The following is a 55,583-nucleotide window of genomic DNA, read 5'->3' on the forward strand; positions in this document are numbered from 1 at the left end:
AAGCGCAGCCGTAGGCGTTCCTACGGTAAGGCCCGCAGCAGGGACCACTCCGCGCTCTGGGCTCGTTCAATCACCACTTCAACGCCCCCGCCACCGTGGTGCACCCTGCGGCAGGCAGTCCCGCTATGCGAGGAAGCCCAGCCCCGTACGAAAACCCCCGGGCACACTACGATAAGACATGCCGCCTGCAGGGCAGTAAACGCGCTTTTTGGTTACTTTTTGGCGCTCGGCCAAAAAGTGACCCGCCCAGCAGGGCGGAACCACGCGGTTCAACAGCCGACAGCATGTCACCAACAGCGACCAGCCCAAAAGGCCCCCAACAACTACGTCAAGCCCTCTTAGAACTAGCCCCCCCATACTGATTCATATACCGATACTTCCCAAAGTGATAATGCGCCCGATACCACCGCCCCTCCACCTTCAGGCCATTGAAAATCACCCCCTTGATATCACTCCCCGCCTGCACGATCGCGCGCCGCGTGGCCTTGAGTTCTGATGCCGTGCTGGCATCGGCCCGCGCCACCAGGAACACGGCCCCGGCCTTGGTTGCCAGCACGCCGGCGTCGGATGTGGCCAGCACCGGCGGGGTATCGAGCAGCACCACGTCGTAGCGGTTCCGCAGCGTGGCCAGCAGCGTATCCATGCCGCGCGTCTGCAGCAGGTCGGCCGCCAGCGGCGGTTCCGAGCCGGTGGCGATGAAGTCGAGTCCCGGCACCACGTCGCGCTGCAGGACCTGCTCCAGCGGCGTGCCGGTCAGCAATTCGGTCAGTCCCGGCACGCGCGGCTTGCCGAAATGGTGGTTGAGCCCGCCGCGGCGCAGGTCGGCGTCGACCAGCACCACGCGACGGCCGGCGGTGGCCAGCACCGTGGCGAAATTGGCCGAGATGAACGATTTGCCCACTTCTGGCGCCGGCCCGGTGATCACCACCACGTTGTTGCTGTCGCTGTTGAGCAGCGCAAACTGAAGCGAGGTGCGGAAGCTGCGCAGGCTTTCCACCGCCGGGTCGTCCGGCATGCGCCTGGCGAGCAACTTGTCGATATCGGGCCCGCCGCGCAGGCGCGACTGCGCCGCGCTGTAGGGCACCGTCGCGTACACCGTCATGCCGGTCTCGCGCTCGATCTCGTCCGCGTCGGCGACGCCGCCATCGAACAGCCGGCGCAGCACCACTACCGCGATGCCGGCCAGCAGGCCCAGCAATACCGAGGCCGCGGCGATCAGCTTGCGGTTGGGCTTGACCGGGCGGATCGGCACCTCGGCCGGGTCCACCAGCCGCGCCGTGCCGATCTTGCTGGCCTTGACCAGCCTGAGTTGCTGCACGTCGTTCAGCAGCGACTGGTACATCTCGGTGCTGACCCGGACATCGCGCATCAGCCGCAGCACGTTCTGCTCGATATCCGGCAGGCGCTGGATCTTGCCGCCGACGGCGCCGATCTCGGCGTTCACATCGGCGATCTGCTTGTCCATGATCTCGATCGCCGGATGGTTGGGCGTGAAGCGCGCAATCAGTTCCTGGCGCCGCTGGCGCAGGTCCGCCAGCTTGGTCTGGGCGGCCACGGACTGCGACAGCACCAGCCGCGATTCTTCGTTCAGGTCGATGGTGCCGCGCTGGTTGCGCATGGCGTTGTAGCGCGACTCGGCGCTTTCCAGCTGCTGCTTGAGCTGCGGCAGCTGCGCTTCCAGGAAGGCCAGCGACTTCTCGGCCTCGGCGGCCTTGCGGCGCAGGTTCTGCTCGACATACTCGTTGCCGATCTCGTTCAGGATGGCGGCGGTCTTCTCTGCCGAAGTGCCCTCCAGCGCCACGCCGATCACGCCGCTCTGCTTGCCGCGCTCGGTGATCATCAGCTTGCTCTGCAGGTCGGCAATGGCCACTGCGCGTGGCACGCGCGAGACATGGAACACCGCGCCGGGGCGGCCTTCGAGCTGGCTCACCTCGAGCGTGACCTTGCCGCTGCGGGTCGCCACCGTCAGCGGCACGCCGACGCTGCCTTCGGCCACGGCATCATCGCTGGCAAAGGCCAGGCGGTACTTGTCGTTGCCCAGCGCGGTCACGGTGATCAGCCGGCGCTCCATCGCGGGCGGCACCTCCAGGCGCGATACCGCGATCGCTTCGCTGCCCCAGGCATAGCCGCCCTTGCCGAACAGCCCCGGCTGCGACAGCTCGCGGTTGAAGCCGGCCACGGCCGCGCCGACTACCGGGAAATAGAATGGCGACGCGGAGATGTCGAGCTGCAGCGCGTCGACCGCCTTGCCAACCACCATGCGCGAGCGCAGCAGCTCGATCTCGGTCGAAGGGGCCGGCCTGGCGTCGTAGACCGGCGACACCGTGGCGGTGGGCTTGTTGGTATTGTTGACGCTGCCGCTGTTCTGGTCCTCCACCTGCACCAGGATGTCGGCGCGATAGACCGGCTTGGACAGCAACGCGAACAGCAGCCCGACTGCCATCACCGCCGCGGCGACCGCGAGGAAGGTCCAGCGGTAACGGATCAGCACGTCGACATACGAAGTCAGGTCCGATGACGGCTCATCGCCTTCGGGGGCCTGGGCCTCGTAGTCACGCAGGTTCTTGATGTTGCTCATGTTGCCTCCCCGTAGCGGGTTGCGTGTGCTTCGGATTGAATCTGTGCCGTCCATGCCTGCACGCCCTCGCGGATCAACCCCAGCACGATCAGGAACATCGCCTGCGAGCCGCCGTAGGGATCGGGAATATCCGCCTGCGCCGCCTCGCACAGGCGGAAGGTCTTGCCGCGCGCGCGCGGGAAGCGCTGCTCCAGCCATTCGCGCTGCTCGCTGTCCATCACCAGCACCAGGTCGGCGTCGTCGACCATGTCGTCGTCGAGTTCGCGCGCCCGGTGCGCGCCCAGGTCCAGCCCGTCCTTGGCCAGCAGCCGGATCACGCGCGGATCGGCGCCGGCACCCACCGGCGGCGCCAGACCGGCGGAACTGATGCGGCAGTCGGGCAAGGCCTGGCGCAGCAGGTCTGCTGCCATCGGGCTGCGACAGCGGTTGCCCAGGCACACCACCAGGATCGAGCGGATCATCGCGGCTTCATCGGAAATCAGGGGCGGCGCCTGCAGCATGGCTCAAGGTCGGGTAGCCAGACTGTTGACGCCCACCAGCGGGCTCACCACCAGCGTCATGACGCGGCTCCACCGCACCACTTCGCGCGCGTCCACGTAGACCACGTCCTTGGGCTCCAGCTCGAAGCCTTCGGCAATCGCCAGCGCCACCGGCGAGGTGCCGTCGAGATGGAACACCTTGGCCGAATCGGTGGCGGTCTTGCGGATCACGTAGATTTGCTCGGCGTTGGCGGAGTTGGGGTTCACGCCGCCGGCGTCGCCGAGCGCCTCGTTCAGCGTCATGCGCCCGTTGCGCATCAGCAGCGAGGTCGGCCTGACCACTTCGCCGGTGACGAAGACCTTGCTGTCCTCGCGCTGCTCGACGCGCACGATGTCACCCGAGCGCAGCAGGATGCGTGACGGGTCGACGCCCTTGGCCAGCATCGCGGGGATGTTCACGTACCAGCTGCGCTCGCCACGGGTCACGCGCACGCGGCTGTTGTCGCCGGTGTTGTTGAGCACGCCGCCGGCGCGGTTCAGTGCCTCGACCAGCGTCATCGGCGCGTCGTCGATGGCGAGCATGCCGGGGGTGCGCACTTCGCCGTCGACATAGACGCGCTGACTGCGGAAGCCCAGCACGCGCACCGTCATCTGCGGATTGCGCACCACGCGCGAGAGCACGCGCGCCATCTCGTCGCGCACCTGGTTGGCGGTCTTGCCGGAGACCTTCATCACGCCGGCATACGGGAACTGGATGTCGCCATTGGGGCTGACCACATAGCCCGGCATGTTGGAGCCGCCGGTGGAGGCCGGCACCTCGAAGCCGGCGCCGATGCTGTAGGTCTGGGTCGGAAACACCAGTTCCGGGTGGTCCCACACCACCACCGAGATGATGTCGCCGGGGCCGATCACATAAGGCTTGGGCGTGGCGAACAGTTCTTCGACGCGGTCATTGGTGGGCTTGCTCTTTGCACGCAGTTCGCGCACCAGGTCCATGGTGATGGGGGTGATGTCCGGCTTGGCGTCCGGCCCGACGGCGTCGACGTTCGCGGTCGGGCTGAAGTGCATCCCCGGCGACGCGGCGCAGCCGCCCAGCAGCAGCACGGTGCCGAGCGCGCACAGGCCGGGCAGCAAGCGCCGGAGCGGCTCGCGGGTGGGTTGGGTGAGGCAAGCGGTGCGGCATTGACTGGTTTCCACGACATTGCTCCTGCGTATTAGGCTGGGCCTGCGCCAGCACGGCAGGCCCCCGATGCTCCCAGCCTAGGGCGGCGGTTAGCGTGAATCGGTGCGCTCTCGCACACTGCCGCGGGCGCCCTGGGTGGCCTGCCGCGCACTGGTCGAATGCGCCGCGGGGCATGCATCCCGACGCGGCTCATGGCTGCGGACGGCGCTGGCCGATGGGCCGCGCGGGCGTTCCGCCATACACCGTCCACGCATCGCGCAGCGGTTTGGTGACCACCGTGCGCGGCGCGATCACCGCGCCTTCGGGCAAGGTCACGCCTGGCGAGATGAACGCTTCGGCGCACACCCACACATGGCGTTCCAGCGTGATCGGCGACGCAATCAGCTGGAAGGTTTCGCTGTTGTAATCGTGCGAGCCCGTGCACAGGTGCGAGCCTTGTGACACGATGGCGTAGTCGCCGAGCGTGATCGGACTGATGTTGTAGAGGGTCACGCCGTCGGCGACGGCGGTGTGCTCGCCCATCACCAGGTTCCACGGCGCCCAGATCCGCGCTGCGGGGTAGACCCGCGCGTCGCGGCCGAGGCGGGCGCCGAACAGCCGCAGCAACGCGGCGCGCCAGGCATGCATCGGGCGCAGGCTGGGGCGGAATAGCCACAGCCATACCCAGTTCCATAGCTGCCGACGCACACGGTTGGACAGCGAAAACGACGGGCCGGAGGTGCGATGGGTGTGCTGAATGATCATACGGAGCGTTCCCGGGACGGCAGGCATTGCGGCGATGCTCGCCCGAAGCCGTGCCGCGCATCGGTGCGCCGCGCCACAGAAGCAGGGCGAGAGACCGTCGGACTTGCCGCGGCCGCCATCACGCTCCACGCAGGTGCGCCAGCGCACGGAGCGGCACCCGACGCTGGCGCATGCTGCAGGCAGGACACAGCGGCACAGGTGTGCTTGCCCGCTGCGCCACCGGAGCCATGACGCGATGATGCAACCCTTGCAGCTGCGCGAGACCCCTGCGCCGCTGCCCAGTATCCTGATCTACAGTGCCCCCTTCCATCCATTGATCGGCGGCATGGAGCGATTCGCCGAGGAGCTGGCGAGGGGGCTGACGGAGCTGGGCTATCCCGTCGAAGTGGCTACGCGCACGCCGGCCGCGCCGGGCGACGCCATCACGTTCCCGTTCGCCGTGACCCGGGTCAGCGGCAAGCTGCAGCTGGCGCGCGCCATGCTGCGCCACCGGCGCGTGCTGTTCGTCGGCCTGACCTTTTACGACGTGATGCTGGCCAGCGCGCTGCGCCGGCGCATCGTGCTGACGCACCACGGCCCCTACGTGGTCCATGGCCACAAGCGCGGCACCTGGACCGGTCCGATCAAGCGCTGGCTATCGCGCTTCTACGACGGCATTTGCGTCAGCCACTACCTGGCCGGCTGGCTGCCGGGCTCGCCGCTGGTGATCCACAACGGCTATCGCGACGAACTGTTCGCAGCGGCGCCGCCTGCCTACGCCCGGCCGCCGGGAAGCTTTATCTTCGTCGGGCGGCTGGTGTCGGAGAAGGGCGTGGACCTGCTGGTGCGCAGCTTCGCGCGCCTGCACGCGCAGCACCCGCATGCGCGCCTGACCATCGTCGGCGACGGGCCCGAGCGCGAGGCCCTGGCACGGCTGGCCGACGGGCTTGGCTGCGCGGCCGCGGTGCACTTTGCCGGCTGCCAGTGCGCCGCCGGCGTGGCGGCGCTGCTGGGCCGGCATCGATGCCTGGTGGCGCCGTCGCTGGGCTATGAGTCGTTCGGCATCGTCGCGCTGGAAGGCCTGGCGGCGGGCTGCGAAGTGATCGTCAGCCAGCGCGGCGGCCTGCCCGAAGCGGTCGGCGACTTCGGCTGGGTGGTCGAGCCGGCGCCCGAGCCGCTACATGCGGCCATGGCCGCCGTGCTGGCCGGCTCGTCGCGCCGGGACGAGGCCGGCACGCGCCAGTTCCTGCGCGAGCATGAACGCAAGGCGGTGGCGCACCGCTATGCCGAGGCCATCGCGCGCTTCACCCGGCATCCCAGCGAGCCGCACGAGCCCGTACCGTTCAACCCCGAGCAGCAGGGTTCAGAAGCGGGCCGCTAGGCTTCGCGCCAGCGGTCTTCGTGCGCGGTCAGGCATTTGCGCAGGAAGCCAAGCATGCCGGTGGCGCAATAGACGCTGACGCGGGGCAGGCCGAACGGGTCGTCGCTGGCACGGGCCAGGCCGCGCGCCGTAATGGTGGCGTTGGCGTAGCCGGCCTCGCGCACCATTTCCCGGTGCGCGGCGTCCTGGCTGCCGTAGGGATAGCAGAAGGCGCTCACCGGCACGCCGAGCCACTGTTCCAGCTCGTCCTTGGACGCGGCGATCTGCCGGCGCGCCTCGTGCGGCGCCATGCGGCGCAGGTCGACATGGTCCAGCGTATGCGAGCCGACCTCATGGCCGCGCTGGTGCCATGCGCGCATCTGCGCCACGCTCATCAGCGCCGCCGGACGGATGCCAAGATCCCGGTCCCAGACATTGCTGCCCGACAGCTGGCGCGAGACAAAGTAATTGGTGGCGGTGAAGCCGAGCGCATCCAGCGCGGGCATGGCGTGCTCGAACACGTTGCGGAAGCCGTCGTCGAAGGTGATGCCGAACACCTTGCCGCTGCGCTCGCCGTGCAGGTACGGCATCAGGTCGCGCATGCTCAGGCCGCGATAGCCCAGCCGGTGCATCAGTCGCATCTGGCGGCGAAAGCGCGCGGGCGGCACCCACAGCCCGCGCCCGGGCGAGCGGCGTGGCGGCGGCGCGTCGATCTGGTGGTACATCAGGATCGGAATCGGCATGGCAGGTACCAGGTGCGCGCCATGCGGATGGCGCCGGTGCAGCCCATTCTGGTGCGCTGCGGGGACCGGCTCGGTGCGCTGGTCCACATTGGCCTGGCGGCGCCGGCACTGGCCGGCGCGGGTGTGTGGCAGCGAACAGAGGCCGCGGCCGCGCTGGCTCATGCTGCGGGCACGAGGACGTATGGCCCCGCTTGCCAATGGCGCCAGCCGGGGGGCCAGTGCCAGGCACACAGCGGGCACGACGCGCGCATTCCGGAGATCGCCCTGCACCATGAAATTGCTGCACGTCATACCCTCCATCGACCCCGCCGGGGGCGGGCCCATCGAAGGCATCCGCCAGTTGCGCCAGCCGCTGCGCGAACGCGGCGCCGAGATCGACGTCTGCTGCGGCGATGCACCCGACGCACCGTTCGTGCGCGCCAGCGAGATGAACGTGGTCGCGCTGGGGCCGACCTCGACCAAATACGGCTTCAATCCCAGGATGCTGGCGTGGCTGCGCACCCATGCGGCCGACTACGACGCAGTGCTGGTCGAGGGCCTGTGGCAGTTCCATGCGCTCGCCACCTGCCTCGCGCTGCGCGGCAGCGAGGTGCCGTACTTTGTCTATACCCACGGCATGCTCGATCCGTGGTTCCGCGAACGCTATCCGCTCAAGCATGTGAAGAAGAGCCTGTACTGGCTGCTGGGTGACTACTGGGTGCTGCGCGGCGCGCGCGCGGTGCTGTTCACCTGCGAGGAAGAGCAGAGGCGTTCGCGCAATGCGTTCTGGCCTTATCGCTGCCGCGAGCTGGTGGCCGGATACGGCACCGCGCAACCACCCACCGCGGCCGTGCCGTTGCGCGAGGGGTTCCTCGCCGCGTTTCCGGCACTGCGCGGCAAGCGCATCGTGCTGTTCCTAGGGCGTATACACGAGAAGAAGGGCTGCGACCTGCTGGTCGAAGCCTTTGCCGGCGTGGCCGATGCCGACCCGCGGCTGCAGCTGGTGCTGGCAGGGCCGGTGGAGGCGGCGCTGCGCGAGCGCCTGGTGCGCCAGGCCGAACGCCTGGGGCTGGCGCAGCGGTTCAGCTGGACCGGCATGCTGTCGGGCGACCTGAAGTGGGGCGCCTACCACGCCGCCGAAGTCTTCACCCTGCCGTCGCACCAGGAGAACTTTGGCGTGGCCGTGGCCGAGGCGCTGGGCTGCGGCGTGCCGGTGCTGATTTCGGACAAGGTCAATATCTGGCGCGAAATCGTTGCCGATGGCGCCGGACTGGCCGGCGCCGATACTGCGGAGGGCACTGGCGCGTGCCTGCGCCAGTGGCTGCAGACCGACCCCGGCGCGCAGGCGCGTATGCGGGTGCAGGCGCAAGCCTGCTTCCAGCGACGCTTCGAGGTGCGCCAGAGCGCGCAGCGGCTGCTGGACATCCTGAGCGAGCGGCCGCTGCCGGTGCCGGCCGCCGATGCCGCGGCCACCAGCGCCACGCCGGGCGGCACGCCATGAAAGCGCTGCGCATCTTCGTCTTCGCGGTGCTGTCGCAGGGGCTCGGCGCCATCACCGGCCTGCTGCTGGCGCACTGGCTCAGCGTCGGCGACTACGCGATCTATACCGTCACCGGCGCCATCGTCGGCGCCATGTCGATCGTCACCAAGGGCGGCATCCATTTCGGGCTGAATGCCATCCTGGGGCGCACCTGGCCCGACCGCGAGCGCGCGGCGCAGGCTACGCGCGCCGCGCTGGCGCAGCGCAAGCGCATCTCGGCCTTCCTGCTGCCGCCGCTGCTGATCATCGCCGGCGTGCTGATGTACCGCAACCATGCATCGCTGGCGTTGATCGCCGCCTTGCTGCTGACGCTGCTGACGATGTGGTATTTCGACATGCAGTCGCGCGTGGTGGACCAGGTGCTGCTGTTCGCCAACCGCGCGCCGGCGCTGCAGGCGCTCGATGCCGGCCTGTCGGGCGCGCGGCTACTGCTGTCATGGGGCGTCTACGTGCTGGGGCTGCAGAGCGCGCTGGCCGCCAGCCTGGTCAACACGCTCTTCGCCGGCCTGCGCGTGCCGTTCGTGCGCCGTTGGCTGCGCCGCGAACTGCCGGCGCGGGCGGCCGAGCCGGTGGCCGAGGACCAGCGCTCGATCCGCGCCATCACGCGCCGCCAGATTCCCATGGACGCGTTCTTTTGCCTGCAGTCGCAGTTCGCCTTCGCGATCGTCGCGTTCTACGGCGCGGTCAGCCAGACCGCGGCGATCGGCGCGCTGTCGCGCATCGGCCAGCTGCTGGTGCCGGTCAGCATCGTGGTGGGCGCCTATGTCGTGCCGCGCTTCGCGCAGGCGCGCGAGCACGTGCTGCGCCAGTACCTGGGCTGGCTGCTGCTGGGTTCGCTGCCGGCCGGCACGCTGGTGCTGCTGGCCTGGCTGTGGCCCGGGCTGCTGCTGCGCCTGGTCGGCGCCAACTACGCCGGCCTGACCTCCGAAGTGCTGATCGCCTGCCTGGGCGCCGGCGCCTACAGCATTGCCGGCGTGGCCTGGGAACTGCTGGCCAACCGCGGCCTGAACCACTTCAACTACATGCAGGTGCCGGTGGTGATCGCCTGGTGCCTGGTCGCACCCCATCTGCTCGACCTGTCCACGCTGCGCGGCGTGCTGTGGTTCGAGGCCGGCCTGGCTTCCGGGCTTGGCGCCGCGGTGCTGTGCGAGCTGGCGGGCGCGATCCGTGCCGGACGGCTGCTGCCGCCGCCGGTGCTGAGCGTCGATGGGGGCCGCCCATGAAGGTTCTGGTCACCCACCCCGGCCTGCAGCATTCGCACCAGATGGCGCTGGCGCTCCACGAGCAGGGCCTGCTGTGCCAGTACTGGTCGGGCGTGCCGGTGCGCGGGCCGGGCGAGCCGGTGCCGTGGTGGCTGCCGCCCGCGCTCGGCGCCAAGGTGCGCGAGGTCGGCATTCCGCAGGCGCTGCGCCGCCATCCGCTGTGCTTTCCGGCCATGCTCAAACTGGGCCTGCATCGCCGCGTCGGGCTCAACCGCTATCTGCGCATGTCGCAGTCGGCCTATGCGCACCGCGTGTTCCACCTGTTCGATGCATGGGCGGCGCGACGCGTCGAGGCGCTGCGCCCCGACGTGGTGGTGGCCTACGAGAACTCGGCGATGCAGACCTTCGAGGCGGCGCGCCGTATCGGCGCGCGCTGCGTGCTCGACGCGCCGGCGGTGCATCGCGCCACGGCGGCGGCCCTGCTGGGCCTGCAGCCCGATCCCTACCTGGCCTGCATCGACGCGCGCAAGGACCGCGAGGTAGAGCTGGCGGACCTGGTCATCACTTGTTCTGAATTCGCCGCGCAGACCTACGCGCAGGCCGGCGTGCCGGACGCCAAGCTCAGGCCGATCCTGCTTGGCGCCAGCCTGCCCGGCAACGTGCAGCGGCGGCGCACGCGCGCCGGCACGCGCTTCTTGTACGCCGGCGGGCTGACTACGCTCAAGGCGGTCGACCTGCTGCTACAGGCCTTCGCCATGGTGCGCGCGCGCGTGCCCGAGGCCGAGCTCGCGGTGGCCGGCGGCGGCGCCGAGCCCGCGCTGGCCGCGGCACTGGCGTCGACCCCCGGGGTCAGGCTGCTCGGCGCGCTGCCGCAGCCGGCGCTGTACCAGGAGCTGGCCGACGCCGATTGCCTGGTGCTGCCGTCGCGCTTCGATTCGTTCGGCATGGTGGTGGCCGAGGCGCTTGCCTGCGGCACGCCGGCGCTGGTGTCGGAGCGGGTCGGGGCCAAGGAGATCCTGCAGGAATTCCCGCGCGCGGGCTGGGTCGTCCAGGTCAGCGCGCAATCCTTGTACGACCGCATGCTGGAGCTTGCCACGGTGCGCGCCAGCCTGGACGAGGCGCGCCCGTACGCGAGCCTGGCCGGGGAGAAGTACACCTGGGCCAGGTATCGCCGCGCCGCGGTCGCAACCATCGCGACGCTATGCTGAGCCACTCCGCCGCACCCCTGGCGCCGCCGGCGCGCTCGCGCATCCACCGGCAGGCCCGCACCACCTTCGGCACTGTGTTTTTGCTGGTGTTCCTGGTGGCCGTCCTGGAAGGCGCGGCGCGCAAGTGGATAGCGGGTTCGCTGAGCCTGCCGCTGGTGCTGCTGCGCGACCTGCTGGCGGTCTATGGCGTCTACTACGCCATGCGCTATGGCGGCTTCACGCCGGCGCGGCGGGCGATGCGGCTGCTGCTGCTGTGGAGCGCGCTGGTGCTGGCGTGGGGGCTGGTGCAGGCCATCGCCGGCGACGGCACCCTCGCCATCATGCTGGTCGGGCTGCGCTTCTGGCTGCTCTATGTGTGGTTCGGCGTGGCCGCGGCGCTGCTGCTCGAGCCCGAGGACGTTGCGGCGATCTGCAAGACCACGCTGGTGCTGATGGTGCTGATGGCGCCGCTGGTGGTGATGCAGCACTTCCTGCCGCCCGGCAGCTTCCTGAACCGGCAGGTCGACGGCGACGAAGACCGCGTCTTCATGATGGTCGGCGACATCGTGCGCACCACCGGCACGTTCTCGTTCACGCTGGGCTACACCACCTTCCTGGCGATCACCATGCCGATCGCATTGCAATACGTGATCGGCGGCGACGGCAAGCGGCACTGGCTGTATGCGCTGGTGGTGCTGGGCAGCCTGCTGGTCAGCGTGCTGGTCAGCGGTTCGCGCGCCACCGTGCTGCTGCTGCCGGGCCTGTTCGCGGTGGCGGCGCTGTGCACCCTGATGTTCGGGCGCGCCGTGGCCAAGCGCCGCGTGCTGGTCTGGGTCGGCGTGGCGGTGCTGATGGGAGCGGTCGGCATGGTGGTGTTCAGCGAGTCCGTCGAAAGCACGGTGCAGCGCTTCCACGACGCCGCCGAAGACGAAGACTTCGGCGACCGCGTCGGCACCATGTTCCTGGGCGAGAGCGAGGCCTATGCCAAGCCGACCCTGCTGGGCGCGGGGCTCGGGCGCGGCAGCAACCTGGCCAGCTACCTCGAGCGCGGCGAAATCACCTTCATGCTGTCCGAGACCGAGACCGGGCGCACCATCGAGGAGGCCGGCCTGCTGGGCTACCTGTACGTGGCGCTGAAGTTCGCCGTGTGCGGGGCCGGCATGTGGCTTGCGATCGGCGCGGCGCGCCGCAGCGGCAACTGCTTTGCCATCCTGCTTTGGCTGGTGAGCACGCTGTGCCTGCTGACGTGGTCGCTGATCGGCCAGCTGACCGCGAACGTGCTGGGTTTTCTCTTTGTCGGCTTCACCATGGCGGTCACGCGGCTGGAGCGGCAGGGGCGGCTGACGGGCGCGAACAAGCGCGCGCGGCCGCGGCGACGACACCCGCGCTAGCGGCAGGCGGCGAGCCACGCAACGTACCGGACATCTACATCGGGCATCCACATCGATCCGCGAAGAAAAGCAATATGAGGCTCATCCTGTTCGGTCATCCCGTCTTTTTCGGCAGCCACAGCATGGACCGCTTCGCGGCCATGATCGTCGAAGGCATGCGCGAGCGTGGCCACGAGGCCCAGCTATGGACCCCGCCCGCGGTGCTGGTGCGGCTGTCGACGCGCCCCGGCCTGCGCAAGTGGCTCGGCTACGTCGACCAGTACATGCTGTTCCCCGCGTGGGCCTGGTGGCGGCTGCGGCGCGAGGGCGCCGGCGCGCTGGTGGTGCTGACCGACCATTCGCTCGGCATGTGGATGTGGCTGCTGCACCGGCGCCCGCATGTGATCCACTGCCACGACTTCATCGCCCAGCGCACCGCCGCCGGCGAGTTTCCCGGGCGCCAGCTGTCGGCCAGCGGGCGCCTCTACCAGGCGCTGATCCTGCGCGGCATCGGGCTGGGGCGGAACTTTGTCGCGGTGTCGGAGAAGACTGCGCACGACCTGCTGCGCCTGCATCCGGGCCCTACGCCGCGCGTGCGGGTGGTGCACAACGGCCTCAACTACCCGTTCCGCCCGCTCACCTCCGATGTCGCCATGCGCCGGCTGCGCGCCGCCAGCGTCGACGAGATCGAGCCCGGCATGCTGGTCCATATCGGCGGCAACCAGTGGTACAAGAACCGCGAAGGCGTGCTGGCGCTATACCAGGCCTATTGCGAGGCCAGCAGCGCGGGCGGCGCCGCTGCGGCGCCGCGCCCGCTGTGGATGATCGGCCCCGAGCCGACCCCCGCCATGCGCGAGCTGGCCGCCGGCGCGGAGCGGCTGGGCGGCAAGGTGCGCTTCCTGGAGGGCATGTCCACCGCGGCCGTGCACGCCGCCTATGCGCTTGCGGCGGTGCTGCTGTTCCCGAGTCTGGAAGAGGGCTTCGGCTGGCCAGTGATCGAGGCCATGGCGTGCGGCACCCCGGTGCTGACCACGGCGCGGGCGCCGATGCAGGAGATCGGCGGCGGGCTGGCGCTGCTGATGGAGCCGATGGAACCGGACCAGGCGCAGGCCTGGGCCCGGCGCAACGTGGGCGTGCTGCTGGAGTTGCTGTCGTGGCCGCAGGCGCGGCTCGATCAGCTCTGCGCCGACTCGCTGGCGTGGGTGCGGCATTTCTCCGCGGAACGCGCGCTGGACCAGTACGAGGCCATCTACCTGGCCGCGCTGGCCCCGGCCTCGGCCACTGCGACGACGGAGGCCGAGGCTAGCTGAGATCAATCGAGATCAGCAGAGACCGGAGGGGGGCCCGCACCACGCAGCCGTTGCGCGGGCGCCGGCTCAATGCAGGGTGTAGGCGACGGTCTGGATCACGCCCGCGCCTTCGCGCACCTCGCACAGCACGCGGCTGTGCACCGGCTTCAGGTTGAACGGCGGCGCGGTCAGGACCACGCCGCTCGGCACCATGCGCGCCAGCCGCGTCGAGGCCCCCAGCCGCTTCTTGGCGTTGGGCGGAAAGTCCGGCGTGAGCGGCAGGTGTTCGGTCAGCACCAGCACCTGGTAGCGGTGCAGCTTGGCCAGCACGCGCGCGATCCTGTCGTTGTCCAGGTGCTGCAGCACCTGACGCAGGAACACCACGTCGCCGCCGGGCAGCTCGTCGCCGGCAATGTCGAGGCAGCGGAAATCCACGTCGAGATGGGCGTAGCGCGCACGGTTGGACGCGATCAGCGGCGCCACCACGTCGCAGGCCACATAGCGCCCGCAGGCCGGGCGGAGGTGGCTGCCGATATGGAAGTCGCCGCAGCCCAGGTCGACCACGTCGGGCTTGCGCGGCAGCTCGCGCAGCAGCGCGATGACCGCCTCGGCATAGGGCTTGACGATGCGCGGATCGTGCGAGCCCGTGCCGCTGAAGAAGCCCGGCTCGTCGGCCTCGCCCCACAGGCTGCTGTGGTAGACGTCCGAGAACACTTCGCCCGGCGGCTTGGTGCCGTAGCGCGCGTCATGCTGCTGCTCCTGGCGCACGTGGTAGTACGTGCGCAGCCAGACGGGCACCAGCGGTTTGATGGTTTGCATCAGGCGTTGCGCCAGCGCGGTTTGCGTGGCGGCGGTGTTTTGGCTCATGACGGGTCCCCTCGGATGAATGGCGTATGCCGCCTCTGCGCTCAGGCGACCGCAGAGGCATCTTGCGCTGCAGGCGGCGATACCAGCGCCTGCAGTGCAGATTCCAGTTGCCCCAGCACCGCGTCGCGGCCGAGATGGGCTTCGGCCCAGGCGCGGCCCGCGGCGGCATGCATGGCGCGCCGCTGCGGCTGGCAGGCGAGAGTGGCAATGGCGTGCGCCAGGGCGCTGGCGTCGCCGGGCGGCACCAGCACGCCCACGCGCGCCACCAGGCGGCCCAGCTCGGTATCGGGCTGCGCGGTGGCAATGACCGCGCGCCGGCTCGCCAGCATGCCGGTGAGCTTGGACGGCATCACCAGGTCGGCGGCATCGGCGCGCTGCGGCAGCAGGTGCATGTCCGCGGCCGCCATCATTGCGTGGAACTGTGCCTGCGGCTGCAGCGGCAGGAAATGCACGCGCGCCAGGCCGGCGCAGCGTGCCTGCAGCGCGGCGCGGCCGCTGCCGTCGCCGCACAGCACCATGTGGATGCGCGGGTGGCCCTGCAGCGCCTGCGCGGCATCGGCCAGCACTTCCAGGCCCTGCTTGTTGCCCATGTTGCCGGCGTACAGCGCGACTACCGCATCGGCGGGAATGCCCAGGCCGTGCCGGAACGCCGGCGCCGCCTCGGCCGGGGCCTCGTGCAGATCGGCCCAGTTGGGCAGCAGCTGCAGGCGCGCGGGGCTGACGCCCTTGGCGCGCAGCGCGTCCGCCATCGCCTGCGAGATCGTCGAGACGCGGTGGTAGCGCGTGGTCAGCGCGCGCTCCATGCGCGTGGCCAGGCGGCGCAGCAGCGGATGGCGCAGCACGCCCAGCGCGAACGCGGCATCGACCTCGAGGTCCTGCACGTGCAGCCAGGTGCGGGCGCGCGTGCAGCTGCCCAGCAGCAGCGCCGCCGGGCTGCACATCAGCGTGGGCTCGACCGCGAAGATCACGTCGGGACGCCAGCGCAGCTGCGCCGCCATGCAGGGCACGCTGCTCAGCGCAAAGCTCATCAGGTGCAGGATGCGCAGCAGTCCTGACGGTTTGCGCGGCACCCACACCGGCGCGCGGTAGACCGTCACGCCGCCGTGCCCCTCGCTCGCATAGCGCGCATAGCGCCACGCGCTGTAGCCGTCGCTGACGCGCCACGCGGGGTAGTACGGCGGGGCGCACACCACGCGCACCTCGTGCCCGCGCGCGGCCAGCCATTGCGCCTGCTCGCCGGTGTACTTGCCGATGCCGGTCAGTTCGGGCGCGTAGTTCTGGCAGTAGATCAGGATCTTCATGGCCGCTCCGCGCGCGCTTGGGTCAGGCCAGCGCGGCCGCGATGCCGCCGGGCAAGGTGCCGGTGCGGCACGCCTCTTCGTAGACGCCGCGCAGACCGTCGCGCAGCGCAATGCGCGGGCGCCAGCCGGTGCCCATGATGGCGCTGCTGTCGAGCCGCTTGCGCGGCGTGCCGTCGGGCTTGTCGGTTTCGAAAGCAAGGGCACCGCGATAGCCGGTGACCTGCGCCACCAGTGCCGCCAGCGCGCCGATCGAGACCTCGTCGTCGCTGCCGACGTTGAGGAAGCCCGCGGGCGCGGCGTCGCGGTAGGCCGGCGCGGACAGCGCCATCACGTGCAGGCAGGCACGCGCCAGATCGTCAGCGTGCAGGAATTCGCGCAAGGGCTTGCCGGTGCCCCACACCGACACGCGCGCGCTGCCGGCCAGGCGGGCGTCGTGGAAGCGGCGCACCAGTCCCGGGATCACATGGCTGTTGTCGGGGTGGTAGTTGTCGCCGGGTCCATAGAGGTTGGTCGGCATCACGCAGCGGTAATCGGTGCCGTACTGGCGGTTGTAGCTGTCGCACAGCATGATGCCGGCGATCTTGGCGATGGCGTAGGGCGCGTTGGTCGGCTCCAGCGCGCCGGTCAGCAGCGCGGCTTCGCGGATCGGCTGCGGCGCCAGGCGCGGGTAGATGCAGCTCGATCCCAGAAACAGCAGCCGCCGCACGCCGGCCTGCCAGGCGGCATGGATCACGTTGGTGGCGATGGCGAGGTTCTGGTGGATGAACTCGGCCGGGTAGGTATGGTTGGCATGTATGCCGCCCACCCGCGCGGCGGCCAGGTAGACCGCGTCGATGCGCTGGCTGGTGAAGAACGCCTGCACCTGCCCCTGGTCGCACAGGTCCAGCTCGGCGTGCGTGCGCGTGACGATGTCGGCGCCGCCCTGCGCGCGCAACGCACGCTCGATGGCCGAGCCGACCATGCCGCGATGGCCGGCGACGAAGATGCACGGGCGTGTTGCCAGGGCCTGGTTCATGGGATCCTCGCGGTGGCCGAGCCAGCGGCTACTCAAGATGGTTGAAGGCCTGGAAGCCGGCCAGCCGGACCAGCGCGTCGCGGCGCGCCGCAGCGTAGTCGGCCTCGATCATTTCCCGGACCAGTTCGGCAAAGCCGATGCGCGGGCTCCAGCCAAGGCGCTCGCGCGCGCGGCTGGCGTCGCCGAGCAGCGTTTCCACCTCGGTCGGGCGGAAGTAGCGCGGATCGACCCGCACCACGATCTCGCCCGGCTTGCACGCCGGCGCAATGCCGCCGCGCGCGGGGGGATCGACATGCTCGACGATGCCGACCTCGTCGACGCCGCTGCCATGGAAGCTGATGGTGATGCCGAGCTCGCGCGCCGCGCGCTGCACGAATTCGCGCACGCTGTGCTGTTCGCCGCTGGCGATGACGAAGTCCTCGGCCGCGGGCTGCTGCAGCATCAGCCACTGCATCTCGACGTAGTCGCGCGCATGGCCCCAGTCGCGCAGCGCCGACAGGTTGCCCAGGTACAGCGTTTCCTGCAGGCCCAGCGCGATGCGCGCGATCGCGCGCGTGATCTTGCGAGTGACGAAGGTCTCGCCGCGCACCGGGCTTTCATGGTTGAACAGGATGCCGTTGCAGGCATACATGCCATAGGCCTCGCGGTAGTTCACCGTGATCCAGTAGGCATAGAGCTTGGCCGCGGCATACGGGCTGCGCGGATAGAACGGCGTGGTTTCCTTCTGCGGGATTTCTTGCACCAGCCCGTAGAGTTCGGAGGTGGAGGCCTGGTAGAAGCGCGTGAGCTTTTCCATGCCCAGGATGCGGATCGCCTCGAGCAGGCGCAGCGTGCCGAGGGCGTCGGTGTTGGCGGTGTATTCGGGCTCTTCGAACGAGACCTGCACATGGCTCTGCGCGGCGAGGTTGTAGATCTCGTCCGGCTGCGACTGCTGCACCACGCGCACCAGGCTGGCGGTGTCGGTCATGTCGCCATGGTGCAGGATCAGCCGGCGCTCCTGCGCCTGCGGGTCCTGGTACAGGTGGTCGATGCGCTCGGTGTTGAACAGCGAGCTGCGCCGCTTGATACCGTGGACTTCATAGCCCTTGCCCAGCAGCAGTTCGCACAGGTACGAGCCGTCCTGCCCGGTGATGCCGGTGATCAGCGCGCGCCGGACGCCGTTGCGCCCGCGTGGCGCGGCCCGTTCCGGGCCGGTGGCGGTGATATGACCGAGTGTGTCCAGCTCGTTTGCGCCCATGGCTCTGATCCGTTAGCAAGTGGGGCGACTGTAGCGCCGCGCTGCGGCGCCGCACCGTCTGCTACCCCACACAACGGCGGCCTGCCGTGTGGGCCCACCGCCACGGCTCAGGTGCGCGGCATCGGTGTCGTGACCTCGCTGCGAGCGCGTTCTGCGGCGTCGTCATGGCCGGGCGCAAGCCGCAAGTGCTGCCACAGCAGGCGCGTGGTGGCCCAGAACGGTGCCACGCCGCGCCAGCCGCTGCGATGCAGGTGCTGGCCCAGGTTGTGCGGCAGCGCCAGCATCAGGAACAGCGCGGCCTTGTCGTGGCGGTGCTGGCTGCGGCCGTAGCGATGCAGCATGGTGACCATGCGCGCGGCATCGGCGCTCGGGCTTCCGGCGCATGGCGGCGGCCGCTGGCCCTCCAGCTGGTTGATCGCGCTCGGAATCAGCTCGATGCGGCAGCCGCAGCCATAGACCGCGCGTCCGGTCAGGTCGGCGACGTCGTAGTCGGCATCGAGGCACTCGTCGAACGGTAGCCGCTCCAGCAGCGCGCGAGGGAACACCGTGCTGGACAGCACCACTGCGCACAGCGGCCGCGCCCGCGCGGCCCGGCGCGGCGGCTGGCGCAACGGCTGCCCGAGGAAATCCTCGCGCTGCGGACGCAGGCATTGGCCCGCGCACATCGCCGTGCCGGTCAGCACCAGCGCGTCGGCGTTGCCACCCGCGGCGACCCGGTAGATGAAGTCGTCGGCGAGGCGCTCGCCCATCTGCTGCAAAAAGGTCGGTCCCAGCGTGGCGTGGTCGTCGAGAAACAGCACGTGCGTGCCAGTGGCCGCACGCAGCAGGCGGTTGCGGCTGGCGGCGGCGCCGCGCCGGGGACCGTCCAGGCAGGGGATGTCGGGGTAGGCATCGCGCATCAGCGCGCGCGTGGCGTCGTGGCTGCTGTCGTCGCAGACGATCAGCTGGTGCGGCGGCATGGTCGAGGCCGCGATCGACTGCAAGGTCCGGCGCAGGCCGTCCGGATGGTCGCGCGTGCTGACGCACACGGAAAAGCTGGGCAAGAACGTGCTCGCTTGCATGATGACCCCTCCCGTCCGGCAAACGCCGGGTTGGCGCCGGCCCGTCTGTGCGGGCGCGGCGCGCGGCAAAACCTTCAGGCCGGCATTTCAGACTGTCGGCCTGACCGCCTGGCACGGCGGTTCGTTGCGCCTTGGCGCCACCCCGGCGTCATTGGTTTCGCGCGTGATGCGTTCGTCGCCGCTGACCCATTCCAACGTGGCACCGCGCTGCAGGGCAGCGTAGACCGCTTCGCCCTTGTTGCGCACCTTGAGCCGCTGGTACAGCGTGCAGGCGTGGCTCTTCACCGTCGCCACCGAAATGTTGAGCATGCGGCTGACGGTCTTGATCGGATAGCCGCGCGCCAGCAGCACCAGCACCTCGTACTGGCGCGGCGTGATCTTCAGCATCTCAGCCTCGTCGTAGCCGGGTTCTTCCTCGGTCAGCGGCATGGCAACGGGGGTGGGCGAGACCTGCGCCGGGGCCGGTGCGGACAGCGGCTGGCCGGGCCGCAACTCGGTCAGGTCGCGCAACGCCACGGTGGTGCGCAGGGCGGCGCGCGGGGTGCTGGCGCAGGTCGCCAGCGCCAACTGCTCCCCCGGCGTCTGGGCCGGGTGCGTGGCGCTGAGCGGCAGCGGCGCAGCCGAGGCGAGTGACTGCGTGGCGGGCATTGCCGAGCGCGATGCCGAGGGCAGGGTGCCGGTCTCGGCAGTGAAGAGCAGCCCCTGTACGCCCGACACGGCCATGCGGATGGCGGCCTCGATCACCGCCAGCGAAGCGGACTTGGGCAGGCAGCCGCAGATGCCGCGCGCGCTGTCGGCGGTCGGCACATGCAAGGGCAGGGTGTCGGCCAGGATCAGGATGCGTTGCGGCGCGAGCGTCTGCCGGACCTGGTCCAGCAGCACCCAGCCGGGCGCGGGGTCGGCGGGCATGCCGAACACGAGCAGGTCCGCGTTTTGGTGCCGGGCGTCCAGCCTGGCCATATCCGCCGGTGCAATGGCCGCCACCTGCGCGGATTCCTGGATGTTCTCGAGCATCTGCAACAGCCCGAGCCGGAGCAGCGGGTGCTCCTCGATCAGCAACGCATTCATGGACATCACTCCCCGTTTTTACCCGGGAGGCGGACTGCGGGGCACTTTGCGTATGGAAGACGTGACAGGACCGCCGTCACCTTGATGGCTGGTGACTGGTGGCTGGCTCTGTGGCTGACCCCCATGCTTCCATGCCGGACGGTTCCGTTGTTGTGGCTGGAACTTGCCCATGGCTGGAAGGATGACCCCGAACCCGACCGCGGGTGCTTGGTACTCCTAAATCAGTTGGAATTCATCTTATGGGCTGGGGGAGGCGAATGCAAGCAAGGGGGTCGGGGGTGGAATGAAGGAGGGAATGAAAGGACCCTCATAATCCTTTCAAATATATCGTATTTATTCCTGCCAGGTTCCGCAAACGCCGCGCTGGCGCCGTTCCCGGTGGTTTCATCGATGTGACATGCAGAATTAAATCGGTTGCAAATCTGAAACAGATTCTATTATCTTTTGCCGGATATGACGATTTTATAACCCTAATGAGGGGTGTCCGGAATACACCATCAGTGGTGCTGCTCCAATTATGAAACGCGCCCCGGAAATGTTGGTTGTGAAATCAATCCGGCAGAATTGCCGGCACGTCGCGCACATGGTCTAGTGCTTCTGGATGAGGCGTGGCTACCACTATGGATGAGCGCTGCGGCGCCGGCGCCACCGGCCGCGACGGGCTTGCCACCACCCATCGGTGGGGAGCAAGGCCTCAGGGCGGGATGATGGCGCCGGCCGTCCGGCTCAGCGCACCCAGCGGCCCGGGCGCATGACCCAGCCGTGCGGGCCGCGTACCCAGCGCTCGGGCACATAGCGGTAGCCCACGCGCTGCGGCTGCCAATAGCCGCCCTGCCAGGCGTAACGCCCGCCGCGGGCTTCCCAGTGGCCCGGCACCCAGACCTGGCCGCGGCGCGCGGCCGGGTGCGGCTCGTAGCGCGGCGGCGGCGGCGGATGGCCGTAGCCGCGGGCGACCGGCGCCTGGTGGGCTTCGGCGGGGGCGGTCAGACCGAAGGCGCCGCCCGTGGCGAGGACGGCTGCAGCAAGCAGGAGTTGGCGTTTCATGAGAGGGCTCCTTGGGGCGGTGGCGGAATCAATAGTGGTGATGGTGGTGGCGCGGCGGCGGGCCGCCGCGCGGAGGCACCACGATGCAGGCGGAAAGCAGTGCGGCGGTGGTGGACAGCAGCACCACCAGAGAGAGGGCTCGTTTCATCTTGGCTCCCGGCGGGATCGCGTTGGACACGGGTTCAATGTAGCGGCCGGCTGCCGCGCCGAGCGCTTGCACTTGTAAGCCTGTCTCACATGGGGTGACGGCACGGGCGAGCCGCCGCGAGGCCCGCATGCCACGTCGCAAACCCTTGCCAGGCAAGGCTTTGCGGGCAACACGGCGGGCCCGGCGAGAGGCCCGCGGGCACCACGGCGAAGGTAATGTGACGTTACACGGGTAATAAATCTCGCAAGACGGGCGGGCCGCGCCTGGCCGCGACGGTGTCCTGGCCGGCCCGGCAGGCACGCAGAAACGGGTACGCAGGGGCTACCCGGTGCGTCGGCATGAGGCGCCGTCCGGACGCGATGGGCTATACCAGTGAGAAGTGGCCACGTATGCGGCAAGGAGGCGCCATGCCGGTCATGCTTATCGTGCTTGCCCTGCAATGGTTGCAGGGCCTGTCGCCGCCCGCCGCGGCATTGTTCGCACTGCCGCAGGAGCGGGCGCCGGCGGATGCCACGGCGGTGGTGGAGGCCGCGCCGGCCCGCTGACGCGGAAGCTTGCGCCGCTTGACGGCCAGACTGGTATCAGCCGCGCGCCGTCAACGGCCGGGCTGGTTTCATCCCGCCTGTCGCGCGCAGCCGGCGGGCGCCGGCAACGCAAAGGACGCGCCGTAGCGCGCCGGGTCCAGCCGCATGGTCAGCAGGCCGACTACCGCCGCGCACGCCAGGTGATACCACCAGCCTGCGGCGAAGCTGCCAGTGCGCGCCTGCAGCATGGCGGTGATCCACGGCGCCAGCGACGCCAGAAGGAAGCCACCGCCCTGCATCACCGCGCTCAGCGCGCCGGCGCTGTCGGCGTCGGGCAGGTGGTCCAGCGCCACCACCAGGTACAGCGCAAAGCAGCCGCCCAGGCCGGCGCCGCCGATCACGGCCCAGGCGTGCGGCGCGGCGTCCGGCCACAGCGCCAGCCCGGCGAAGCCGGCAACCTGCATGGCCAGCGCCAGCGCCATCCAGGCGCGCCGGTCCGGGCGGCGCGCCGCCAGTGCCGGCAGCAGCAGCGCCGCGGCGGCCTGCGCCACCGCCATCAGCGCTACCAGCGAGCCGCTGGCCGGCGCGCTCCAGCCGTGGCTCTGGTAGAACGGCGCCAGCCACGCCACCAGCGAGGCATAGCCGCCGTTCATCACGCCAAAGCTGATCATCAGCAGCCAGGTGCGCGGGCGCCGCAGCAGCGCGCGGGTCTTGCCGGTGGCGCTGGCCGGCGGGCCAGCCGGCGCGGCCGCGGCCAATGCCGGCTGACGGGACGGGCCGCGCGGCAGCGCCACCCACGCCAGTGCCAGCGCCGCCAGCGCGGGCACGGCCCACAGCGCCAGCGCCTCGCGCCAGCTGCCGGCCAGCTCGGTCACATAGGGCGACAGCTGCGCGCCCAGCGCGCCGCCCCCCATCAGCGCGGCCGAATACAGTCCCATTACCGGCGCCACGCGCGCCGGGAACTCCTGCTTGACCAGCCCCGGGCACGCCGCCTGCACCACCGCCACGCCCAGCCCGCACAGCGCCGCCGAGGCGATCAGCCAGGTTCCGCCGGCCACGCCCAGCCGCAGCGCGCAGCCGGCGCCCAGCAAGGCCAGCGCGCCCAGCACCGCGGTGCGCGCGCCCAGCCGGGCGCGGATGGCCGGGCCGAAGAACGCGCCCACCCCCATCAGCAGCATCGGCAGCAGCGTCAGCCAAGCCATGCCCTGATAGCTCAGGCCGGTGCCGCCGCGGATGGCAGGCGCCAGCGGCCCGACCGCGGTCAGGAACGGCCGCAGGTTCAGGCCGATGCCGGCCACGGCCGCCAGCACCAGCCAGCGTGGCGGCTGGGGCTGCACCGGGCGCGCGCCTTCAGCCACGGCGCGGGCGCATGCCGTAGAGCTGCGCGGCGCAGAGGTCGACCGGCACCCGCGTCAGCGGCAGCGGTGGCGGGTCGAGCGGCAGGCGCAGCGCCTGGTAGGCGGCCTCGCTCGACATGCCGTAGGGCGCGGCATCCTGGTTGTCGAAGGCGTAGTAGACCGCCTGCACCCCGGCCATGGTCATCGCCGCCAGGCACATCGGGCACGGATGGCCGCTGGCATAGACCACGCTGCCGCGCAGATCGGGACGGCCCAGCTTGCGCGCGGCGGCGCGCACTGCCACCATCTCGGCATGGGTGGTGGGATCGTGGCTGTGGACGATGTCGTTGACGCCGGTGGCGACGGTTTCGCCGTCGAGCACCAGCACGGCGCCGAACGGGCGCGCGCCGCGGTCACGGTTGGCCACCGCGAGGCGCACCGCCTCGCGCATGAATTCCTGGTGAGTGGTCATGGTTGGCAGAAAAGTGGGTACATGCTCGCGTGCAACGCGGCATGGTGCGTAAAGTGGGGCGATGGCGCCCGGACCGCAGGCCGGGGCATCGTGGCGAAACTCTACGCCGGCGCTTGGTAATTGGGAAATTAAATGATGAAATCGCCGGCAGTGGAAAACCCAATGGATACGCCGCCATGCAGGACCCCCGTCTCGACCCCGTGCTGCTGCAGAGCTTTGTCGCCGTCGCCGAGAGCGGCAGTTTTACCCGTGCCGCGCAGCGCGTGCACCTGACCCAGTCGACCGTCAGCCAGCAAGTGCGCCGGCTGGAGGAGCAGCTGGGCTGCGTGCTGCTGGACCGCGGCGGGCGCTATGTCACCACCACGCCCGAAGGCGAGCGCCTGCTGGGGTATGCGCGCCGGCTGCAGCAGTTGATGGCGGAGGCCGTGGGGCAGCTGCGCCAGAGCGCCGGCCAGGGCGAGATCCGGCTGGGTGTGCCCGAGGACTTTGCCGCGCGGCCGCTGACGCCGGTGCTGGCCGGGTTTGCCGATGACTGGCCGGGCATGCGGCTGGAAGTGACCAGCGGCATGAGCCACGAGCTGTGGCAGCGCTTCCAGGACCGCGAGCTTGACCTGGTGCTGGTCAAGCAGCGCACCGGCCAGGCGCAGGGGCTGGCCAGCTGGCCCGAGCCGCTATGCTGGATCGACAGCCGCAGCCGTCCGGCGGTGGCCCGCGACCCGGTGCCGCTGGTGGCGTTCCCGGTGGGCGGCCTGTACCGCGGCGAGATGACGCACGCGCTCGACGCCGGCGGCCGGCGCTGGCGCGTGGCCTTTGTCAGCGCCAGCCTGGCCAGCATCCTGGCGGCGGTGGCCGATGGCCTGGGTGTGACGCTGCTGCCGCGGCGGCTGGCCACGGCGCACCACACCGTGCTGGAGCACGGCTGGCCCGCCGCGGTGCCGGATGTCGAACTGAGCCTGCACGCGCAGCCGGACCTGCCGGCCGCGGCGCGCGACATGGCGGCGCGGCTGGCCGCGTTGTGCGAGACCGTGATGGCGGCCGGCGCGCCGCCCGGGCTTCAGCCGAAGAATTCGTTGTAGTAGCGGGTGCAGGTGCCGGCCGGGCGGAAGGTGTAGGGCAGCTCGGCCATTGCCGCGGCTTCGAGCGAACCGAACGGAATGTCGGGAGCGGCGAGGGGGGAGACGTCTGCGGTGGCGTCGGCTTGGGAATGCGCCGTGGCGGCGCGGGCGGGGTAGGGCGTAGTCATGTCAGGGCTCATGCGATCGGGCCGGCGCGGGCACGGCGGCCTGTCCGGCAATGTCGGTCCGGCGTTGTCAGCGCCAGCAGCCATCGTAATGCTGCACTGCGGCGAAGTCAGCCACCCCAGGCTCAACACACTGTTGCACAAGCGCGCCTAATGGCGCCGGAGCGCGCTGGCTCGCCTTGGAAGTGGCGCGCGGGCCGCTGCCACGGGCAGCGCCAGGGTCTATATTTGGCGGAGGGGCCGCCTGCGCTGGCCGTCCCCCTCCTCCCATGGAAACCGCCATGTCCCTGCCCCCGTGCTTTGCCGACCGCCGCGAGGCGGGCCAATATCTCGGCCGTCACCTGGCCGGACTGGGTTTTGGCGCCGCGCAGCTGGGCCAGCCGCCGCTGGTGCTGGCGTTGCCGCGCGGCGGCGTGCCGGTGGCGTTCGAAGTGGCGCGCGCGCTGGACGGGCAGCTGGACGTGCTGCTGGTGCGCAAGATCGGCGCGCTGGGCTATCCGGAGCTGGCGCTGGGCGCGGTGGTGGAGGGCGATGCCGGCGGCGGCGGACCGCACACGGTGGTCAATGACGATCCCTGGGCACGGCGCGCCGTCGACAGCGGCAGCTTCGATGCCGAGCGCGGCCGCCAGCTTGACGAGATCGCCCGGCGCCAGCAGCGTTACCGCGGCGGCAAGCCGGTGCCGGCCCGCGCCGGACGCGTGGTGATTGTCGTTGATGACGGCGTGGCGACCGGTGCCACCATGCGCGCGGCGCTCGAAGGCGTGCGCATGGCCGGCGCGGCGCGCGTGATCGCGGCCACCCCGGTGGGCTCGCAGGACGGACTGGCCAGCCTGGCCGCGGCCGCCGACGAGGTGATCTGCCTGAACACGCCGCCCAGCTTCGGTGCGGTGGGCGCGTTCTATCTCGATTTCAGCCAGACCAGCGACGAAGAGGCGCTGGCGCTGCTGCGCACCCCGCCCGCGGCCTGAGCGGCTGCGCCGGCTTCAGTCCTGGCGGGCGCGTTCGCGCGCCAGGCGCGCTTTCAGGTGCGGCACCAGCCCGCCGGCGGCCAGGATCGCGCGCAGGAACGCCGGAATCGGCTCGCACACCGCCACGCTGCCGTCGTCGAGCCGCACTTGCGCGGTATCCAGGTCCAGCACCGCGTGCGCGCCGTCGGCCAGCCGGCTGGTGTCGGCGCAGACCAGCACCGGCAGCCCCAGGTTGATGGCGTTGCGATAGAACAGCCCGCCGAACGATTGCGCCACCACCGCGCCCACGCCCAGTTCGCGCAGCGCCTGCGGCGCCTGCTCGCGCGAGGAGCCGATGCCGAAGTTGGCGCCCGCCACCAGCACGTCGCCGGGACGCACGCTGCCGGGAAACTCCGGGCGCACCGAGGCCAGGCAATGCCGGGCCAGCACCGGCAGCGGCGCTTTCATCAGCACGGCGGGGGCCATGGCATCGGTGTCGATATTGTCGCCGAAGCGCCAGAGGCGGCCGGCAGGGACGGGGCGGGGGGCGGGGGCTGAGGTCATGCGGGAAGTCTGTCCCGCCGGCGGCGGGCACGAGGTGGGGGGCGGGCGTTACTCCAGCAGCGTGCGTGGATCGGTGATGCGGCCGGTAACGGCGCTGGCGGCCACCGTCATCGGCGAGCCGAGCCACACCGCGCTGCCGGCGTCGCCCATGCGGCCCGAGAAATTGCGCGCGGTCGAGGCGATGGCGCGGCTGCCCGCCGGGAAACGCGCCGCGCCATAGCCCGCGCAGGCGCCGCAGGCATTGGGCAGCAGCATCGCGCCGGCCTCGGCGAGGATGCCGAGCGTGCCTTCCTGCTCGGCCTGCAGCTGGTCGCGGCGCGAGGCCGGCGCCACCTGCAGCGTTACGCCGGTGGCGACGCGGCGCCCGCGCAGCACGCGCGCGGCCATGCGCAGGTCTTCCAGCTTGGCGCCGGTGCACGCGCCCAGGTAGGCGATCTGCACCGGCTCGCCGGCGGCCTGGTCGACCGGCGCGCTGTTGGCGGGCGAGTGCGGCGCGGCCACCTGCGGCGCCAGCGCCGCGGCGTCGAAGCGGTGCGTGGCCAGCACCGGCGCCCCGGCATCGCTGCGCCAGTGGTCCAGGTCGATGGCAGCCAGCGTCTGCGCCGGCACGCCGGCTTGCGCCAGCCAGTCCAGCGTGACCGCATCGGGCGCGACCAGCCCGGTCTGCGCGCCGAGCTCCGTGCTCATGTTGGTGAGCGTCATGCGCTCCTGCATCGGCAGCGCGGCGACCGCGCTGCCGGCGTATTCGAGCGCCTGGTAGCGCCCGCCGCCCATGCCCAGCGTGGCGCACAGGAACAGCATCATGTCCTTGGCGCACACCCCCGGTGCGAGCTGCCCGTCCCATTGCAGCCGGATGGTGTCCGGCACCCGCAGCCAGATCTCGCCGGTGGCGAGCACGCCGGCCATTTCGGTCGCGCCCACGCCGAACATGTACGCGCCAAAGGCGCCCCCGGTGGGGCTGTGGCTGTCGCCGCCGACGATCAGGCGGCCCGGCAGCACATGGCCGCGCTCGGGCAGCACCACGTGGCAGATGCCTTCGGCGTCGATGAAGTGCGCGCCGGCCTGGCGCGTCCAGTCGCGCGTGAAGCGCAGGATCGACTCGGCCTGGGCGTCGCCGCCGGGCACGAAATGGTCGGTCACCACCACATAGCGCGACGGGTCCCAGACCCCGGTGCCAAGCTCCTGCAGCAGCGGCGCCACGCGGCGCGGGCCGCTGGAGTCGTGCGACATCGCCAGGTCGACCTGGCAGATCACCACGGTGCCGGGCTCGGCATGGGCCAGCCCGGCGGCGCGTGCCACCAGCTTCTGCGCGAGCGTGGCGGGCAGGGAGCTCATTCCGACGACGCTCCCGAATACTTGACGACGCCGGCCCAGCGCTTGACGTCCTGCTTCACGAACGCGGCGAAGGCGTCGGGCGGGGTGCCCATCGGCTGCGCGCCGTCGTTTTCCAGGCGCTTGCGCACGGCGGGGGATTCCAGCCCCTTGCGCGCGGCCTGGTACAGCGCCTGCGTGATCTCGTGCGGCATGCCGGCCGGGCCGAACAGCCCGAACCACGCGCTCGATTCGAAGCCCTTGACGCTATTGCCGATCGGCGCCGCGCCGGGGAACTGCGGCAGCGGCGCGGGGCTGGTCACCCCCAGCACCTTGAGCTTGCCCGCGCGCACGTGCGGCAGCACGTTGATGGTGCTGGCGAACATCAGGTCGCACTGGCCCGCCAGCACGTCGGTCAGCGCCGGCGCGGTGCCCTTGTACGGAATGTTGACGATGTAGGTGCCGGTCATCATCTTGAACATGTCGCCGGCCATGTGCAGCGACGAGCCGACCGAGCCGATGGCGAAGTTCAGCTTGCCCGGCTCCGCGCGCGCCAGGCGGATCAGCTCGGGCACGTTGTTGGCCGCCAGCCGGGGCGTGGCCACCAGCACGCTGGGCACGGTGGCGACCAGCGTGATCGGCGTGAAGTCCTGCACCGGGTCGAACGGCAGCTTCTTGTACAGCGTGGCGTTGATGGTATGGCTGGTGAAGCTCATCAGCAGCGTGCTGCCGTCCGGCGCGCTCTTGGCGACCAGGTCCGCGGCGATATTGCCGCCGGCGCCGGGACGGTTCTCGACCACCACTGGCTGGCCCAGTTCCTGCGACATCTCCTGGGCGATGGTGCGCGCCAGCGTGTCGGTGGTGCCGCCGGCCGGCGCGCCCACCAGGATCCGGATCGGCTTGCCGCCGGCAAGCTGCGCCTGGGGCTGGCCCTGGGCCTGGGCCTGCGCGCCCGCCGACAGCGGCAGGGCCAGCGCACAGGCGGCCAGCGTGCCGAGCGTGGCAAGGCGTCGCATCGTGGCGCGGCGCGGGATCGAAGGCAGACGGGTCAGGCTGGACGGACGGAATTCAGGCATGGCGGCGGTCCTCGCTCGATGTGATCAGGGATGCGCAGTATGGCGTGGAACGGGGTCCGGCGCACCCCCGGCAACGCAAGCCCGGGGCAGTTCCCGCGGCGTCAATCGCGGGTCAATCGCGCAAGCCCGGGCGGGTCTCGCTCTCGACCCAGACGTTGGCGCTGTCGACGCCGGCCGGCGACAGTTCCATCCGGTATTCGTAGCGATCCGGGCGGTACTGGCCCAGCAGCAGCTGCACCGGGCGCCCGGACTGGTCCTTGACCACGCGCCGCACCGCCAGCAGCGCGCCGCCGACCGGCACGTCCAGCAGCGGCGCCACCACCACGTCGGCCAGCCGGGCCGACAGCACCTGGCTGGCGCGGCCGAGCTTGACCCCGCCCGCTTCCAGCAGGCGCAGCACCGGGGTCTCTTCCAGCGCCTGGCGCGTGATCGGCCGGCCCAGCGCCGCCGGCAGGTAGACCGTGATGTGCGACAGCGGACGGTTGCGGTAGTGGCGCACGCGCACGATCTTCACCACCGGGTCGCCCGGCTCGATCTGCAGCGAGTCGGCGACATCGGGCGTGGCATGGACTTCATCGATCGAGATCACCTTGACCGAGGTCTTCTGGCCCATGTCGATGATGTTGTCGAGCAGGCTGGTGCCGCGTTCCTCGCCGGCGGCTGCCGCCGGGCGCACCGGATGCGGGTTGACGAAGGTGCCGAGCCCGCGGTGGCGGCGCACCAGCCCCTCCTGCACCAGCCGGTCGAACACGCGCCGCATGGTCACGCGCGACGCATGGAACTGCTTGGCGAGGTCAATCTCCCCGGGCAAGGGACCCTGGCCGAAACGGCCTTCGACGATCTGCTGGCGCAGCACCACGTAAATCTGGTGATACAGGGGAACGACGGCTTCACTCATGGTTTCCCTTGTGGAGAGATGACAAGTCTGTAATGCCTCTAATGTACTTTAAATCAGACATGGGGCCTAGCGAGGATAAACGCTGAGGGGTTTTCGCGACAAGGGCCGGGTGCGGGTGAGACGGTGCGCCGCGCTGCATCAAGGCGCGGTGACGCATTGTGCCCCATCCGCTGCGTGGCGGCGTCGACGCGCCGGTCGGCGGGCGGATGTCGCGGCCGTAGCCAGGGCACACGCTTGCCCATGCCGCCAGCGTCGCGTCAAGCCGGCAATGTGGGACGACACACATGGGGGGCGGCGGCGCCACCCCCGGCCTCATGTTTCACCGCCGATACGCGCCCGGAGCATCAGGGCAAATCCCGAGCAGGCGGCGCAAGCCATTGAAAACCAAGGCTTTTCAAGCTGGCCCCGAAAGGCCCCCGAAACCCGGTGGGGCCCCTCTGTCACAGCGATGTGACATGTCCCCGGCGGCACATCAGCGCGGACCCATGTTGATCCGGCAAAACATCGGCCAGAACCGTGCCCGCACGCCAGGTGGCCCTTGTAATACAAGGACTTGCCGCCCGGGGTGACGAAGCTGGCACCGATTATGCGCAAGGCAGGCTGGTTTGGCAGCAAGCCCGACCTGAACCCCCGGCCGCGCGCTCGACGATGAGTGCCGGCCAGGGGCTGAGCCGCTGTGACTGTGAAATCCTCCTGGGAGCATCGTATGAACAAGACAATTCTGGCGTCGGCGATTGCCCTCGCCTTTGCTGGTTCGGCGTGGGGTAACCCGAGCAATACCAACACGGATGGCTGGAACCATCAGACCGCCACCGCCAATTCAACCCAAAGCGGCGCCGGGTCCCTGGCCAATGAGAACTCGACGTCCAACCAGGACAACTCCGATCACAGCACCAGCACCCGTACCAGCACCCGCACCACCACGGTCGACGTTGCGGTCGACAAGTCGACCAATGACTCCAACAACCGCACCAACTCCAACAACAAGAGCAAGACCAACTCCGACAACCGCACCCGCCTGACGCTGGACCAGGGCGGGCTGGGCAATGCCGCCGCCAACGCGGGCAACGCCTCGTCGAGCATCGCCAATTCCTTCAACACCAGCAAGGCGATCGCGGTCAGCAAGCTCAGTGGGCAGGTCACCGGCAATACGGTCGCCAACATCGGCAATGTGGCCAAGAACTTCGGTAACGCCAACGGCGGCACCGGCTTCGGCGGCAAGGGCGGCACCGGCGGCAACGGCGGTACCGGTGCGGGCGGCGTGGGCGGCAACGGTGCTGCCGGCGCGGTCGGTGCGGTGGGCGCCAAGGCCTATGCCTATAACGGCGGGGCTCGCGCCGGCGCTGCCACCACGGGCAGGGCCGTGGGCGGCGACGGTGGCGATGGTGGCGCCGCGATCGGCTGGGGCGGCGATGGTGGCAGCGCCTATGGCAAGGGCGGCAGCGCGCTCAGCGCCGCGGGCAGCAAGGGCGGCAGCGGTGGGGATGCCTACGGCAAGGGCGGCGGTGCTCTGAGCGCCTCGCTTGGCGCGGGCGGCCGTGGCGGCGGCGCTGGCGCGATCGGCGGCGGCGGCCTGGGTGCCAGCGGTGCCCTCGGCGGCCTGGCCGGTTCGGCCGGCGGCGCGGGCGGCAGCGGTGGCGATGCCAACGGCCGCGGCATGGATGCCGGCGGCGCTGGTGGCGCTGGTGGCGGCTCCGGTGCGGCCGGTACCAACACGGCGGGCGCGGGCACGGGCACGGGCGGCGGCGCGGGGGCCACCGGCGGTGCGGGCGGCTCCGGCAGCTCCGGCGCGGTCGCGACCGGCGGCGCAGGCAGCGGCACCGGCGGCGCGGGCGGCTCGAGCGGCGCGGGCGCGACCGCGACGGCTGGCAACGGCACGGCGACCGGCGGTGCCGGCGGCGCGCAGACCAGCACCGGCGGTGCCGGCGGCGCGGGCGCGGCGGCGACCTCGGGCGCGGCCACGACCATGGCATCGAACGGCAGCGCCACCGCCGGTGACGGCGGCGACGGCGGCAACGGTGGCAACGGCGGCAGCGGCGGCGCGGCCACTGGCGGTACCGGTGGCATGGGTGGCGTGGGCAACGGCGGCGCCGGCGGTACCGGCGGCAACGGCGGCTACAACCTGGTCGACGCAGGCACCTTCAACATGTCCAACACCATGACCAGCGTTGGTCAGACGGCGGCGGGCATCATGATGGCCAGCCAGAACAGCGGCGTGGCCTCGCTGGTGCAGCAAAGCGTGAACGTGCAGGCCAACCTCAACGTGGGCGGCAGGTAAGACGCGCAACGCGGCCGGACCCCGGGTTTGCCCCGGGGCCGGCCGGCGGTTTCGCGGTCATGCCGGCAGGACCGGCGCCCGCATCCTGTGTGCGGGCGCCCGGGCCCTGTCATGCCTACGCAAGCCAAGTCGCCATGCAGCCGATTGGAGAGAGTCGGCGCATCGGCAAGGGGGGAACACCATGCAACCGGTCCGTTTCGCCGTCGGCACTTGTGCCGCGGCATTACTCGCCTGGCCCGCATTGCCGGCCTACGCGGAGCCGCCAGGGCTGGAGGCCGCCATGGCCGCGGCGCGCGCGGACGCTGCCGCGGCCATCGCGATGGCGGCAGCCGACACCGCACCGGCACCAGCGCCGGCCGCGCTGTTCGCCGGCGCGGCCAAGGCCGTGCCCGTGTCGCGGCTGGACCATGTCCGCGGCGGTGCGGAAGTCACCGTCAACGATATGCGCCTGCACGGCACCGTGGCCGACAACGCCGCGGTCAATACCTTGTCCGGCACCAACCACATCACGGAAGGCGCGTTCTCGAATGCGGCCGGGATCCCCACCGCGATCCAGAACTCGGGATCGAACGTGCTGATCCAGAACGCCACCATCGTCAACGTCCAGTTCAAATGATGAAGCCGCTGCGAATCCTGCTGGCGTGCGTGCCGTGGCTGCTGGCCTCGGCGCACGTGCCCGGCGTGCACGCCGCCGACGTCGCGCTGTACGGACCGGTCGGCGAACCCTACAGCGTCAGGGTCACCAGCCTCCGCGAGGCGCGCTTCAAGTCCACCATCCGCCAGCAGTTCGACTTCAGCTGCGGCTCGGCCGCGGTGGCCACGCTGCTGACGTACCAGTACGGCCATCCGATCAACGAGGCCACCGTGTTCCAGAACATGTACCTCAACGGCGACCAGCAGAAGATCCGCGCCGAGGGGTTCTCGCTGCTGGACATGAAGCGCTTCCTGGCGGCGCTGGGCTATGAGGCGGATGGCTTCGAGCTGCCGCTGTCCAAGCTGGAAGAAACGCAGGTGCCGGCGATCGTGCTGATCGTCGAGAACGGCTACCACCATTTCGTGGTGGTCAAGGGCGTGAAGGGCAACCGCGTGCTGGTCGGCGATCCGGCGCGCGGCACGCGCGCCATGTCGCGCGAACAGTTCGAGCGCATCTGGGACAGCCAACTGCTGTTCGTGATCCACAACCGCACCGATCGCGCGCGCTTCAATGTCGCCGCGGACTGGCGCGTCGCGCCCAGCGGTCCTTACTGGATGGGCGTCAACCGGGACAACCTGTTCTTCACGGTCATGCCCCGCCATGGCGCCGGAGATTTTTGAGGAACGCATCATGTTGCAGATCTCCTTGCCGGCCCCGGCCGTGCCACGCAGCGCCGCCTCGGCGGCAGCGGCGATGGTGCTGGGCGCCGGCCTGGCGTACGCCGGCACGGCACAGGCCGGCATGCCGCCGCAGCCCGGCGCAACCGATGCCGCGGCGCCGCCGGCGCAGGCAGCCATGGCCGCGCGCGAACGCGGCGACTCCTATCCCGTGGCTGCCGCGCGCGGCAGCATGGCCGGCTGGAAGCCGGTGGCCCATGAAAAGCTCGACGACATGCGCGGCGGCTTCGAGATCCCCGGGCTGCAGGTTTCGTTCGGTATCGAACGCGCGGTGTACATCAACGGCGACCTGGTGGTCGCCACCAGCATTAACATCCCGGACGTCAGCCGCATCACTGCCGACCAGGCCGCGCGGCTTGCCGCGACGCTGGGGCCCGCCATTGTGGCCAGCACCAATGCCGCTGTGGCCAACGCGCTGGCAGGCAATCCGGTCACTGCCGAGGCCGCCGCGGCGAATGCCAATGGGGCCAGCGCGGCGGCATCGGCTGCGGCTGGTGCGGCGGCGGGCGGTGCCGCGGCAGCGGCCAATGGTGGTGGTGCCTCTCCCGGCGCCGCGGGTGCTACAGGTGCGGCGGGGCTGCCGGCGACAGCCGTGAGTACCGCCACCGGCCAGGTCGTGACCAACGGGCTGCTCAACGTGATCCAGAACGGCCCGGGCAATGCCGCATCGGTGGGGGCACTGGCGGGAACGCCGGTGACCGTGATCCAGAACACGCTGAACAACCAGAGCATCCGGAGCCTGATGACAATCGACGCAAGCGTCAATACGCTGCAGGCGTTCCGGTCGCAACTGGCCAACACGGCGCTGAACAATGCGCTGCTGCGGGCCGCAAGCATGAGATAGCCGTTAGCGAGGTAGCGGCAGTACAGGTCGCGGGCTCCTGCAGAACAGCCTGCCGTCCGGGGGAGGAAGACGTGATGAAGAAGCGGTCGATGCAGGGCATCCGCAATGCGGGATGCTCGACGTTGCTGTTGCTCGGCGGACTGGCGCAAGCCCAGACGCCGCCGGAGGCGGGGCCACCCGCGGCCGGACTGGAACAACTGCAGAGGGAACTCGCCGACCAGGCCAGCCAGCTCGATGCCATGAAGCGCGCGCTGGCCGAGCAGGAGGCAGTGATCCGCGAACTGCGCAGCGTGATCGGCACCGAGGTGCTGGCCGCCAAGCGCGGCGGACAGCGCTCCGGGCCCGGCGTGATGCCGGCCGACAATGCCACCAGTGCCGCCACCGCGGCAGCGGCCGCCAGTGCCACGCAGGGCGCGCCGGGTCTGGCCAGCAGTCCACAACAGGTTATGGCCCAGGGACCGCAGCCCGGGGCGCAGCAAGGCGAGTCCGCCAGCCCGCAGACGGTGGCCACGGAAGAGCCCGTGGGGCGGCCGCCCGAAAGCGACCGGCGCCCGCCCGAGGTGGCACCGCTGATCGACCAGCCCGGGGTGCTCACCGCCGAGGGCAAGCTTGTGGTGGAGCCGGGCTTCCAGTACGGCTACTCATCGAACAACCGCGTCGCGCTGGTCGGCTACTCGATCATTCCGGCCATCCTGATCGGGCTCATCGATGTGCGCGAGGTCAAGACCTCGACCTATATCGAATCGATCGCGCTGCGCTACGGCGTCACCAAGCGGCTCGAGATCGAGGCCAAGGTGCCGTACGTTCAGACCTCGGGCTCGACCATCAGCCGCGAGGTATTCACCGGCACCGCGGTCGACAACGTGTTCAATTCCAGCGGCAAGGGCCTGGGCGATGTCGAGGCGACGGTGCGCTACCAGCTCAACTACGGCAACGAGCGCATTCCGTACTTTGTCGGCTGGCTGCGCTACAAGTCCGCCACCGGCAAGGACCCGTTCGAGGTGGTGACTGATTGCGTGACGCGCTGCGTGGGCAATACCACCGGCACCGGCCTGCCGCTCGGGCTGCCCACCGGCACCGGCTTCCAGGCGATCCAGCCGGGCATTACCTGGCTGCTGCCGACCGATCCGGCGGTGTTCTTCGGCACCTTCAGCTACCTGCACAACTTTGCGCGCAACAACGTCAGCCGCACCGTGCTGAACGGCGAGAAGGAGAACCTGGGCAAGATCGCGCCGGGGGACATCTTCGAGTTCAGCTTCGGCATGGGGCTGTCGCTCAACGAAAAGGCGTCGTTCAGTATCGGCTACGACCAGGCCATCATCTGGCCGACCAAGCAGAATGGCATGACCGTGCCCGGCTCGGTGCGCGTGACCCAGGGCACCTTGCTGGTGGGCTATTCGTACCGCTTCAACAACCGCTATACGCTCAACCTCTCGGTGGGCGCCGGGCTGACGCGCGACACGCCCGACCTGCAGGTCAATGTGCGCCTGCCGATCACTTTCTGAAGGCCATGATGCAGACGTGACGCGTGCCCCGCCCGGGCAGGGCACGCGTGCGCGTCACATGCGGCGGCACCGTGCGCCAGCGCCGAAACGCGCCTTGCGCTGGCCCCATGAACGGCGTACAAAGAAATAACCCCGCGCCGCCAGCGGTACTTTCCGACCAGCCTCAACCTCACCGGTGGTGCGGCCTGTACAAGGAGAGAGACATGCGCAAACGCATCTTCTGGTTGTTGCCCGACCTGGCGAGTGCCCGGCGCACCATGGATGACCTGCTGCTGGCCCGCGTCGAGAACCGCCACATCCACTTCGTGGCGCGCGACGGTGCCGACATGACCGGCCTGCATGAAGCCAACCTGTTCCAGACGTCCGACATCGTCCACGCGGCCGAAATGGGCCTGATGGTCGGCGGCGGCGTGGGCGTGGTGGCCGGCGTGGTGGTGGCGATGTTCCCCATCGTCAGCGACACCCCGCAGTGGGGGCTGGTCGGCGTGCTGGCGGTGCTGGGCGCGGTGTTCGGGGCCTGGGCGGCAAGCATGATCGGCAGTTCCGCCCCCAACAGCCGGCTGCGCGCGTTCGAGAAAGACATCGAGGCGGGCAAGATCCTGCTGATGTTGGACGTGCCGCGCAGCCGCGTCGAGGAAGTCGAAACCCTGCTGCGCAACGCGCACCCGGAAGCCAGCTTCGCCGGCGTCGATCCGGCCGTACCGGCGTTCCCCTGATCCGGCGCCTGCCGCCGGCTGGCGCCGCGTGGCGCCGCATCTCTCTCCGCGCGCGCCCACGCGGCGCGCTCCGGCGCGCTACCTGCCGCGCGCCCCGGCCCGCACCGGAACCGCTTCCGGTTCCGGTGTGATGCCGCTGCAACACCCCCTGTTTTCCCGGTTTGCCCACGCCGCACGCATGCGGTACCTTGCGTGACGGCGCGCGGGCCTTGTCCGGCGTGCCGCCACAGAACAATGAAAGCAGCCGTCCAGGCGGAGGGGTCGAGACAATGAAGGCGAAATGGATCGCGTGCGGCCTGCTGGCCGCGACGCTGGGCTGGGCCGCGCAGGCGGCGCTGGCGGAACCGGGCGTGAGCCGCAACACCATCCGCATCGGCCAGTCGGCTGGCATCACCGGGCCGGTGGCGGGCTCGGTCAAGGAGCAGATCGCCGGCGCGCAGGTCTACCTGCGCACGGTCAATGCCAGCGGCGGCGTCGCCGGCCGCCGCATCGAGCTGGTCACCTACGATGACGGCTTCGATGCCAAGCGCACGCCCGACAACGTGCGCAAGCTGCTCGACGAGGACAAGGTGTTCGCACTGTTCATGGTGCGCGGCACGCCGCAGAACGAGAGCATCCTCCCTATCATTGCCGCGCAGAAGGTGCCCCTGATCGCGCCGCTGACCGGTGCCATCACGCTGCACCGGCCGGTGAACCGCTACGTGTTCAATGTGCGCGCCAAGTACCAGGACGAAGTGGCGCGCGCGATCAACCATCTGGCGACCTCGGGAATGAGCCGCATCGGCATCTTCTATGCCAACGACGGCTTCGGCAGGGACGTGCTGGAAGGCTACAGCACCGCGCTGCAGGCGCGCGGCGTGCAGCCCGCGGCGACGGTCAACTTCGCCCGGCCCATGGGCGACATCAGCCAGGGCGTGGCGGCGATGCACAAGGCCAACCCGCAGGCGGTGCTGGTGATCGGCTCGGGCTCGGAAGCGGCGCGCGTCATCCGCGAGTTGCGCCGCGCCGGCAGCGAGGCGCAGTTCGTCACGCTGTCCAACAATGCCGCCGATGCCTTTATCCGCGAACTCGGCGACGACGCGCGCGGCCTGATCATCACGCAGGTGGTGCCGGGCACCAACTCCAGCCAGATGACGCTGGCGAGCGAATACCGCAGCCTGGCGCGGCAGCAGGGCGTGGAGCTGTCCAACGCCGGCATGGAGGGCTTCATGTCGGCCAAGGTGCTGGTGGAAGGCCTGCGCCGCGCCGGCCCCGACCTGACCCGCGAGCGGCTGGTGGCGGCGCTGGAGGGCATGCGCGACTATGACCTCGGTGGGATCCTGATCAGCTACAGCGCCGCGCGCCACACCGGCTCGTCGTTCGTGGAGATGTCGATCGTGTCGTCCACCGGCAAGCTGATCCGCTAGCGCGGCCACGGGCGGGAGCACGCTGCTGCGGTATAGTCGCCCGCATGGCTACTCCTATCCCCTCCCCCGATTCCCGTACCCCGTTCACGCTGCATGGCCGCGTGGCGCTGGTGACCGGCGGCGCGCAGGGCCTGGGTCTGGCGATCGCCGCCGGGCTGGCCGATGCCGGTGCCCATGTGCTGGTGGTGGCCCGCAATGCGCCGCGCGTGCACGACGCCGTCGCCACGCTGGCGGCGCGCGGCGGCAGCGCCGAGGCGCTGGTGCTCGACATCACCGACGAGGCCGCCGTGGCGGCCGCCTTCGACCGCATCGATGCCGACCATGGCCGGCTCGATATCCTGGTGAACAACGCCGGCGCGCGCAACCGCAGCAACATGGCGCAGCTCGATGCCGGCGACCTGCGCGCCATGCTCGAGACCAACCTGGTCGCGCCCTACGCGCTGTGCCGGCTGGCCGCGCTGCGCATGCGCCAGGGCGGCTACGGGCGCATCGTCAATGTCAGCTCGATCGCGGGCCAGGTGGCGCGCGCCGGCGACGTGCTCTATCCCGCCACCAAGGGCGGCCTGGACGCGCTCACGCGTGCCATGGCCGCCGACCTGGGCCGCCACGGCGTCACCGTCAATGCGATCGCGCCCGGCTACTTCGCCACCGAACCGAACCAGCCCATGGTCGAGGACGAGAGCGTGGCCGAGTGGCTGCGCCAGCGCACCTCGCTGGGCCGCTGGGGCCAGCCGCAGGAGGTGGCGGGCGCGGTGGTGTTCCTGGCATCGCCGGCGGCGTCGTACGTCACCGGGCAGGTGCTGGCGGTCGACGGCGGCTATCTCGGGCACTTCTGATCCAGGCACCTCCTCTGGCGCATCGCGCGCCGCTTGCCCGCCAAAGCGTACCCGATTCTGCGTACCGGTCGCGCGCGCGATTCAGCGCCGCACGGGCACTTTGCCGCCACGGTAGAACGCCTGCAGGGCCTCGATCATCGCGGCGGCCGCCGCCGAATCGCCGCGGTCCTTGAGCCGCACCAGACAGATATCGCGCACCAGCGACGGCAGCTGCAGCGGCCGGATCGCCAGCCCTTCGCGGCGGAACTGGAACAGCGCCAGCGACGGCACCGCGCTGATGCCCAGGCCTGCCTGCACCAGCGCCGCCACGGTCGCGAGGTGCTCCACCTCCATCACGCTGGCCAGCCGCAACGGATGCAGCGCAGCGTCCAGGTGCTGGCGCACGCTGGTGGTGCGCGACAGCTGGATGAACGGCAGCCCCGCCAGCATCTCCGGCGTGATACGCCGCTTGCGCGCCAGCGCATGATTCGCCGGGCACACCAGGTGGAAGGTGTCGCGCACCAGCGACTCGACGCGCAGGTCGTCGTCCTGCGCCGGCGCCGGTGCCAGCGCGAAGTCGGCGCGGCCCTGCCGCACCAGCTCGATGCAGCCATCGGCAAGCTGGTCGAACAGTTCCAGCACGATGCCCGGATAGCGCGCGCGAAACTGCGCCAGCAGCGGCGGCAGATCGCCCCCGGCGAGCGAGGGCAGCGCCGCGATCGAGACCCGCCCCTTGCGCCGCTCCGCGTGCGCGCGCAGGTCTTCGAACGCGGTCTCGAAGTCGGCCAGCAGCCGGCGCGCGGTCTGCTCGAAGCGCACGCCGTCGGTGCTCAGCTCCACGTGCCGCGTGGTGCGTTCGAACAGCCGGCTGCCAGCCTGCTCTTCCAGCGTCTGCACCAGCGCGCTGAAGGCGGACTGCGACAGGTGGCAGGCGCGCGCCGCGCGCGTGAAATTGCGGTAGGTGGCCAGCGCCACGAAGGCGCGGAGATGTTTTACCGACAGGTTCATGGCGCCAGCGGATATATCCAGGAAGTCGATAGATTAATCCAAATAATCCATTTTTTGACTGGGCCCGCGCGCCCTAGAATTGGATCGACCCCCCAACCCTGCCTCCCCGACCATGACTGCTCCCTTGCTGATCGGCTCCGGCGCCGGTTTCTCCGGCGACCGTACCGACGCCGCGCTGCCGGTGGTGCGCACGCTGATCGCCGCGGCGCAGCCGGCCGCGCTGATCTTCGAGACCCTGGCCGAGCGCACGCTGGCACTGGCGCAGCTGGCGCGGCGCAACGATCCCGCGCAGGGCTACGAGCCGCTGCTCGACGCGCTGCTGGCGCCGGTGCTGGGCCTGTGCCTGCAGCACCGCATTGCCATCGTCGGCAATTTTGGCGCCGCCAATCCGCGCGCCGCGGCGCGGCGCGTGCTGCAACTCGCCAGCGAACTGGGCCTGGCCGCGCCGCGCGTGGCGGTGGTCGAGGGCGATGACCTGTCCGACGCGGCCGGGCGCGCGCGCCTGCACGGCATCCTCGGCGACGCCTTCGACACCGAACGCTTTGTCTGCGCCAACGCCTATATCGGCGCGCAGGGCATTGCCGACGCCCTTGCCGCCGGCGCCGACGTGGTGGTGTGCGGGCGCGTGGCCGACCCGGCGCTGGCACTGGGGCCGGCGATGGCGCACTTTGGCTGGGCCTGGGACGACTGGGACCGGCTTGCCGCCGCCACCATGGCCGGGCACCTGCTCGAATGCGGGGCGCAGGTCACCGGCGGCTACTTTGCCGATCCGGGCCGCAAGGAGGTGCCGGACGTGCACGCGCTGGGCTTCCCGATCGCGCAACTCGACGCCGACGGCGGCATCGAGATCTTCAAGGCCGCCGACACCGGCGGCTGCGTCGACCTGCGCACGGTCAAGGAACAGCTGCTGTACGAGGTGCACGATCCGTGCGCCTACCTGACGCCGGACGTGGTGGCCGACATCGGCGCCGTCACCGTGGCGCAGCTCGGCCCGGACCGCGTATCCGTGCGCAACGTGCGCGGCCACCCGCGCCCGGCGCAACTCAAGGCCAATGTGTTCAGCCACGGCGGCTGGCTGGCCGAGGGCGAGATCTCCTACGCCGGCCCCAACGCCGCGGCGCGCGCGCGGCTGGCCGCCGACATCCTGCGCCGGCGCATGCGCATGCTGGGCCACGACGCGCCGATCCGCTTCGACCTGATCGGCGTGCTCAGCGTGCTCGCCGACGATGCCGGCGCCATGTTTGCGCAGCCCCAGCCGCACGAGGCGCAGGCGCAGGACGTGCGCCTGCGTGCCGCGCTGGCGCATGACGACCTGGCGGTGGCGCAGGCGCTGCAGCGCGAGGTGAACGCGCTCTATACCTGCGGTCCCGCCGGCGGCGGCGGCGTGCGCACGGCGCAGCGCGCGCGCCTGAATGCGGTGTCGTGCCTGGTGCCGCGCGCCGCGGTCACGCCCACCTTTACCTTTATCGACTGAGGAGCCCGCCATGACCGCCACCGCCGCGCTCTACCAGTTCGCCCATGGCCGCACCGGCGACAAGGGCGACCGTTCCAACATCAGCGTGATCGCCTATGACCCGCGCGACTTCGACCACCTGGTCGCGCACGTGACCGAGGACGCGGTGCGCGATCTGTTTCGCGAGCGCCGGCCCGCGGCGGTGACGCGCTACCTGGTGCCGTCGCTGCACGCGATGAACTTCGTGCTCGACGGCGTGCTCGATGGCGGCGTCAACGATGCGCTCAACCTCGACACCCACGGCAAGGCGCTGTCGTTCCGCCTGCTGCAGCTCGAGATCCCGGTGCCGCCGCGGCTCGTGCCGGGGGGTTAGGACCACCCTTGAACCCTTGCCTTCACCGATAACGATTTCAACAGGAGACCTCACATGCATCCGCTCTTCAAGCCACTGGCCGTTGCCGCGCTCGCGCTGATCCTGCCCGCGGGCCAGGCCTGGGCCGAGTTTCCCGACAAGCCGATCCGCTTCGTGGTGCCGTTTGCCGCCGGCAGCGCCACCGACCAGCTCGCGCGCGCCATCGGCCAGGCCATCACGGTGGACAGCAAGGTCACCGTGGTGGTCGACAACAAGCCCGGCGCCAACGGCTTTATCGCCGCGTCCGACGTGGCCAAGGCGGCGCCGGATGGCTACACCGTGCTGATGAGCACCAACACCACGCATGCGGCCAACGAGCACCTGTTCAAGAAGCTGCCCTACGACCCGGTCAAGGACTACGCGCCCATCACGGCGCTGGGACGCGGCGGCCAGATCATGGTGGTCAACCCGCAGGTGCCGGCCAAGACCGTGGGCGAGTTCATCGCGCTGGCACGGCAGCAGCCGGGCAAGCTCAGCTTTGGCAGCGGCAGTTCGTCGTCGCGCATTGCCGGCGAGCTGTTCCAGCAGATGGCGCAGGTGCAGCTGCTGCACGTGCCGTACAAGAGCAACCCGCTCGCCATCACCGACCTGCTCGGCAACCAGATCCAGATGATGATCACCGACACCGCCACCGGCCTGCCGCAGGTCAAGAGCGGCAAGCTGCGCGCGCTGGGCGTGTCGGGCAAGGCCCGCTCGCCGCTGGCGCCGGAGGTGCCGACCATCGATGAAGCCGGCGTCAAGGGCTACGAGATGAGCTACTGGTTCGCCGCCTATGCGCCCGCTGGGACGCCGCAGCCGGTGGTGGCCAAACTCAACGCAATGATGGTGAAGGCCGCGCGCAGCGAGAGCGCCGCCGGCTTCTACAAGTCGACCGGCACGGAGGTCTTCACCAGCACGCCCGCGGAACTGGCGAAGTTCCAGTCGCAGGAGTCCGGCAAGTGGGGCCGCATCATCAAGGCGGCGAATATACAGCCAGAGTAAAAACGGGGCGGCGCGAGCTCCCATGCATGGAAAACGGGGCCACGCGGCCCCGTTTTTTACGCAGAAGTAGGTACGCTTTGACCCTTGCGGCCTTGTCGGGCAAGGCGCGGCTAAGATATGCGCTGGCCGCGCGCCCGCCGGCGCCGGCCTGCTCCTCGACAACACCAATCAGAACAGGATCAGGATATGAAGCTGCAGTCCATGGTGCGCCCCGCTACCTCTGGCCCGCGCCCGAAGTTGCACCTTGCCTTGCGCCGGGCCGCATCCCGCGCCGTCACCGCCATCGCCATGGGCAGCGCCGTGCTGGCCGCGGGCGTGGCCAGCGCGCAGACCGCCACGCCGCCGGCGCAGCAGAAGTCGCAAGTGCCGGGCTACTACCGCATGATGGTCGGCCAGCTGGAAGTCACCGCGCTCTATGACGGCCACATCGACCTGGACCCCAAGCTGTTCAAGTACACCAGCGCGCGCGAACTGCAAAGCCTGCTGGCGCGGATGTTCGTGACCTCGACGCCGGGCATGCAGACCGCCGTCAACGCCTACCTGATCCATACCGGCAGCCGCCTGGTGCTGGTCGACACCGGTGCGGCGGGCTGCTTCGGTCCGACGCTGGGACGCATCGGCGAGAACCTGCGCGCCGCGGGCTATGCACCCGAGCAGGTCGATACCGTGCTGCTGACGCATCTGCATGGCGACCATGCCTGCGGCCTGGCCACCGACGGCAAGGCCGCGTTCCCGAACGCCACGGTCTATGTCGACAAGGCCGACCTCGACTACTGGCTGAGCGAAGCCAACGCCGCCGCCGCGCCGAAGGAGGCGCAGGGCCTGTTCGCCATGGCGCGTGCCGCGGTCGCGCCGTACCAGGCGGCGCAGCGCCTGCGCACCTTCAATGGCGGCGCCCGTAGTGAGTCCATTCCCGAGCCCGTTCCCGGCGTGCGCGTGGTGCCGGCCAACGGGCATACCCCGGGGCACAGCGGCTACCTGTTCACCTCGGGCAACGACAGCCTGCTGCTGTGGGGCGACATCGTGCACAACCACGCGCTGCAGCTGCGCCGGCCGCAGGTGGCGATCGAGTTCGACGTCGACAGCCACCAGGCCGTGATCACGCGCAAGCGCATCCTGGAGCAGGCCGCCAGGGGCCGGTTGTGGGTAGGCGGCGCGCACATGCCGTTCCCTGGCCTGGGCCATGTGCGCCGCGATACCGCCGGCTATACCTGGGTGCCGGCCGAATATGGCCCGATCCGCGACGACCGCTAGCCACGCGCGGCGGCTTTTCGCCTAGAGTCATCCCAGGGGCCACCACGCGTACCGGCTGGCGGCCCCGCCTGCCGGAGGACTTGCCATGCCTGCCAATGTGACCCGCCGCCGCTGGCTGCGCGCCGGCGCCGCGGCGCTGCTGCTGGCCGCGCCACTGCCGCGCGCCGTGCGCGCCCAGCCTGGCCCGGCGCCGGCCCGCGAGGCCGCGGCGCAGCGCATCGGTGTGATCGGCTCGGGCCGCATCGGCGGCACCGTGGGCGGCTTGTGGGTCAAGGCCGGGCATCCGGTCCTGTTCTCGTCGAGGCACCCGGAGGCGCTCAGGCCGCTGGTCGAAGAATTGGGTACGCTCGCGCGCGCCGGCACGGTGGCCGAGGCCATTGCTTTCTCGGACGTGCTGTTCCTTGCCACGCCCTATGGCGCGCTGCCGCAACTGGCTCGTGACCATGGCGGCGCCTGGCAAGGCAAGATCGTGCTCGATGCCACCAACGCCTACGAACACCGCGACGGTCCCATCGCCGACGAGGCCAGGCGCGCCGGCATCGGCCTCACCACGGCGCGCTACCTGCGCGGCGCGCGCGTGGTGCGGGCCTTCAACTTCATGGGCGCGGCGCAGTTTGCCAGCGAGCATCACCGGCCCGGCGGGCTGGTGGCGGTGCCGATAGCTGGCGACGACCCGGCCGCGCTGCAAGTGGCGGCGCAACTGGTGCGCGATGCGGGCTTCGAACCGGTGGTGGTGGGTCCGCTGGCCAGCGCCGATCGCTTCGCGCCGGGCGGGCCGCTGTTCCGGCAGGTTGGGACGGCCGACGAGTTCCGGCAGAAGATGGGGGGACGCTGACGCTGACGCTGCGCCGGGGTGGTACTGGCCGGGGTGGCTCAGGGCCGGCGCCGCTCCATCGCAACCATCGAGGGCGTAAAGCCGAGCTGGCCGAAGAAGGCGGCTTCGGACGAGCGCGCCGCGCGCAGCATCCAGCTGATATCGGGGTTGCTGCCGACGATATGCCGCACCAGGGCGCGGCCGATGCCGTGCCGGCGGTGGCCCGGCGCCACCACCACCATCGACAGGAAACCGTCGCAGACGTCGTCGCACAGCGCGCGGGCAAAGCCGACCACCTCGCCTTTCTCGACCGCCACGGCCACGCGCTGCGAATTGGCCACCAGCCGCGCGAATTTTTCGGGGCCGCCCACCCGGTGCGCCCAGCCATTGGCGATCAGTAGTTGTCTGGCTGCCTCGAGGTCGTCGGGCAACAGGTTACGGATTTCCATTGGCGGCTCTCCCAGCAAAGCATGTACGGCCCCTCGCCGCCCCTTGCCACCAGGGGCGCCGCGAGTCGAGAACGGCACGGCGAGCCGTGCTGCGCAATTGGCGGAGTGTAGCGAGCGTGCGCGGGCGCGTCAATTTGGCGCCTGGCGCGCCGGGGCGTCGCTCACGGCGACGCCCCGGCGCGGTATCATGGCCTCCATGAACGCCCCCGTCTTCTCCTCCGCGCATCCGGCCGACCAGCTCGCCGAGTTCACCGACGCGGATGCGGCGGTTGCCCGCATCCGCGAGATCTACGATGCATCGGTCGGCGCGGTGCGCGCGCGCTTCGATGCCTTCGCCGGCGGCAAGCCGCTGCCCTCGGCCGCGCATGCGTGCTATCCGTACCTGGGCATCTCGGTCAACATCGAGACCATGGTCACCGACAGCCGCCCGTCCTGGGGCACGGTGGCGTACCCCGGCGTATACGGCACCACGGTGACGCGCCCCGACCTGCTGGCCGACTACTACCGCGACCAGATCGAGCGGTTGATGCGTTATCACCGCGTGCCGGTGGTGGTGGGGCTGAGCCGGCGCCCGATCCCGCTGCCGTTCGTGATCGAGGCCTCCACCACCGACATCAGCTACACCCAGGCGCGCGAGCTGGAAGCGTCGTTCGTGCTGCCGGAACTGAACCGCATCGACGACGGCATTGCCAACGGCACCTATGAGCCGGTGCCGGGCGAAGCCTGGCCGCTGTCGCTGTTCCCCGCCGAGCGCGTGGACCTGGCGCTGCAGCGGCTCTACCACTACACCGGCACGGCGCCGCAGCACTTCCAGCGCTTCGTGCTGTTTACCAACTACCAGCGCTATGTCGACGAATTCGTCGCGCTGGGGCGCGCGCTGATGGGTAATGGCAGCGGCAATGGCGACGGCGGCGGCTACACGCGCTTCGTCGAGCCCGGCGACGTGGTGCAGGATCTGGGTGCGGCCGAACCCGACGACGCCACGCGCCCGCGCGTGCTGCCGCAGATGCCGGCCTACCACCTGGTGCGCGGCGACAAGCTGGGCGTGACGCTGGTCAATATCGGCGTGGGGCCGTCCAACGCCAAGACCATGACCGACCACCTCGCCGTGCTGCGCCCGCATTGCTGGCTGATGGTGGGCCACTGCGGCGGCCTGCGCCGCTCGCAGCAACTCGGCGACTACGTGCTGGCGCACGCCTACGTGCGCGACGACCACGTGCTCGACCACGACCTGCCGCCATGGGTGCCGGTGCCGCCCATCGCCGAGATCCAGGTGGCGCTGCAGGAAGCCGTGGCGCGCGTGACCGGCCTGTCCGGCAACGAGATGAAGACGCGCATGCGCACCGGCACGGTGGTATCGACCGACGACCGCAACTGGGAACTGAAGTCCAAGGCGCTGTATGCGCGCTTCAACCAGTCGCGCGCGATCGCCATCGACATGGAAAGCGCGGCGGTGGCCGCCAACGGCTTCCGCCTGCGCGTGCCGTATGGGACCCTGCTGTGCGTATCGGACAAGCCGCTGCATGGCGAACTCAAGCTGCGCGGCATGGCCAACGCGTTCTATCGACAGCGCGTCAGCCAGCACATGACCATCGGCCTGGAAGCGATCCGCATCCTGCGCGAGAACGGCGTCGAGCAGCTGCATTCGCGCAAGCTGCGCAGCTTTGACGAGCCGGCGTTCAGGTAGCGGTGCGCTGCGCCTTCTCGTGGAATGCAAAAGGCCGGCGCCCCAAGGGGCGCCGGCCTTTTTATCGCGCGGCAGGATCAGAACCGATACCCCACCCCAACGCTGAACAGCCACGGATCGAGGCTCACCTTGGAGACCTTGACGTCCCCCGCCTTCACATCGCTCTTCAGCCAGATCTTCTTGATGTCGGCGTTCAGGAACCAGTTCCTGGTCAGCTTGTAGTCCATGCCGATCTGCAGCGCCGGCCCCACGCTCCAGCTATCCAGTTGCAGCGAGTTGTTGGCGATGCTCTCGCCCCAGATGCGCGTGAAGTTCAGGCCCGCGCCGATATACGGGCGGAAGGTGCCGTTGGGAATGAGGTGGTATTGCATCAGCAGCGTCGGCGGCAGGTGCTTGAAGGTGCCGATCTTGTTGCCGTCGAGGTAGACGTTCTGCTTCTGCGGCACCGTCAGCACCAGTTCGGCGGCAAAGTTCGGCGTGAAGAAGTAGGTGACGTCGAGTTCGGGGATCCACTTGTTGTTGACCGTGATGCGGTCCGACCGGCCGACACCGCCGACGGGATCGGAGCTGTGGGCCATGTCGAGATAGGTGCCGCGCAGCCGCACCATCCAGTTGCCCTGGGGGTCGTCCGCGGCGGCCGCGGGCGTGGCGAAGGCGCCGAGCATGGCGCAGGCGGCGATGGCCGAACAGGTAGCGGTGCGAAGAGACAGTGTTTTCATAAGTCTGCTTGGTTTGTTATCGAGGCGCGCCCAGTGTGGCGGAGCGGGGCGGCGGTGGCCTTGACACAAAACAAGCGGAACCAAATGGCGCGCACGGCGTCGCGATGGCGCGGCAACACGGCCACGGCAACGCTGACATAACCCATGCGTCCTCGGACATCGCTTCTAACCACATGCGAAATGATTCGTAGCGCGGCCCGATGCTGCCGCTTACGCTGTGCGAAAGATCCGAGCACGCGCAACGCGTGTCCGGATCCGCACCAGGCATGTCGTGGGCGTCCGCAAGGGCGTCTTTCCGGGTGTGCCCCGTGGGGGCGGGGCACACCGGTTTTCTCGCGAAACGCTACACCTCGGGCATCAGGCCGCGGCGGCGCTGGCCGTGGTGTGAGCGCCGCCGGCAAAGCCCGCCTGCAGGTGCCGGTTCACGCCCGACAGCACCGCACGCAGCGACGCGCTGACGAGGTTGGTGTCGATGCCCGCGCCGAACCCGGTCGGCGAATCGCCCACGCGGACTTCGACGTAGCACGCTGCGCGCGCATCGGCGCCGGCGCTCAGCGCATGCTCGTGGTAATCCATCACGCGGACCGGCAGCGCCATTGCATCGATAAAGGCGTCGATCGGGCCGTTGCCGCTGCCGCGCACGCTGCAGGGCTGGCCGTCGCGCTCCATCTGCACCGTGATCACGGTGGCGCCGGTGCTGTCGCTTGCCAGCTGGTGCGAGACATAGCGCAGCGGCGCCTCGCGCGCCAGGTACTCGCGCTGGAACAGGCCGTGAAGGTCGTCCGCGCTCGCTTCCAGCCCGGTGTCGTCGGTCATGGCCTGCACCGCGCGGCTGAACTCTATCTGCAGGCGGCGCGGCAGATAGAGGCCATGCACCTGTTCCAGCAGGTACGCCATGCCGCCCTTGCCTGACTGGCTGTTGACGCGGATCACTGCGTCGTAGCTGCGGCCCAGGTCGGCAGGATCGATCGGCAGGTAGGGCACTTCCCAGATGGCGTCCGGCTGCTGCTGCGCAAAGCCCTTGCGGATCGCATCCTGATGCGACCCCGAAAACGCGGTGAACACCAGGTCGCCTACGTACGGATGGCGCGGGTGCACCGGCAGCTGGTTGCAGTGCTCCACGCACTGGCGCACCGCATCGATGTCGGAGAAGTCGAGTTGCGGCGCCACGCCTTGCGTATAGAGGTTCAGCGCCAGCGTCACCAGGTCGACGTTGCCGGTGCGCTCGCCATTGCCGAACAGGCAGCCCTCGACGCGGTCGGCGCCCGCCATCAAAGCCAGCTCCGCGGCCGCCACCGCGGTGCCGCGGTCGTTGTGCGGGTGCACCGACAGCGCGATGTGCCCGCGCCGCGCGAGGCGGCGGTGCATCCATTCGATCTGGTCGGCGAACACGTTGGGCGTGCTGCATTCCACCGTGGTCGGCAGGTTCAGGATCATCGGGCGGCCGGGGCCCGCCTGCCACGCGGCCGATACCGCGTCGCTCACTTCCAGCGAGAAATCGAGCTCGGCCAGGCTGAAGGTCTCGGGCGAATACTCGTAGGTCCACGCGGTCTCGGGCATGGCATCGGTCAGCGCCTTGATCAGGCGCGTGCCCGATACCGCGACTTCCTTGATCTCGTCGCGCGAGGCATTGAAGACGATGCGCCGCCAGGCCGGTGCGATCGGGTTGTACAGGTGCACCGTGGCGCGTGCCGCGCCGCGCACGGATTCGACGGTGCGGCGGATCAGGTCTTCGCGCGACTGCGTCAGCACGACGATGGTGACGTCGTCGGGGATGCGCCGTTCTTCGATCAGCATGCGCACGAAGTCGAAGTCGGTCTGCGACGCGGCGGGGAACGCTACTTCGATTTCCTTCAGGCCGATCTTCACCAGCTGTTCGAAGAAGCGCAGCTTGCGCGCCGGGTTCATCGGCTCGATCAGCGCCTGGTTGCCGTCGCGCAGGTCGGTGCTCATCCAGCGCGGCGCGCGCCTGATGGCGCGGCCGGGCCAGGTGCGGTCAGCAAGGTCGACGGTGGCGGCGGGGCGGTACTTGGTAGCGGGATTGACGAGCATACGGGGTCTCCTTCCTCGCAAGGGAAGATGAAAAATCGAAAAACGGGAAAAGGGTGGCGCAAGGCTGCCGAACTGCCACGGGGCCCTAGGCCCGGCAACCGATCGGTAGGCTTAGCAGTAGCGAGGAAGCGCGCAGGGCGCGGCCCGATGCCAGGGCAGCCAGCACGCGTGCGCGGGCAGCGATGCGGGACGCATCGGCAGCCTGGCAGGGAGTGCTGGTGTCACGGTTCATCGTGGCTGGAGTGGGAGGGGCCGTGGCCGCTCCGCGTGGGTGCGCAGCAGCGCAAGTCCATGGGAACGGGCAAGGTTAGTCGACAAGTCTCGACCTGGTCAAGCCTTGCGCGCGTGCCGTCGTGCGCGGCAAACCGTCGTGGCCCGATCAGGGGATCGTGGAAAGGGGCTGCGCCAAACGGTTGGAAGCCGGTTGCGGCGGGGCCTGGCGGCTACTGTTTTCCCTCGGCCGAATGGCGATGTACTGCGCTGAATGGATGACTCGCGGCGAGGTTCTGTGCGCTGCACCTCAGTCCTCTGGCTGGTATTGCGCGGGCCACTTTGTGCTTAGGCTGATAGCGCGGGAAAAAAACACGACTGGGGGGAACGATCATGAGACTGAGAACGTGGGCATCCTGGCTGGCGGGTTCGGCCGCGGCCTTGTTGCTGGCGGCATGCGGCGGCGGCGGTGGCGGCAGCGCGCCTGCCGCGCCCGCATCGGGCGGCACCACCACGCCGCTGACCTATATCGCGAAGATGAGCGTGACCTCGGGCGAGGTGGGTGTCGGCCGCACGCTCACCATCAGCGCGCTGGCCGTGGACAGCAACGGCGTTGACGTATCGGGCAACACCACCTTCGAGTGGACCAGCACCGACAGCGCCGTCGCTACCGTGACGCCGGGCGCCGGCACGCAGGGCAGCGCCGTGGTCAGGGGCGTTGCGCCGGGCACCACCACCGTGCAGGTGGTGGCCACGGTCCGGGGCACCGACAACAGCACCGTGCAGCTGCCCGCGCAATCGGCCACCATCACCGTGGTGCCGGCGTCGGCGCTGAGCTACACGCTGTCGCTGCCCGCCACCAGTTTGGCGATGAGCGATGGCCAGGAGCTACCGGTCAAGGTGACACTGCTCGACAGCAACGGCAGCGATGTGTCGGCCAGCGTCTCCAACTGGGCCTGGTCCAGCAGCGGCACCGCGGTCCAGGTCACGGCCAGCCAGAACAGCGCCACGCTGAAGGCCAGCAACGGCTCGCCGACGACCGCGGCCACGGCCAGTGTCTCGGTGTCGGTGACCGCGCCTGACGGACACGCCCTCGCCGGCGTCATCGCGGTGACGGTGCAGAAGAACGGCGCCGCGGCCTATCGCGTGGTGACCACCAAGGGTGGGCGCGAGGTCAACGCGCTGCGGGTGTTCAGCAATCGTCCCGACACCTTCACCGCGCGCGTGCTGCGCCACGACGGCCAGGACGTGACCGCGGACTTCGACGGCGCCTGGAGCTACACGGCAAGCTCGGCGACGCTATCCGCGACGGAAGCGGCGGGTACGCATGACGCCACGGTGCGCACCAGCCTGGCCGGCGACACCGGTCCGGTGCAGGGCAGCCTGACGGTTACCGCGCTCAGCAGCAAGCTTGGCGAGCGCCGCAGCGCCACCCTGACGGTGACGGAAAACCCGCTATGGGCACTGGTGGGCGACAACCAGGATCCGATCACGCTGCTGCTGCTGGCACCGATGCCGATCGAGGTGACCGCGCGCATGAAGCACCTGGGCGAGGATGCGCAGTACACCGTGTGCAAGGACTGGGCATGGTCCAGCACCGGGCCGGTGTCGTTGAGCCCAAGCATGGTGATGCTGCCCAATCAGGTGCGCGCCAGCGGCACCGGGCCTGGCGACTTCACCATCACTGCCACCTGCACCGCGATCGCCGACAACACGCCGCTGAGGCTGGTCTTCTACGGTACGGTCAGGTAAGCGCTGGTGTCCCCCAGCTGGCGAGACGCCCTCCGGATGGAGGGCGTTTTGTTTTGCACGTTTTGCTTTGCGAAGACGCAGACGGGCTGCCGGTTTGCTCCCTCTCCCGCTTGCGGGAGAGGGAGTACACACGCGGCAGGGATAACTTGTGGAGCGTACCCGTTTCTGCGTGCCTGCCCGGCAGGCGAGCGCGTAAAGCGTACCCAATTCTGCGTGCCTCGGAACGGGCCCGATTGACCAGCAAAAAAACCCGCGCCGCCGCCTGCAAACACGCCCGCCAGCGCGCCACCCGCCGCTTGCCGCGACCATGCGGCAGCAGCGGGCGTACCCGTTTCTGCGTGGAGGATAGGGAAGGAAAAAGCGCGCTTCAGCGCTTGCGGACGAAGCGCACCACCTGCTCGGCCGGCTTGTCCTGGCTGGTGGGGGTGCCGGTATTGGCTTCGCAGGTATTGCAGCCGCCGTCGTCGCAGCCGCTGGCGCAGCCGGCGGCGGCCTGTGGGGCCAGCCAGCGGGCCAGGCGGCCGCGCCAGCCGGCGGCGGCAGGGCCGCCCAGGCGCGCCGCCAGCGCCGCCTTGACACGCTCGCGCGTGCGCGGCGCATAGCGCGACACCACCGACACCGCGCACGCCAGCACGATCAGCGGGACCAGCAGGGTTTCGATGGCGTGGTAGAGGCTCATGGCGGCGCCGGCCCTCAGCTGAACATCAGCGCGACGCGGTAGGTCACGAACGCCGCCAGGTAGGCCAGCCCGGTCAGGTAGGCGGCAGACAGCGCCATCACCTTCCAGGAGTCGGTCTCGCGCCGGATCACCGCCAGCGTGGAGATGCACTGCGGCGCGAACACGTACCACGCCAGCAGCGACAGCGCGGTGGCCAGCGACCATTGCGCGGCGATCATCGGTGCCAGCTGCGTGGCCACGGTCTCGTCGCTGCCCGACAGGGCGTACACCGTGGCCAGCGCGCCCACGGCGACTTCGCGCGCGGCCAGGCCCGGCACCAGCGCAATGCAGATCTGCCAGTTGAAGCCCACCGGCGCGAACACCTTCTGCAGCGCGTGGCCGATCATGCCGGCAAAGCTGTAGTCGATCGCCGGCGCAGTCGCGCCCGCGGGCGCGGACGGGAAGGTCGAGAGGAACCACAGCAGCACCGTCAGCGCCAGGATCACCTTGCCCACGCGCGACAGGAAGATGCGGGCACGCTCCCACAGGCCGATGGCGATGTCGCGCGGGTTCGGGATGCGGTACGAGGGCAGCTCCATCAGCAGCGGATGGTCGGTGCGGTCGCGGCGCAGGAACTTGAGCGCATAGGCCACCACCAGAGCGCTGACGATGCCGGCCACGTATAGCGCGAACAGCACCAGCCCCTGCAGGTTGAACAGGCCCAGCACGGTGCGCTCGGGGATGAAGGCGCCGATCAGCAGCGCATAGACCGGCAGCCGCGCCGAGCAGGTCATCAGTGGTGCCACCAGGATGGTGGTGAGCCGGTCGCGTGGGTCCTGGATGGTGCGCGTGGCCATGATGCCGGGAATGGCGCAGGCAAAGCTCGACAGCAGCGGGATGAACGAGCGCCCCGACAGCCCCGCGCCCATCATCAGGCGGTCGAGCAGGAACGCCGCGCGCGGCAGGTAGCCGGATTCTTCCAACGTCAGGATAAACAGAAACAGGATCAGGATCTGCGGCAGGAACACCACCACGCTGCCCAGCCCGGCGACCAGACCATCGACCAGCAGGCTCTTGAGCATGCCGTCGGGCAGCCAGGCGCCCAGCATCTCGCCGGCCCAGTGCACGCCGCCCTCGATGCCGTCCATCAGCGGCTCGGCCCACGAGAACACCGCCTGGAACATCAGGAACAGCAGCACCGCCAGCAGCAGCAGGCCGAACACCGGATGCAGCACGATGCGGTCGATGCGGTCGTCCAGCGCGGCGGTGCGCGCCGGCATGCTCACCGCGGCCGACAGCAGGCGGTTGACTTCGGCATGCACGTCGAAGTCAGGGCCGGACGCAGCGCCGGCCGGCGGGGCCGGCGGCAGCGTGGCATCGAGCAGGCTCACCAGCGCCGCGGCGCCGTCGCGCCGGACCGCCACGGTGCTGACCACCGGCACGCCGAGCGCGGCCGACAGCTTGTCGCGGTCAATCTGGATGCCGCGGCGCGCGGCCGCGTCGCTCATATTCAGCACCACCACCATCGGCAGGCCCAGCTGGCGCAGTTCCAGCACGAAGCGCAGGTGCAGGCGCAGGTTGGTGGCGTCGACCACCGACACCAGCAGGTCAGGGCGCGCTTCGCCGGCGCGCTGTCCCAGGCAGACATCGCGCGTAATGGCTTCATCGAGGCTGGCCGCGTGCAGGCTGTAGGCACCGGGCAGGTCCAGGATGCGCACCTGGCGCCCGGCCGGCGACACAAAGTAGCCTTCTTTGCGCTCGACGGTGACGCCCGCGTAATTGGCCACCTTCTGGCGGCTGCCGGTCAGGCGGTTGAACAGTGCGGTCTTGCCGCAATTGGGATTGCCGACCAGCGCAATGCGCAGGGCCGAAGGGGAAGCAGCTGCAGACATAATCCGGGGAAGGCTCAGGCGGTCCGCTTGGCGGACGGTTGGGCAGTCTCGTCGCCCTGCGTGGCGGGGGCGATGCGGGTGACCGAGGCGCTGGCGATTTCCACGCCGATGCGCGCCGCCTCCGAGCGGCGCAGCGCAAAGCGCGTGAAGCCTACCTGCGCCACCAGCGGATCCATGCCGAACGGCCCGTAGGCAATGATCTGCACAGGCTCGCCGGCAACGAAGCCCAGTTCGCGCAGGCGGCGCGCAACCGGATCCCCAGGGGTGGCGTCGTCCACCGATTGCACTACGGCGGGCGTGCGCCGTGGAAGTTCAGACAACCGCATCATGCTTCCAGTCCGTGGCGCGGCCTGCCGCCAAGCGGTCGGTGCGACCGCGCCGGGGTGTGTAAATGAAAATCGTTTTCATTGTATCGCAAATCAGGCTTTACGTTGCCCCCTCAATGGGCGGGCACGCCAGCCTTGCCGCGCCAGGCACGGCAGGAGGCGAATGATAACCGCTAAGGGGACGAATGGCTGAGCACCGACAATGGCGATGCGGGGCGGACGCGCCCGTTATTCAGCCGATGCAAACGGCGGTTCGGCAATGAGACGCCGATCCGAGCGCTTCCTGCCATCGCGCGCAATTACTGCATTTGCGTTATGGCTGCCGTAAGCCCGCGGGGTTAAGCTCACCGCACGCTGAACACCCCGTTCCACGCGTACTTCACAAGCCATCGGTCCCTGGACCGGTGGCTTTTTCTTTATGGCGGCCTTCATGGCCGCGTTTTCGGCTGCGCCGCCTTGCCCGCCACCATGGCGACGAAGTGGTCGCGCGCCGGATGGTCTGGCGCAGTCTTCCAGGCGCAATAGACCTCGGAGCGCACCGCCGCCTCCGCCAGCGGCCGGAACGCCGCGCCGGCCATGCCGGAGCGCGCCAGCGCCGCCGGCACCACCGCTACCCCCATGCCCTGCGACACCAGCGACACCACCGACAGCCAGTGCCGCACCTCATGCCGGATCTGCGGGAAGAAGCCTTGCGCGGCGCACATGTCGAAGATCCGGCTGTAGTAGTCCGGCGAGGCCTTGCGCGAGAACAACACGAACGGCTCGCCGCGCAAGGACGTCAGCGGCAACTCCGCCAGCGCAGCGAGCGCATGGTCGGCAGGCAGGCAGCAGACGAAGGGTTCGGAGTGCACCAGCGTGGCCTGCAGCGTGTCCGGCACCCGGCCGGTGTGGATGAAGGCGGCGTCGAGCTCGTCATGCAGCAGCGCGTCGATCTGTTCCTGCGAATTCAGCTCGGTCAGCGCCACGTGGATGCCGGGATAGGCCGTCTCGAACTCGCGCAGCGTCTGCGGCAGCCCGCGGTACAGCATCGAGCCGACAAAGCCCACGCGCAGGCGCCCGATGGCGCCCGCTTCGATCTCGCGCGCCAGCACCCGCGCGGCCTCGGCCTGCGCCAGCAGCGCCGTGGCCGATTCGCGGAAGGCCCGGCCGGCCGCGGTCAGCCGCACGCCGCGGCTGTCGCGGTCGAACAGCCGCGCCCCGACCGAGGCCTCGAGCTGCTGGATATTGAGCGACAGCGG

51 protein-coding genes (1 of these 51 running past the window's edge) are annotated in these 55,583 nt (G+C 70.0%); 24 read left to right on the forward strand and 27 right to left on the reverse strand.

The genetic code is table 11. The features are described 5' to 3' along the window. Positions 1-328 precede the first annotated feature (328 nt). The 4 genes from MKD50_RS23910 to MKD50_RS23925 all read right to left on the reverse strand — a co-directional run bounded on the left by MKD50_RS23910 (position 329) and on the right by MKD50_RS23925 (position 4,984). Complete coding sequence (locus MKD50_RS23910; protein ID WP_115699337.1) at positions 329-2,578, reverse strand: polysaccharide biosynthesis tyrosine autokinase; 2,250 nt, start codon at positions 2,576-2,578, stop codon at positions 329-331. Further along, positions 2,575-3,078 (reverse strand): arsenate reductase/protein-tyrosine-phosphatase family protein, encoded by a 504-nt coding sequence (locus MKD50_RS23915; RefSeq protein WP_115699338.1) that lies wholly within the window; start codon positions 3,076-3,078, stop codon positions 2,575-2,577. The genes MKD50_RS23910 and MKD50_RS23915 overlap by 4 nt, the downstream gene beginning before the upstream one ends. Before the next feature lie 3 nt (positions 3,079-3,081). Further along, on the reverse strand, positions 3,082-4,191 hold the full coding sequence (locus MKD50_RS23920; RefSeq protein WP_501993636.1) for a polysaccharide biosynthesis/export family protein: 1,110 nt from the start codon (positions 4,189-4,191) through the stop codon (positions 3,082-3,084). Positions 4,192-4,429: 238 nt separating this feature from the next. After that, complete coding sequence (locus MKD50_RS23925) at positions 4,430-4,984, reverse strand: LbetaH domain-containing protein (RefSeq protein ID WP_092314884.1); 555 nt, start codon at positions 4,982-4,984, stop codon at positions 4,430-4,432. A gap of 235 nt (positions 4,985-5,219) precedes the next feature. On the opposite strand from MKD50_RS23925, the gene MKD50_RS23930 reads away from it, so the two are divergent. Beyond that, complete coding sequence (locus tag MKD50_RS23930) at positions 5,220-6,344, forward strand: glycosyltransferase family 4 protein (protein ID WP_252668977.1); 1,125 nt, start codon at positions 5,220-5,222, stop codon at positions 6,342-6,344. On the opposite strand, the gene MKD50_RS23935 is transcribed toward MKD50_RS23930, so the two are convergent. Beyond that, positions 6,341-7,066, reverse strand: a complete 726-nt coding sequence (locus tag MKD50_RS23935) for a polysaccharide deacetylase family protein (protein ID WP_252669063.1) — start codon at positions 7,064-7,066, stop codon at positions 6,341-6,343. The two genes, MKD50_RS23930 and MKD50_RS23935, sit on opposite strands and share 4 nt — an antisense overlap. A 271-nt stretch (positions 7,067-7,337) precedes the next feature. On the opposite strand from MKD50_RS23935, the gene MKD50_RS23940 reads away from it, so the two are divergent. The 5 genes from MKD50_RS23940 (at position 7,338) to MKD50_RS23960 (ending at position 13,654) form a co-directional block, all read left to right on the forward strand. Next, a complete protein-coding gene (locus tag MKD50_RS23940) occupies positions 7,338-8,546 on the forward strand; it encodes a glycosyltransferase (protein ID WP_240071355.1) in 1,209 nt (402 codons plus the stop codon). After that, complete coding sequence (locus MKD50_RS23945; protein WP_115699341.1) at positions 8,543-9,808, forward strand: hypothetical protein; 1,266 nt, start codon at positions 8,543-8,545, stop codon at positions 9,806-9,808. Before MKD50_RS23940 ends, MKD50_RS23945 begins: the two co-directional genes overlap by 4 nt. Further along, a complete protein-coding gene (locus MKD50_RS23950) occupies positions 9,805-10,995 on the forward strand; it encodes a glycosyltransferase family 4 protein (protein WP_115699342.1) in 1,191 nt (396 codons plus the stop codon). The genes MKD50_RS23945 and MKD50_RS23950 overlap by 4 nt, the downstream gene beginning before the upstream one ends. Beyond that, on the forward strand, positions 10,989-12,365 hold the full coding sequence (locus MKD50_RS23955) for a hypothetical protein (protein WP_252668979.1): 1,377 nt from the start codon (positions 10,989-10,991) through the stop codon (positions 12,363-12,365). The genes MKD50_RS23950 and MKD50_RS23955 overlap by 7 nt, the downstream gene beginning before the upstream one ends. A gap of 74 nt (positions 12,366-12,439) precedes the next feature. Next, positions 12,440-13,654 carry a glycosyltransferase gene (locus MKD50_RS23960; protein WP_115699344.1) on the forward strand — a complete coding sequence of 405 codons (1,215 nt, stop codon included), beginning with the start codon at positions 12,440-12,442 and terminating at the stop codon, positions 13,652-13,654. Positions 13,655-13,720: 66 nt separating this feature from the next. Here MKD50_RS23960 and MKD50_RS23965 read toward each other — a convergent pair whose 3' ends face one another. The 7 genes from MKD50_RS23965 to MKD50_RS23995 all read right to left on the reverse strand — a co-directional run bounded on the left by MKD50_RS23965 (position 13,721) and on the right by MKD50_RS23995 (position 21,226). Beyond that, positions 13,721-14,500 (reverse strand): class I SAM-dependent methyltransferase, encoded by a 780-nt coding sequence (locus MKD50_RS23965; protein WP_252668981.1) that lies wholly within the window; start codon positions 14,498-14,500, stop codon positions 13,721-13,723. Between the two features lie 41 nt (positions 14,501-14,541). Beyond that, complete coding sequence (locus tag MKD50_RS23970) at positions 14,542-15,801, reverse strand: glycosyltransferase WbuB (protein WP_240071358.1); 1,260 nt, start codon at positions 15,799-15,801, stop codon at positions 14,542-14,544. A gap of 22 nt (positions 15,802-15,823) precedes the next feature. Beyond that, positions 15,824-16,816 carry a GDP-L-fucose synthase family protein gene (locus tag MKD50_RS23975; RefSeq protein ID WP_252668983.1) on the reverse strand — a complete coding sequence of 331 codons (993 nt, stop codon included), beginning with the start codon at positions 16,814-16,816 and terminating at the stop codon, positions 15,824-15,826. Between the two features lie 28 nt (positions 16,817-16,844). Beyond that, the gene (gene gmd / locus MKD50_RS23980) at positions 16,845-18,053 is read right to left on the reverse strand and encodes a GDP-mannose 4,6-dehydratase (RefSeq protein ID WP_240071360.1); all 1,209 of its coding nucleotides are present in this window, start codon (positions 18,051-18,053) and stop codon (positions 16,845-16,847) included. 107 nt (positions 18,054-18,160) lie between these two features. Beyond that, the gene (locus tag MKD50_RS23985; protein WP_252668985.1) at positions 18,161-19,114 is read right to left on the reverse strand and encodes a glycosyltransferase family 2 protein; all 954 of its coding nucleotides are present in this window, start codon (positions 19,112-19,114) and stop codon (positions 18,161-18,163) included. Between the two features lie 87 nt (positions 19,115-19,201). Further along, positions 19,202-20,182, reverse strand: coding sequence for a helix-turn-helix transcriptional regulator (locus MKD50_RS23990; protein WP_252668987.1), 981 nt, complete (start codon positions 20,180-20,182; stop codon positions 19,202-19,204). Between the two features lie 726 nt (positions 20,183-20,908). Then, positions 20,909-21,226, reverse strand: a complete 318-nt coding sequence (locus MKD50_RS23995) for a YXWGXW repeat-containing protein (protein WP_115699350.1) — start codon at positions 21,224-21,226, stop codon at positions 20,909-20,911. A gap of 555 nt (positions 21,227-21,781) precedes the next feature. Between MKD50_RS23995 and MKD50_RS24000 the strand changes: the two genes are divergently transcribed. Then, positions 21,782-21,919: a hypothetical protein gene (locus MKD50_RS24000; protein ID WP_165835185.1), complete on the forward strand. Its 138-nt coding sequence runs from the start codon at positions 21,782-21,784 to the stop codon at positions 21,917-21,919. Between the two features lie 68 nt (positions 21,920-21,987). On the opposite strand, the gene MKD50_RS24005 is transcribed toward MKD50_RS24000, so the two are convergent. After that, positions 21,988-23,256 (reverse strand): cyanate transporter, encoded by a 1,269-nt coding sequence (locus MKD50_RS24005; RefSeq protein WP_252668989.1) that lies wholly within the window; start codon positions 23,254-23,256, stop codon positions 21,988-21,990. Further along, entirely contained in the window at positions 23,249-23,707 is a 459-nt protein-coding gene (locus MKD50_RS24010; protein ID WP_252668991.1) for a nucleoside deaminase, read from the reverse strand. The genes MKD50_RS24005 and MKD50_RS24010 overlap by 8 nt, the downstream gene beginning before the upstream one ends. Positions 23,708-23,883: 176 nt before the next feature. On the opposite strand from MKD50_RS24010, the gene MKD50_RS24015 reads away from it, so the two are divergent. Further along, a complete protein-coding gene (locus MKD50_RS24015) occupies positions 23,884-24,783 on the forward strand; it encodes a LysR family transcriptional regulator (RefSeq protein ID WP_111520848.1) in 900 nt (299 codons plus the stop codon). Here MKD50_RS24015 and MKD50_RS24020 read toward each other — a convergent pair. Further along, a complete protein-coding gene (locus tag MKD50_RS24020) occupies positions 24,762-24,950 on the reverse strand; it encodes a hypothetical protein (protein ID WP_240071365.1) in 189 nt (62 codons plus the stop codon). The genes MKD50_RS24015 and MKD50_RS24020 overlap by 22 nt on opposite strands. Positions 24,951-25,228: 278 nt before the next feature. On the opposite strand from MKD50_RS24020, the gene MKD50_RS24025 reads away from it, so the two are divergent. Continuing rightward, complete coding sequence (locus tag MKD50_RS24025) at positions 25,229-25,915, forward strand: phosphoribosyltransferase (protein WP_111520850.1); 687 nt, start codon at positions 25,229-25,231, stop codon at positions 25,913-25,915. Between the two features lie 15 nt (positions 25,916-25,930). Here the strand turns inward: MKD50_RS24025 and MKD50_RS24030 are convergent, their stop codons facing one another. From MKD50_RS24030 to MKD50_RS24045, 4 genes are all read right to left on the reverse strand, one after another. Next, complete coding sequence (locus MKD50_RS24030; protein ID WP_115699356.1) at positions 25,931-26,458, reverse strand: LeuD/DmdB family oxidoreductase small subunit; 528 nt, start codon at positions 26,456-26,458, stop codon at positions 25,931-25,933. A 48-nt stretch (positions 26,459-26,506) separates the two neighbouring features. Beyond that, positions 26,507-27,793, reverse strand: a complete 1,287-nt coding sequence (locus MKD50_RS24035) for a 3-isopropylmalate dehydratase large subunit (protein WP_252668993.1) — start codon at positions 27,791-27,793, stop codon at positions 26,507-26,509. Next, positions 27,790-28,845, reverse strand: coding sequence for a tripartite tricarboxylate transporter substrate binding protein (locus MKD50_RS24040; RefSeq protein ID WP_240071367.1), 1,056 nt, complete (start codon positions 28,843-28,845; stop codon positions 27,790-27,792). Before MKD50_RS24040 ends, MKD50_RS24035 begins: the two co-directional genes overlap by 4 nt. Positions 28,846-28,957: 112 nt before the next feature. Beyond that, entirely contained in the window at positions 28,958-29,743 is a 786-nt protein-coding gene (locus MKD50_RS24045) for a GntR family transcriptional regulator (protein WP_062803991.1), read from the reverse strand. Between the two features lie 706 nt (positions 29,744-30,449). On the opposite strand from MKD50_RS24045, the gene MKD50_RS24050 reads away from it, so the two are divergent. The 8 genes from MKD50_RS24050 (at position 30,450) to MKD50_RS24085 (ending at position 38,699) form a co-directional block, all read left to right on the forward strand. Further along, positions 30,450-32,021 carry a hypothetical protein gene (locus MKD50_RS24050; protein ID WP_115699359.1) on the forward strand — a complete coding sequence of 524 codons (1,572 nt, stop codon included), beginning with the start codon at positions 30,450-30,452 and terminating at the stop codon, positions 32,019-32,021. 181 nt (positions 32,022-32,202) lie between these two features. Beyond that, positions 32,203-32,637 carry a hypothetical protein gene (locus MKD50_RS24055; RefSeq protein WP_115699360.1) on the forward strand — a complete coding sequence of 145 codons (435 nt, stop codon included), beginning with the start codon at positions 32,203-32,205 and terminating at the stop codon, positions 32,635-32,637. Continuing rightward, positions 32,637-33,335 carry a C39 family peptidase gene (locus MKD50_RS24060; RefSeq protein WP_115699361.1) on the forward strand — a complete coding sequence of 233 codons (699 nt, stop codon included), beginning with the start codon at positions 32,637-32,639 and terminating at the stop codon, positions 33,333-33,335. The genes MKD50_RS24055 and MKD50_RS24060 overlap by 1 nt, the downstream gene beginning before the upstream one ends. A 10-nt stretch (positions 33,336-33,345) precedes the next feature. Continuing rightward, entirely contained in the window at positions 33,346-34,236 is an 891-nt protein-coding gene (locus MKD50_RS24065) for a flagellin (protein WP_252668995.1), read from the forward strand. Between the two features lie 74 nt (positions 34,237-34,310). Beyond that, on the forward strand, positions 34,311-35,741 hold the full coding sequence (locus tag MKD50_RS24070; protein ID WP_115699363.1) for an acetate kinase: 1,431 nt from the start codon (positions 34,311-34,313) through the stop codon (positions 35,739-35,741). A gap of 203 nt (positions 35,742-35,944) precedes the next feature. Continuing rightward, complete coding sequence (locus tag MKD50_RS24075) at positions 35,945-36,457, forward strand: DUF1269 domain-containing protein (protein ID WP_115699364.1); 513 nt, start codon at positions 35,945-35,947, stop codon at positions 36,455-36,457. A gap of 269 nt (positions 36,458-36,726) precedes the next feature. Beyond that, the gene (locus MKD50_RS24080) at positions 36,727-37,863 is read left to right on the forward strand and encodes an ABC transporter substrate-binding protein (RefSeq protein ID WP_115699365.1); all 1,137 of its coding nucleotides are present in this window, start codon (positions 36,727-36,729) and stop codon (positions 37,861-37,863) included. Positions 37,864-37,907: 44 nt separating this feature from the next. After that, positions 37,908-38,699 carry an SDR family oxidoreductase gene (locus tag MKD50_RS24085; protein ID WP_240071369.1) on the forward strand — a complete coding sequence of 264 codons (792 nt, stop codon included), beginning with the start codon at positions 37,908-37,910 and terminating at the stop codon, positions 38,697-38,699. 81 nt (positions 38,700-38,780) lie between these two features. Here the strand turns inward: MKD50_RS24085 and MKD50_RS24090 are convergent, their stop codons facing one another. Beyond that, positions 38,781-39,686 carry a LysR family transcriptional regulator gene (locus tag MKD50_RS24090; RefSeq protein WP_115699367.1) on the reverse strand — a complete coding sequence of 302 codons (906 nt, stop codon included), beginning with the start codon at positions 39,684-39,686 and terminating at the stop codon, positions 38,781-38,783. Between the two features lie 112 nt (positions 39,687-39,798). Here MKD50_RS24090 and MKD50_RS24095 point away from each other — a divergent pair, with 112 nt between their 5' ends. The 5 genes from MKD50_RS24095 to MKD50_RS24115 all read left to right on the forward strand — a co-directional run bounded on the left by MKD50_RS24095 (position 39,799) and on the right by MKD50_RS24115 (position 44,621). Beyond that, the gene (locus MKD50_RS24095) at positions 39,799-41,160 is read left to right on the forward strand and encodes an acyclic terpene utilization AtuA family protein (protein ID WP_115699368.1); all 1,362 of its coding nucleotides are present in this window, start codon (positions 39,799-39,801) and stop codon (positions 41,158-41,160) included. A gap of 10 nt (positions 41,161-41,170) precedes the next feature. Continuing rightward, on the forward strand, positions 41,171-41,512 hold the full coding sequence (locus MKD50_RS24100) for an AtuA-related protein (RefSeq protein ID WP_240071372.1): 342 nt from the start codon (positions 41,171-41,173) through the stop codon (positions 41,510-41,512). 54 nt (positions 41,513-41,566) lie between these two features. Continuing rightward, positions 41,567-42,532: a Bug family tripartite tricarboxylate transporter substrate binding protein gene (locus MKD50_RS24105; protein WP_252668997.1), complete on the forward strand. Its 966-nt coding sequence runs from the start codon at positions 41,567-41,569 to the stop codon at positions 42,530-42,532. 186 nt (positions 42,533-42,718) lie between these two features. Beyond that, entirely contained in the window at positions 42,719-43,786 is a 1,068-nt protein-coding gene (locus MKD50_RS24110; RefSeq protein WP_115699371.1) for an MBL fold metallo-hydrolase, read from the forward strand. Between the two features lie 85 nt (positions 43,787-43,871). After that, positions 43,872-44,621 (forward strand): NADPH-dependent F420 reductase, encoded by a 750-nt coding sequence (locus tag MKD50_RS24115; protein WP_252668999.1) that lies wholly within the window; start codon positions 43,872-43,874, stop codon positions 44,619-44,621. A 38-nt stretch (positions 44,622-44,659) separates the two neighbouring features. On the opposite strand, the gene MKD50_RS24120 is transcribed toward MKD50_RS24115, so the two are convergent. Next, a complete protein-coding gene (locus tag MKD50_RS24120) occupies positions 44,660-45,049 on the reverse strand; it encodes a GNAT family N-acetyltransferase (protein WP_115699373.1) in 390 nt (129 codons plus the stop codon). A gap of 187 nt (positions 45,050-45,236) precedes the next feature. On the opposite strand from MKD50_RS24120, the gene MKD50_RS24125 reads away from it, so the two are divergent. Then, positions 45,237-46,736 (forward strand): AMP nucleosidase, encoded by a 1,500-nt coding sequence (locus MKD50_RS24125; protein WP_252669000.1) that lies wholly within the window; start codon positions 45,237-45,239, stop codon positions 46,734-46,736. Positions 46,737-46,813: 77 nt separating this feature from the next. Here the strand turns inward: MKD50_RS24125 and MKD50_RS24130 are convergent, their stop codons facing one another. Next, the gene (locus tag MKD50_RS24130) at positions 46,814-47,455 is read right to left on the reverse strand and encodes an OmpW/AlkL family protein (RefSeq protein ID WP_240071376.1); all 642 of its coding nucleotides are present in this window, start codon (positions 47,453-47,455) and stop codon (positions 46,814-46,816) included. Positions 47,456-47,812: 357 nt separating this feature from the next. Then, positions 47,813-49,507, reverse strand: coding sequence for a 2-isopropylmalate synthase (gene leuA / locus MKD50_RS24135; protein ID WP_252669002.1), 1,695 nt, complete (start codon positions 49,505-49,507; stop codon positions 47,813-47,815). A 603-nt stretch (positions 49,508-50,110) separates the two neighbouring features. Here leuA and MKD50_RS24140 point away from each other — a divergent pair. After that, positions 50,111-51,469: a hypothetical protein gene (locus tag MKD50_RS24140; RefSeq protein WP_252669003.1), complete on the forward strand. Its 1,359-nt coding sequence runs from the start codon at positions 50,111-50,113 to the stop codon at positions 51,467-51,469. 367 nt (positions 51,470-51,836) lie between these two features. Here MKD50_RS24140 and MKD50_RS24145 read toward each other — a convergent pair whose 3' ends face one another. The 4 genes from MKD50_RS24145 to MKD50_RS24160 form a co-directional block, all read right to left on the reverse strand. Beyond that, positions 51,837-52,148, reverse strand: coding sequence for a DUF6587 family protein (locus MKD50_RS24145; protein ID WP_115699378.1), 312 nt, complete (start codon positions 52,146-52,148; stop codon positions 51,837-51,839). A 14-nt stretch (positions 52,149-52,162) separates the two neighbouring features. Then, positions 52,163-54,019 carry a ferrous iron transport protein B gene (feoB, locus tag MKD50_RS24150; RefSeq protein WP_252669004.1) on the reverse strand — a complete coding sequence of 619 codons (1,857 nt, stop codon included), beginning with the start codon at positions 54,017-54,019 and terminating at the stop codon, positions 52,163-52,165. A 14-nt stretch (positions 54,020-54,033) separates the two neighbouring features. Next, entirely contained in the window at positions 54,034-54,345 is a 312-nt protein-coding gene (locus MKD50_RS24155; protein ID WP_240072157.1) for a FeoA family protein, read from the reverse strand. A gap of 428 nt (positions 54,346-54,773) precedes the next feature. Further along, positions 54,774-55,583 carry the 3' portion of a LysR family transcriptional regulator gene (locus MKD50_RS24160; RefSeq protein ID WP_115699381.1) on the reverse strand. The gene runs 90 nt beyond the window's last position, so 810 of the gene's 900 nt are visible here — the last part of the coding sequence; the start codon falls outside the window, past its right edge; the stop codon is at positions 54,774-54,776.

It is taken from the genome of Cupriavidus mimosae, assembly GCF_023952485.1.
GTDB classification, from domain to species: Bacteria; Pseudomonadota; Gammaproteobacteria; order Burkholderiales; family Burkholderiaceae; genus Cupriavidus; species Cupriavidus taiwanensis_C.

Bases quoted from the DNA above. Each gene is read 5' to 3' on its own strand.
- MKD50_RS23910 (WP_115699337.1), bottom strand. From the start codon at position 2,578: ATGAGCAACATCAAGAACCTGCGTGACTACGAGGCCCAGGCCCCCGAA.
- MKD50_RS23915 (WP_115699338.1), bottom strand. From the start codon at position 3,078: ATGCTGCAGGCGCCGCCCCTGATTTCCGATGAAGCCGCGATGATCCGC.
- MKD50_RS23925 (WP_092314884.1), bottom strand. From the start codon at position 4,984: ATGATCATTCAGCACACCCATCGCACCTCCGGCCCGTCGTTTTCGCTG.
- MKD50_RS23930 (WP_252668977.1), top strand. From the start codon at position 5,220: ATGATGCAACCCTTGCAGCTGCGCGAGACCCCTGCGCCGCTGCCCAGT.
- MKD50_RS23935 (WP_252669063.1), bottom strand. From the start codon at position 7,066: ATGCCGATTCCGATCCTGATGTACCACCAGATCGACGCGCCGCCGCCA.
- MKD50_RS23940 (WP_240071355.1), top strand. From the start codon at position 7,338: ATGAAATTGCTGCACGTCATACCCTCCATCGACCCCGCCGGGGGCGGG.
- MKD50_RS23945 (WP_115699341.1), top strand. From the start codon at position 8,543: ATGAAAGCGCTGCGCATCTTCGTCTTCGCGGTGCTGTCGCAGGGGCTC.
- MKD50_RS23950 (WP_115699342.1), top strand. From the start codon at position 9,805: ATGAAGGTTCTGGTCACCCACCCCGGCCTGCAGCATTCGCACCAGATG.
- MKD50_RS23955 (WP_252668979.1), top strand. From the start codon at position 10,989: ATGCTGAGCCACTCCGCCGCACCCCTGGCGCCGCCGGCGCGCTCGCGC.
- MKD50_RS23960 (WP_115699344.1), top strand. From the start codon at position 12,440: ATGAGGCTCATCCTGTTCGGTCATCCCGTCTTTTTCGGCAGCCACAGC.
- MKD50_RS23965 (WP_252668981.1), bottom strand. From the start codon at position 14,500: ATGAGCCAAAACACCGCCGCCACGCAAACCGCGCTGGCGCAACGCCTG.
- MKD50_RS23970 (WP_240071358.1), bottom strand. From the start codon at position 15,801: ATGAAGATCCTGATCTACTGCCAGAACTACGCGCCCGAACTGACCGGC.
- MKD50_RS23975 (WP_252668983.1), bottom strand. From the start codon at position 16,816: ATGAACCAGGCCCTGGCAACACGCCCGTGCATCTTCGTCGCCGGCCAT.
- gmd (WP_240071360.1), bottom strand. From the start codon at position 18,053: ATGGGCGCAAACGAGCTGGACACACTCGGTCATATCACCGCCACCGGC.
- MKD50_RS23985 (WP_252668985.1), bottom strand. From the start codon at position 19,114: ATGCAAGCGAGCACGTTCTTGCCCAGCTTTTCCGTGTGCGTCAGCACG.
- MKD50_RS23990 (WP_252668987.1), bottom strand. From the start codon at position 20,182: ATGAATGCGTTGCTGATCGAGGAGCACCCGCTGCTCCGGCTCGGGCTG.
- MKD50_RS23995 (WP_115699350.1), bottom strand. From the start codon at position 21,226: ATGAAACGCCAACTCCTGCTTGCTGCAGCCGTCCTCGCCACGGGCGGC.
- MKD50_RS24000 (WP_165835185.1), top strand. From the start codon at position 21,782: ATGCCGGTCATGCTTATCGTGCTTGCCCTGCAATGGTTGCAGGGCCTG.
- MKD50_RS24010 (WP_252668991.1), bottom strand. From the start codon at position 23,707: ATGACCACTCACCAGGAATTCATGCGCGAGGCGGTGCGCCTCGCGGTG.
- MKD50_RS24015 (WP_111520848.1), top strand. From the start codon at position 23,884: ATGCAGGACCCCCGTCTCGACCCCGTGCTGCTGCAGAGCTTTGTCGCC.
- MKD50_RS24020 (WP_240071365.1), bottom strand. From the start codon at position 24,950: ATGACTACGCCCTACCCCGCCCGCGCCGCCACGGCGCATTCCCAAGCC.
- MKD50_RS24025 (WP_111520850.1), top strand. From the start codon at position 25,229: ATGTCCCTGCCCCCGTGCTTTGCCGACCGCCGCGAGGCGGGCCAATAT.
- MKD50_RS24030 (WP_115699356.1), bottom strand. From the start codon at position 26,458: ATGACCTCAGCCCCCGCCCCCCGCCCCGTCCCTGCCGGCCGCCTCTGG.
- MKD50_RS24035 (WP_252668993.1), bottom strand. From the start codon at position 27,793: ATGAGCTCCCTGCCCGCCACGCTCGCGCAGAAGCTGGTGGCACGCGCC.
- MKD50_RS24040 (WP_240071367.1), bottom strand. From the start codon at position 28,845: ATGCCTGAATTCCGTCCGTCCAGCCTGACCCGTCTGCCTTCGATCCCG.
- MKD50_RS24045 (WP_062803991.1), bottom strand. From the start codon at position 29,743: ATGAGTGAAGCCGTCGTTCCCCTGTATCACCAGATTTACGTGGTGCTG.
- MKD50_RS24050 (WP_115699359.1), top strand. From the start codon at position 30,450: ATGAACAAGACAATTCTGGCGTCGGCGATTGCCCTCGCCTTTGCTGGT.
- MKD50_RS24055 (WP_115699360.1), top strand. From the start codon at position 32,203: ATGCAACCGGTCCGTTTCGCCGTCGGCACTTGTGCCGCGGCATTACTC.
- MKD50_RS24060 (WP_115699361.1), top strand. From the start codon at position 32,637: ATGAAGCCGCTGCGAATCCTGCTGGCGTGCGTGCCGTGGCTGCTGGCC.
- MKD50_RS24065 (WP_252668995.1), top strand. From the start codon at position 33,346: ATGTTGCAGATCTCCTTGCCGGCCCCGGCCGTGCCACGCAGCGCCGCC.
- MKD50_RS24070 (WP_115699363.1), top strand. From the start codon at position 34,311: ATGAAGAAGCGGTCGATGCAGGGCATCCGCAATGCGGGATGCTCGACG.
- MKD50_RS24075 (WP_115699364.1), top strand. From the start codon at position 35,945: ATGCGCAAACGCATCTTCTGGTTGTTGCCCGACCTGGCGAGTGCCCGG.
- MKD50_RS24080 (WP_115699365.1), top strand. From the start codon at position 36,727: ATGAAGGCGAAATGGATCGCGTGCGGCCTGCTGGCCGCGACGCTGGGC.
- MKD50_RS24085 (WP_240071369.1), top strand. From the start codon at position 37,908: ATGGCTACTCCTATCCCCTCCCCCGATTCCCGTACCCCGTTCACGCTG.
- MKD50_RS24090 (WP_115699367.1), bottom strand. From the start codon at position 39,686: ATGAACCTGTCGGTAAAACATCTCCGCGCCTTCGTGGCGCTGGCCACC.
- MKD50_RS24095 (WP_115699368.1), top strand. From the start codon at position 39,799: ATGACTGCTCCCTTGCTGATCGGCTCCGGCGCCGGTTTCTCCGGCGAC.
- MKD50_RS24100 (WP_240071372.1), top strand. From the start codon at position 41,171: ATGACCGCCACCGCCGCGCTCTACCAGTTCGCCCATGGCCGCACCGGC.
- MKD50_RS24105 (WP_252668997.1), top strand. From the start codon at position 41,567: ATGCATCCGCTCTTCAAGCCACTGGCCGTTGCCGCGCTCGCGCTGATC.
- MKD50_RS24110 (WP_115699371.1), top strand. From the start codon at position 42,719: ATGAAGCTGCAGTCCATGGTGCGCCCCGCTACCTCTGGCCCGCGCCCG.
- MKD50_RS24115 (WP_252668999.1), top strand. From the start codon at position 43,872: ATGCCTGCCAATGTGACCCGCCGCCGCTGGCTGCGCGCCGGCGCCGCG.
- MKD50_RS24120 (WP_115699373.1), bottom strand. From the start codon at position 45,049: ATGGAAATCCGTAACCTGTTGCCCGACGACCTCGAGGCAGCCAGACAA.
- MKD50_RS24125 (WP_252669000.1), top strand. From the start codon at position 45,237: ATGGCCTCCATGAACGCCCCCGTCTTCTCCTCCGCGCATCCGGCCGAC.
- MKD50_RS24130 (WP_240071376.1), bottom strand. From the start codon at position 47,455: ATGAAAACACTGTCTCTTCGCACCGCTACCTGTTCGGCCATCGCCGCC.
- leuA (WP_252669002.1), bottom strand. From the start codon at position 49,507: ATGCTCGTCAATCCCGCTACCAAGTACCGCCCCGCCGCCACCGTCGAC.
- MKD50_RS24140 (WP_252669003.1), top strand. From the start codon at position 50,111: ATGAGACTGAGAACGTGGGCATCCTGGCTGGCGGGTTCGGCCGCGGCC.
- MKD50_RS24145 (WP_115699378.1), bottom strand. From the start codon at position 52,148: ATGAGCCTCTACCACGCCATCGAAACCCTGCTGGTCCCGCTGATCGTG.
- feoB (WP_252669004.1), bottom strand. From the start codon at position 54,019: ATGTCTGCAGCTGCTTCCCCTTCGGCCCTGCGCATTGCGCTGGTCGGC.
- MKD50_RS24155 (WP_240072157.1), bottom strand. From the start codon at position 54,345: ATGCGGTTGTCTGAACTTCCACGGCGCACGCCCGCCGTAGTGCAATCG.